Annotated in this window: 48 protein-coding genes (1 of these 48 only partly in view); 21 read left to right on the forward strand and 27 right to left on the reverse strand. The window is 70.5% G+C overall.

All coding sequences use genetic code 11. The annotated features are described in order from the left end of the window. On the forward strand, positions 1–352 hold a 352-nt coding region (locus tag QSK26_RS26175; protein WP_285777902.1), incomplete at its 5' end, for a hypothetical protein. Between the two features lie 52 nt (positions 353–404). Here QSK26_RS26175 and QSK26_RS26180 read toward each other — a convergent pair. The 3 genes from QSK26_RS26180 to QSK26_RS26190 all read right to left on the reverse strand — a co-directional run bounded on the left by QSK26_RS26180 (position 405) and on the right by QSK26_RS26190 (position 4,242). Next, positions 405–2,279 (reverse strand): ricin-type beta-trefoil lectin domain protein, encoded by a 1,875-nt coding sequence (locus QSK26_RS26180; RefSeq protein ID WP_285777903.1) that lies wholly within the window; start codon positions 2,277–2,279, stop codon positions 405–407. A gap of 228 nt (positions 2,280–2,507) precedes the next feature. Continuing rightward, positions 2,508–3,518, reverse strand: coding sequence for a LacI family DNA-binding transcriptional regulator (locus QSK26_RS26185; RefSeq protein ID WP_285777904.1), 1,011 nt, complete (start codon positions 3,516–3,518; stop codon positions 2,508–2,510). A gap of 184 nt (positions 3,519–3,702) precedes the next feature. Next, complete coding sequence (locus QSK26_RS26190; RefSeq protein ID WP_285777905.1) at positions 3,703–4,242, reverse strand: hypothetical protein; 540 nt, start codon at positions 4,240–4,242, stop codon at positions 3,703–3,705. A 606-nt stretch (positions 4,243–4,848) separates the two neighbouring features. Between QSK26_RS26190 and QSK26_RS26195 the strand changes: the two genes are divergently transcribed. Then, entirely contained in the window at positions 4,849–5,181 is a 333-nt protein-coding gene (locus tag QSK26_RS26195; protein WP_285777906.1) for a hypothetical protein, read from the forward strand. Next, the gene (locus QSK26_RS26200; RefSeq protein WP_285777907.1) at positions 5,121–5,579 is read left to right on the forward strand and encodes a hypothetical protein; all 459 of its coding nucleotides are present in this window, start codon (positions 5,121–5,123) and stop codon (positions 5,577–5,579) included. Before QSK26_RS26195 ends, QSK26_RS26200 begins: the two co-directional genes overlap by 61 nt. A gap of 95 nt (positions 5,580–5,674) precedes the next feature. On the opposite strand, the gene QSK26_RS26205 is transcribed toward QSK26_RS26200, so the two are convergent. Continuing rightward, entirely contained in the window at positions 5,675–6,250 is a 576-nt protein-coding gene (locus QSK26_RS26205; protein ID WP_285777908.1) for a TetR/AcrR family transcriptional regulator, read from the reverse strand. A gap of 698 nt (positions 6,251–6,948) precedes the next feature. Between QSK26_RS26205 and QSK26_RS26210 the strand changes: the two genes are divergently transcribed. Beyond that, on the forward strand, positions 6,949–7,248 hold the full coding sequence (locus QSK26_RS26210; RefSeq protein ID WP_285777909.1) for a hypothetical protein: 300 nt from the start codon (positions 6,949–6,951) through the stop codon (positions 7,246–7,248). On the opposite strand, the gene QSK26_RS26215 is transcribed toward QSK26_RS26210, so the two are convergent. Next, complete coding sequence (locus QSK26_RS26215; protein WP_285777910.1) at positions 7,245–7,952, reverse strand: SDR family oxidoreductase; 708 nt, start codon at positions 7,950–7,952, stop codon at positions 7,245–7,247. The genes QSK26_RS26210 and QSK26_RS26215 overlap by 4 nt on opposite strands. 114 nt (positions 7,953–8,066) lie before the next feature. Here QSK26_RS26215 and QSK26_RS26220 point away from each other — a divergent pair, with 114 nt between their 5' ends. From QSK26_RS26220 to QSK26_RS26230, 3 genes are all read left to right on the forward strand, one after another. After that, a complete protein-coding gene (locus QSK26_RS26220; protein ID WP_285777911.1) occupies positions 8,067–8,624 on the forward strand; it encodes a CGNR zinc finger domain-containing protein in 558 nt (185 codons plus the stop codon). A gap of 41 nt (positions 8,625–8,665) precedes the next feature. After that, the gene (locus tag QSK26_RS26225; RefSeq protein ID WP_285777912.1) at positions 8,666–9,703 is read left to right on the forward strand and encodes an ABC transporter substrate-binding protein; all 1,038 of its coding nucleotides are present in this window, start codon (positions 8,666–8,668) and stop codon (positions 9,701–9,703) included. A gap of 181 nt (positions 9,704–9,884) precedes the next feature. After that, positions 9,885–12,146, forward strand: a complete 2,262-nt coding sequence (locus tag QSK26_RS26230) for a molybdopterin-dependent oxidoreductase (RefSeq protein ID WP_285777913.1) — start codon at positions 9,885–9,887, stop codon at positions 12,144–12,146. Positions 12,147–12,188: 42 nt separating this feature from the next. On the opposite strand, the gene QSK26_RS26235 is transcribed toward QSK26_RS26230, so the two are convergent. Then, positions 12,189–12,932: a hypothetical protein gene (locus QSK26_RS26235; RefSeq protein ID WP_285777914.1), complete on the reverse strand. Its 744-nt coding sequence runs from the start codon at positions 12,930–12,932 to the stop codon at positions 12,189–12,191. A gap of 141 nt (positions 12,933–13,073) precedes the next feature. Between QSK26_RS26235 and QSK26_RS26240 the strand changes: the two genes are divergently transcribed. Further along, entirely contained in the window at positions 13,074–13,265 is a 192-nt protein-coding gene (locus tag QSK26_RS26240; protein ID WP_285777915.1) for a transposase, read from the forward strand. 7 nt (positions 13,266–13,272) lie between these two features. Here QSK26_RS26240 and QSK26_RS26245 read toward each other — a convergent pair whose 3' ends face one another. Together QSK26_RS26245 and QSK26_RS26250 are read right to left on the reverse strand one after the other, a co-directional pair. After that, positions 13,273–13,557 (reverse strand): DUF427 domain-containing protein, encoded by a 285-nt coding sequence (locus QSK26_RS26245; protein ID WP_285777916.1) that lies wholly within the window; start codon positions 13,555–13,557, stop codon positions 13,273–13,275. A 164-nt stretch (positions 13,558–13,721) separates the two neighbouring features. Next, positions 13,722–13,898 carry a hypothetical protein gene (locus QSK26_RS26250; protein WP_285777917.1) on the reverse strand — a complete coding sequence of 59 codons (177 nt, stop codon included), beginning with the start codon at positions 13,896–13,898 and terminating at the stop codon, positions 13,722–13,724. A gap of 175 nt (positions 13,899–14,073) precedes the next feature. Between QSK26_RS26250 and QSK26_RS26255 the strand changes: the two genes are divergently transcribed. Then, complete coding sequence (locus QSK26_RS26255) at positions 14,074–14,739, forward strand: ThuA domain-containing protein (protein ID WP_285777918.1); 666 nt, start codon at positions 14,074–14,076, stop codon at positions 14,737–14,739. Between the two features lie 65 nt (positions 14,740–14,804). Next, positions 14,805–15,863 (forward strand): DNA polymerase IV, encoded by a 1,059-nt coding sequence (locus tag QSK26_RS26260; RefSeq protein WP_285777919.1) that lies wholly within the window; start codon positions 14,805–14,807, stop codon positions 15,861–15,863. Between the two features lie 20 nt (positions 15,864–15,883). Here QSK26_RS26260 and QSK26_RS26265 read toward each other — a convergent pair whose 3' ends face one another. The 4 genes from QSK26_RS26265 to QSK26_RS26280 all read right to left on the reverse strand — a co-directional run bounded on the left by QSK26_RS26265 (position 15,884) and on the right by QSK26_RS26280 (position 23,224). Continuing rightward, positions 15,884–16,444 (reverse strand): phosphatase PAP2 family protein, encoded by a 561-nt coding sequence (locus tag QSK26_RS26265; RefSeq protein ID WP_285777991.1) that lies wholly within the window; start codon positions 16,442–16,444, stop codon positions 15,884–15,886. 189 nt (positions 16,445–16,633) lie between these two features. Beyond that, positions 16,634–20,158 carry an NIDO-like domain-containing protein gene (locus QSK26_RS26270; protein WP_285777920.1) on the reverse strand — a complete coding sequence of 1,175 codons (3,525 nt, stop codon included), beginning with the start codon at positions 20,156–20,158 and terminating at the stop codon, positions 16,634–16,636. A 261-nt stretch (positions 20,159–20,419) separates the two neighbouring features. After that, complete coding sequence (locus tag QSK26_RS26275) at positions 20,420–21,610, reverse strand: cytochrome P450 (RefSeq protein WP_285777921.1); 1,191 nt, start codon at positions 21,608–21,610, stop codon at positions 20,420–20,422. Positions 21,611–21,622: 12 nt separating this feature from the next. Further along, on the reverse strand, positions 21,623–23,224 hold the full coding sequence (locus QSK26_RS26280; protein ID WP_285777922.1) for an FAD-dependent oxidoreductase: 1,602 nt from the start codon (positions 23,222–23,224) through the stop codon (positions 21,623–21,625). Positions 23,225–23,867: 643 nt separating this feature from the next. Between QSK26_RS26280 and QSK26_RS26285 the strand changes: the two genes are divergently transcribed. The 4 genes from QSK26_RS26285 to QSK26_RS26300 are packed head-to-tail and all read left to right on the forward strand — an operon-like array spanning position 23,868 to position 28,670. Then, positions 23,868–24,533: a class I SAM-dependent methyltransferase gene (locus QSK26_RS26285; protein WP_285777923.1), complete on the forward strand. Its 666-nt coding sequence runs from the start codon at positions 23,868–23,870 to the stop codon at positions 24,531–24,533. Then, positions 24,530–27,172, forward strand: coding sequence for an SUMF1/EgtB/PvdO family nonheme iron enzyme (locus tag QSK26_RS26290; protein ID WP_285777924.1), 2,643 nt, complete (start codon positions 24,530–24,532; stop codon positions 27,170–27,172). The genes QSK26_RS26285 and QSK26_RS26290 overlap by 4 nt, the downstream gene beginning before the upstream one ends. Next, positions 27,172–27,456 (forward strand): hypothetical protein, encoded by a 285-nt coding sequence (locus QSK26_RS26295; protein ID WP_285777925.1) that lies wholly within the window; start codon positions 27,172–27,174, stop codon positions 27,454–27,456. Before QSK26_RS26290 ends, QSK26_RS26295 begins: the two co-directional genes overlap by 1 nt. Next, positions 27,453–28,670: a hypothetical protein gene (locus QSK26_RS26300; protein WP_285777926.1), complete on the forward strand. Its 1,218-nt coding sequence runs from the start codon at positions 27,453–27,455 to the stop codon at positions 28,668–28,670. Before QSK26_RS26295 ends, QSK26_RS26300 begins: the two co-directional genes overlap by 4 nt. Positions 28,671–28,712: 42 nt before the next feature. On the opposite strand, the gene QSK26_RS26305 is transcribed toward QSK26_RS26300, so the two are convergent. Continuing rightward, complete coding sequence (locus QSK26_RS26305) at positions 28,713–29,144, reverse strand: ATP-binding protein (protein ID WP_285777927.1); 432 nt, start codon at positions 29,142–29,144, stop codon at positions 28,713–28,715. 226 nt (positions 29,145–29,370) lie between these two features. On the opposite strand from QSK26_RS26305, the gene QSK26_RS26310 reads away from it, so the two are divergent. Then, entirely contained in the window at positions 29,371–30,177 is an 807-nt protein-coding gene (locus QSK26_RS26310; protein ID WP_285777928.1) for a helix-turn-helix domain-containing protein, read from the forward strand. After that, complete coding sequence (locus QSK26_RS26315; protein ID WP_285777929.1) at positions 30,165–30,374, forward strand: DUF397 domain-containing protein; 210 nt, start codon at positions 30,165–30,167, stop codon at positions 30,372–30,374. Before QSK26_RS26310 ends, QSK26_RS26315 begins: the two co-directional genes overlap by 13 nt. 129 nt (positions 30,375–30,503) lie before the next feature. Here QSK26_RS26315 and QSK26_RS26320 read toward each other — a convergent pair whose 3' ends face one another. From QSK26_RS26320 to QSK26_RS26340, 5 genes are all read right to left on the reverse strand, one after another. After that, positions 30,504–31,112, reverse strand: a complete 609-nt coding sequence (locus QSK26_RS26320) for an SUKH-4 family immunity protein (protein ID WP_285777930.1) — start codon at positions 31,110–31,112, stop codon at positions 30,504–30,506. A gap of 107 nt (positions 31,113–31,219) precedes the next feature. Next, positions 31,220–32,809 carry a flavin monoamine oxidase family protein gene (locus QSK26_RS26325; RefSeq protein ID WP_285777931.1) on the reverse strand — a complete coding sequence of 530 codons (1,590 nt, stop codon included), beginning with the start codon at positions 32,807–32,809 and terminating at the stop codon, positions 31,220–31,222. Positions 32,810–32,939: 130 nt separating this feature from the next. After that, positions 32,940–34,298: an ATP-grasp domain-containing protein gene (locus tag QSK26_RS26330; RefSeq protein WP_285777932.1), complete on the reverse strand. Its 1,359-nt coding sequence runs from the start codon at positions 34,296–34,298 to the stop codon at positions 32,940–32,942. Further along, entirely contained in the window at positions 34,216–35,430 is a 1,215-nt protein-coding gene (locus QSK26_RS26335; RefSeq protein ID WP_285777933.1) for an MFS transporter, read from the reverse strand. Before QSK26_RS26335 ends, QSK26_RS26330 begins: the two co-directional genes overlap by 83 nt. Positions 35,431–35,719: 289 nt before the next feature. Beyond that, positions 35,720–38,086: an alpha/beta hydrolase gene (locus QSK26_RS26340; RefSeq protein WP_285777934.1), complete on the reverse strand. Its 2,367-nt coding sequence runs from the start codon at positions 38,084–38,086 to the stop codon at positions 35,720–35,722. Between the two features lie 312 nt (positions 38,087–38,398). Between QSK26_RS26340 and QSK26_RS26345 the strand changes: the two genes are divergently transcribed. Together QSK26_RS26345 and fdhA are read left to right on the forward strand one after the other, a co-directional pair. Beyond that, on the forward strand, positions 38,399–39,262 hold the full coding sequence (locus QSK26_RS26345) for an MIP/aquaporin family protein (protein WP_285777935.1): 864 nt from the start codon (positions 38,399–38,401) through the stop codon (positions 39,260–39,262). Positions 39,263–39,322: 60 nt separating this feature from the next. Further along, positions 39,323–40,546 carry a formaldehyde dehydrogenase, glutathione-independent gene (gene fdhA / locus QSK26_RS26350; protein ID WP_285777936.1) on the forward strand — a complete coding sequence of 408 codons (1,224 nt, stop codon included), beginning with the start codon at positions 39,323–39,325 and terminating at the stop codon, positions 40,544–40,546. 242 nt (positions 40,547–40,788) lie between these two features. Here the strand turns inward: fdhA and QSK26_RS26355 are convergent, their stop codons facing one another. The 6 genes from QSK26_RS26355 to QSK26_RS26380 form a co-directional block, all read right to left on the reverse strand. Then, complete coding sequence (locus QSK26_RS26355) at positions 40,789–41,613, reverse strand: carbohydrate ABC transporter permease (RefSeq protein ID WP_285777937.1); 825 nt, start codon at positions 41,611–41,613, stop codon at positions 40,789–40,791. Then, positions 41,610–42,596 (reverse strand): carbohydrate ABC transporter permease, encoded by a 987-nt coding sequence (locus QSK26_RS26360; protein ID WP_285777938.1) that lies wholly within the window; start codon positions 42,594–42,596, stop codon positions 41,610–41,612. The genes QSK26_RS26355 and QSK26_RS26360 overlap by 4 nt, the downstream gene beginning before the upstream one ends. Continuing rightward, positions 42,578–43,978, reverse strand: a complete 1,401-nt coding sequence (locus tag QSK26_RS26365; protein WP_285777939.1) for an extracellular solute-binding protein — start codon at positions 43,976–43,978, stop codon at positions 42,578–42,580. Before QSK26_RS26365 ends, QSK26_RS26360 begins: the two co-directional genes overlap by 19 nt. 124 nt (positions 43,979–44,102) lie before the next feature. Further along, complete coding sequence (locus tag QSK26_RS26370) at positions 44,103–45,806, reverse strand: substrate-binding domain-containing protein (RefSeq protein WP_285777940.1); 1,704 nt, start codon at positions 45,804–45,806, stop codon at positions 44,103–44,105. A 42-nt stretch (positions 45,807–45,848) separates the two neighbouring features. Next, positions 45,849–47,114 carry an enolase C-terminal domain-like protein gene (locus QSK26_RS26375; protein WP_285777941.1) on the reverse strand — a complete coding sequence of 422 codons (1,266 nt, stop codon included), beginning with the start codon at positions 47,112–47,114 and terminating at the stop codon, positions 45,849–45,851. Continuing rightward, complete coding sequence (locus QSK26_RS26380; RefSeq protein ID WP_285777942.1) at positions 47,111–48,031, reverse strand: NAD-dependent epimerase/dehydratase family protein; 921 nt, start codon at positions 48,029–48,031, stop codon at positions 47,111–47,113. The genes QSK26_RS26375 and QSK26_RS26380 overlap by 4 nt, the downstream gene beginning before the upstream one ends. Before the next feature lie 335 nt (positions 48,032–48,366). Here QSK26_RS26380 and QSK26_RS26385 point away from each other — a divergent pair, with 335 nt between their 5' ends. Continuing rightward, the gene (locus tag QSK26_RS26385) at positions 48,367–51,177 is read left to right on the forward strand and encodes a carbohydrate-binding protein (RefSeq protein WP_285777943.1); all 2,811 of its coding nucleotides are present in this window, start codon (positions 48,367–48,369) and stop codon (positions 51,175–51,177) included. Positions 51,178–51,233: 56 nt separating this feature from the next. Further along, a complete protein-coding gene (locus QSK26_RS26390; RefSeq protein WP_285777944.1) occupies positions 51,234–53,945 on the forward strand; it encodes a ThuA domain-containing protein in 2,712 nt (903 codons plus the stop codon). Between the two features lie 106 nt (positions 53,946–54,051). Here the strand turns inward: QSK26_RS26390 and QSK26_RS26395 are convergent, their stop codons facing one another. The 3 genes from QSK26_RS26395 to QSK26_RS26405 all read right to left on the reverse strand — a co-directional run bounded on the left by QSK26_RS26395 (position 54,052) and on the right by QSK26_RS26405 (position 55,873). Continuing rightward, positions 54,052–54,204 carry a phosphotransferase-like protein gene (locus tag QSK26_RS26395; RefSeq protein ID WP_285777945.1) on the reverse strand — a complete coding sequence of 51 codons (153 nt, stop codon included), beginning with the start codon at positions 54,202–54,204 and terminating at the stop codon, positions 54,052–54,054. 1,012 nt (positions 54,205–55,216) lie between these two features. Continuing rightward, positions 55,217–55,525: a hypothetical protein gene (locus QSK26_RS26400; protein WP_285777946.1), complete on the reverse strand. Its 309-nt coding sequence runs from the start codon at positions 55,523–55,525 to the stop codon at positions 55,217–55,219. 183 nt (positions 55,526–55,708) lie between these two features. Beyond that, complete coding sequence (locus QSK26_RS26405; protein WP_285777947.1) at positions 55,709–55,873, reverse strand: hypothetical protein; 165 nt, start codon at positions 55,871–55,873, stop codon at positions 55,709–55,711. A gap of 348 nt (positions 55,874–56,221) precedes the next feature. Between QSK26_RS26405 and QSK26_RS26410 the strand changes: the two genes are divergently transcribed. Then, positions 56,222–57,671, forward strand: the 5' portion of a protein-coding gene (locus tag QSK26_RS26410) for a WD40 repeat domain-containing serine/threonine protein kinase (protein WP_285777948.1). The gene runs 479 nt beyond the window's last position; only the first 1,450 of its 1,929 coding nucleotides appear in the window; the start codon lies at positions 56,222–56,224; its stop codon lies beyond the right edge, outside the window.

Here is a 57,671-nt window from a genome sequence, read left to right on the forward strand (position 1 = left end):
GCCGGCGTTCATCGGCCGGTTGGGTGCCGATCCTGGTCCGGGGACGCTGTTGCGTGATCACGCGGATGGGTCGATCTTCGTGACGGTGGGTGGGGCGAAGTACGGTCTGACGCCGGCGGAGTATGAGGCGCTGGGGACTCCGGGGTTCGCGAATGTGCCGGTGGGGTGGATCAACGCGTTCGGTGCGGTGCCGCGTGATGGCAGTTATATGCGTGATGTGCGGGACGGCACGATCTACGTGGTGAATGCCGGTAAGAAGCGGGCGCTCGGTTACGACGAGTGGGTGGCTCTGGGCAAGCCCGCTTCCGGCAATGTGCCCGTCGGTTTCCTCAACCAGATCCCCAACGCCTGACCGGACTCGCCAGGAGTGCCCCGGACCGTGTGGTCCGGGGCTTTTCCGTGGGTCAGTTGACCGTCCACTTCTGGTTCCCGCCGCCCGTGCACTCCCACAACTGGAGCCGGGTGCCGTCGGCGCTGGTGTTGCCGGTGACGTCCACGCACTTGTTCGCGGCCGGGTTCACCAGGTCCCTGGTCGCCGCGTTGTACGTCCACTGCTGGTTGGGACCGCCGAAACAGGTCCACAACTGGAGCTGACTGCCGTTGGCGGTGCCGTTGCCGACGACGTCCAGGCACTTGCCGAGCGCCCGGAGCGTGCCGTCGCCGGGGCGGGTCCACTGCTGGGCGGCGCTGCCGTTACAGCTGTGGAGCTGGACGGGGGTGCCGTCCGCGCTGCTCGCCCCCGCGACGTCGACGCACTTGCCGGCCAGGCCGGTGATCGTGCCGCCCTGGTTGCCGCTCTGCGTGCCGCCCCAGGTGAACGTGGCCGTGGTGCGGGCGGGCAGGGAGTAGACGAAGGACTGGTTGCCCCAGTTGACCCGGACGGACTGCGCCGACGTGCCGCGGTTGTGCGCGATCAGGGCCTTGGAACCGTCGGGGTTGCGCCAGGCGACGTTCTGGATCGTGCCGTTCGCGGTGGAGTCGATCCGGTACGCCCCCGGCTTGACGAACTTCGTCAGATGGCCGGTCGTGTAGTACTCGATCGTGTAGTCGACCTGGCCGGCCCGGGAGCCGCCCTCCTGCACGGTGATCAGACCGGTGCAGGTGCCGCAGCCGCCGTTGTGCGGGCCCATGTGCTGGTTGAGCGCGAGGCTCCACTTGACCAGGCTGCCGCTCCAGTTGCGGGCGTAGTTGACGATGTCCGAGAGGTCCTCGTTGTGCTGGTTGCCGACCCACGTGCCGCCGGAGTGCTCGGTGCTGAACTGGCGCACGGCCGGGTACTGGTTGCGCACCTGCGTGCCCACCGCCGGGTCGCCGAAGTAGCCGTGCCAGGCGATGCCGCCGAACAGCGGGTCGTTGCGCACCCCGGCGTCGTTCAGCACGCCGGAGCCGAAGTTGGCGTAGTCGCCGTAGTTCCAGTCGTGCACGAGGACCTTGGTCGTGATGCCCGCCGCCCGGAACGCCGGATACACGTGGTTCTTGGTGAACTCGACCAGCCCGGAGGGGTTCCAGCTCATGCCCGGGTAGTTCATCGCGGTCGGGTTGCCCGCCTGGCAGCAGTTGGGCTCGTTCTGCACCGAGATGTAGTTCACCGGGATCCCGGCGGCCTGGTAACTCTGGACGTACTTCACCAGGTACTGGGCGTAGGTCGGGTAGTGCTCCCACTTCAGCCAGCCCATCTGGTCCATCCGGCCGTTGTCCTTCATCCAGCCGGGGGCGCTCCACGGCACGCCCTTGACCCGCAGCGCCGGGTTGAGCGACCTGGCCTGCTGGGTGAGCAGGCGCACGTTGGTGTCGTACCCGTTGGCGCCGAAGTCGTTGAGGTCGCAGCAGGTGTCGTCGAGGGAGACGTTGCCCGGCCGGGAGAGGTCGGAGGCGCCGATCGGGTTGCGCACGAACGACAGGCCGATGCCGTCGGTGGGGTGGAACAGCCTGCGCATCACGGTGTCCCGGGTGGCCGCGCTGACCGGGCCGCCGCGCAGCAGGTAGGCGGTGGTGTCGGTGATCGACGCGCCGCCGCCTTCGAACTGCTGGTAGGTGGTGCCCTCGTTGACGGTGATGGTGTGGTTCGCGCCGCCGCCGGCGGGGCCGAAGGCGATGGGGGTCTGCGGCTGGAGACCTCGGGTGACGGTCCGGCCGCCCGCGTCGGACGTGGTGGTGAGCCAGATGCTGACCGGCTCGTTGGCGGCGAGGGCGGGCGTGGCGGCGACCGGGCCCGCCACCCATAAGGCGGCGACGCAGGCGAGGGCGAGCGTGAGGGCCCTGCGCGGGGGTCGGAACACGGGGGGTCCTTTCGGGGGGTGTGGTCAGGCGCGCGCGACGTCCGGGCTCCTCGATCGCAGGTCACGCGAGTCACCGTGGAAAGTCGCCGTAACCTTTGAAACAACTATGAAACATGTTTACTGCGCAAAGGACAACATAAGTGGAATTGCCTGTCAAGGCCCATATTCATGCACGCCAGCGCCCGGCTCGGTCGCCTGGCGGGCTGTGTAACAAATGAAACAAACGGTCTAGAGCGGGACCGGGCCGGTGGAGTCGCGGACGATGAGCTGGGTCTCCAGGGAGACGTGCAGCGCCTCCAGGGTGTGCCGGCCGAGCAGCCGCATGAGCAGCGTCACCGCCATCCGGCCCATCTCCTGGAGGGGCTGGCGGACCGTGGTCAGCCTGGGCAGCGTCGCCTCGCTGAGGTCGATGTCGTCGAACCCGGCCACCGACAGGTCGCCGGGGACGCGCAGCCCGCGCTCGGCCGCCGCCCACAGCGCGCCGACCGCCATCTTGTCGTTGAACGCGACCAGCGCCGTCGGCCGCTCGGGCAGGTCGAGCAGCTCGCACGCGGCGCGGTAGCCGTTCTCGGTGTTGGGCTCCGGCACGTGCCGGAGCAGCTCGGCGGACGGCAGGACGCCGACGGCGGCCAGCGACGCGGTGTAGCCGGCCAGCCTGGCCTCGCTGGGCAGCCAGTGCACCGGGCCGCCGATGACGCCGACCCTGCGGTGGCCGAGCCCGGCCACGTGCGCCATCACCTTGCGCGCGCCCGCGAAGTGCGCGGCGGACACCGCCACGATGTCCCTGGGCGGCGGCGTCCGGGGATCGATCACCACGAAGGGGAACCGCCGGTCGCGCAGCCGTACCAGCTCGTCGCCCGGCTCCGGGGGCAGGACCAGGATCGCGCCCGCCACGTCGGAACGGCCGGGCAGGCCGGGGAGGGCGGGGGCGCGCTGGGCGGCCTCGCCGGTGCTCAGGATCATCTGGCGGCCGTGCAGCTCGATGGTCTCGCCGACCGAGGAGACGATGAGGCCGAAGTAGTCGGTCAGCAGGTAGGGGCAGCGCACGTAGATCGCGCCGGCGGTCACCGGCTCCGGGGCGGCGCGCGGGCGGGGCGCCTGGTCGCCCAGCCGGCCGACGGCCTGCAACACCAGCTCCCGGGTGTGCGGGGCGACGTTGGCCTGCCCGTTAAGGACCCGGGAGACGGTGGCGATCGACAGGCCCGTCTCCGCCGCGATGTCGCGCACGGTCGCGCGCATCCCGGGCCTAGCCAATTCCCGCCCCCTGGTAGCCGTGTCCGTGCCGTCAGCATAACCAGTCACGGCGAAAGCCGGTCGGCACGAGCCGACCGGCTTGTCCGGGCCGCGCCCATCCGGCGAATTCGCCGCGATGAACCACGCGGAGAGGGAATCGCGGTCCAGCGCTCCGGGGCGCGGTCAGTGCTTATCTGAAACCGTGGCCGTGGTGACCGTGGCGGCCGTGGTGGCCGCGCGGGTGATGGTGGTGATGGGGGCTGCGCTCCCAGCCGCCGAGAACGGAGGGGCGGCCGTGGCTCCAGGAACCGTGCCCGGGCCGTCCCTGCTGCCCGGCGCCGGGCCGTCCGTGCTGCCACGCGCCGGGCCGTCCCTGCTGCGAGGCGCCAGGGCGTCCGTGCTGCCACGCGCTGGGCTGTACCTGCTGCGACGTACCGGGCCGTCCCTGCTGCCACCCGCCGGGCTGTCCCTGCTGCCAGGCGCCGGGCAGTCCCTGTTGCCACGCGCTGGGCCGTTCCGGCTCCCATCCGCCGGGCCGGCTCTGCGGCCAGGCGCTGGGATGCTGCGGGCCGCGGTCGCACAGCGGGTTGAAGGGTCCGTTGGACGGGTGGCAGGGATGCGTTTCCGCGGCGGAGGCGATCTTCTGGTCGTCGGCGGCCTGGGCCGACGTCGCCATGGGCACGAGACCGAACGCCGCCAGCGAGGCGGCTACGAGAGCGCTTTTCAGCATGCGAGATCACTCCGTATCTGGGATTCCTGGACTTTACGGAGCGCCGAATCGGTTTCCCGGGAATATCTTGATTCGACGTCTACGCCCAGCGACGCTAGTCGAGATCAATCCGGGAGATCGCGCCCCCAAGGCCAAGCCCGGGTCCGGGATCGCCCAGCATTTACGCGACGGCCTCGTCCGACTTTCCGGCATATACGCGCCGGGAAAAGCCATTTCGAGTCCGAGTTCCGGCGAAGGATTTACCCGAATTCGAGAATGCGACGGCGTGTGAGAGGGGTCCGCTGACCCTTGCCTGGTGGTCCGCGCGCCCAGACGGCCGAGCAGGTGCGGCCTCTCGTGCGGCGCGAGCGTCCCCGGGCGAGCCCGTCGTCTCGCGCGTACGGGAGTCAGGACGGGCGGACATGCTGCCGGACGGCTGTACGTGATCGCCGCCGGCACGGGTGCGGTGAGACGGATTGGCTCGCTCTTCAACGCGTGGTTCCCCGGCATTGGTCGGACGGCAAGTCTCGATCACTAGACGTAGCGGGTGATCGGTTTGCCGGCAGGTGCGCGTTCCGTGGGCGTTCGTCCACCTGTGGCGCCGTCTCTGCAAGGGAAGGAACCTTAATGCGCATTGTCCGATTGCTGACCGTGCCGGTCGCGGTCGCCCTGGCCGTGGCCGGCCTGGCGGCGCCGGTCCTGGCACACACCAAGCCGGGCGACACCCTCGTCAAGCGGCAGATCGAGGTCCGGCGCCACCACCCGGACGTGCCGGTGCCGATCGTGGTGCGGAAGACCGGCGAGGCGGTCATCGACCTGACCGCGTCCGCCCCGGGCACGGACTGGGCGGTCGCGGGCGCCGAGTCGGCGGTCGTGTCCATCTCCGTCGACAACCGGAGATGCTCCGCGAGGGCAAGATCGAGGCCGCCTCGGACGGCACCCCGGCCACTCCCGAGGTGAGCGACCAGCGCAACTACCTCTACGCGGTCCTGGAGAAGACCACCCAGGCGCCGAACAGCGGCTCGTCCTGGGCCGGCGTCGCACTCGGCGTGCGGCTCGTGAACGGCGACACCGTCTATCTGTCCCACCACACCGACCCGACCTGGTCACTCCAGCGTGACGACCCCGCCGCCACCACGGTCGAGCTGCCGGCCGGCACCACGGCCGACGACATCGCCGAGGTGACCGCGCACCGGATCGTCGTCGGCACCGACACCGGCGCCGCCGTGCGCGTCACCGGCATCCAGCGCGCCTTCTTCCTCGGCCAGGACTACCTGCCCCAGGAGTCGTTCCTGAGCTGGAACGGCGACGTCGCCCTCGACGCCGCCACCCCCTCCGCCGTCCTCTGGCGCCGCTGACGCCTTCGCGTGGCCGGCACCCGCGTGCCGGCCACACCCGGCGGGGGTTCGATCCGCCGGCGAACCTATAACCGACCGTCCATTCCAGTAAGCGGTCAGCGGAGCAGGGTGAGGGCCTGGGCGGCGGCGTCGCGCAGCCGGCCGGGGGAGGGGTGGCCCTTGGCCATCAGCCGCAGCCCCTGGAGGAAGACGAGGGTGAAGCGGGCCAGCGCCCGGGGGTCGGACGTCTCGGCCAGCTCGCCCTGGGCCCGCGCCCTGATGAGCGCGGAGGCGAGCGCGGTCTCCAGCGACGCCCAGTTGGCGTCGATGAACCGGCCGACCTTCTCGTCCCCGGGCAGCAGCTCACCCGCCGCGTTGACGATCAGGCAGCCGCGCCGGTCGTGGATGGACTCCTCGGTGTAGAGCTCGACGAGGGCGCGTACGGCGGGCAGCGCGGGGCCGGGCTGGGACAGCATCTCGATCGGATCGGGGCTGCGCCGCCGGGTGTAGTGCTCCAGCGCCCGCATGTACAACTCGTGCTTGCCGCCGAAGGTCGCGTACAGGCTGGCCCTGCCGATGCCCAGGTGTGCCACGAGGTCGGCCATCGAGGTGGCCTCGTAACCGCGCTCCCAGAACAGGTCGAGCGCCCGCTGGAGGACGGCGTCGGGATCGAAGTCCTTGGTCCTGGCCACGGGGGATCACTCTAAAGATGTTGGAATGTTCGGTCAAGTAAGGGAACCGTAATCGCAGAGGGTCGGGGCGCAGGTCGCGGCGCAGGGCGGAGGGCAGGGCGGGGCGCAGGGCGGTGGACACGTTGGAAGGCAGGGCGGAAGGCGGGGCGGGAGGCGGGGCGGGAGGCGGGGCGGGAGGCGGGGCGGGAGGCGGGGGTGGCGGGTGCCGGTGGTGGCCGGGGTGGCCGGGGTGGTGATCGCGGTTGCTTCGGCGGGGGCGGTGTACGCGCTGGAGACCCGGTCGTTCGCCTCCGCGCCCGCGGCGGCGCGTTCCGTCACGACGCTGGCCGCGGCCCCCACGCCGTCCCCGCCGCCCCCGGCCCGCGGCGGATGTCCGGGCGCCCGGTGTCGGGATGACCCTCGGCGAGCATCCAGCCGACCCCACCAGGCTCGTCGCCTACCGTGGCGGCGACACCGTCTACCTGCGCACCCCCGGCCTACCTGCGCACCCCCGGCGGCGGAGGGTTCCGGCCGATCCCGGAGAAGGCCGAGGAACTGGCCGCGTCACCGGACGGCGCCTGGGTGGCCCTGCTCAACGCCGGGACGGTCACCTTCGTGGCCCGGGACGGCGGCGAGAGGTTCACCGTGGAGGTCGGTCCGGCGAGACCGGGATCCGCACGTACTCCCTGGGCGGCGCCGTCCTGCGCACCTACCCAGGCGTGCGCGCCGCGGACGGCGGCGGCCCGTGGTTCTCCCCGTCCGGGCGGTTGCTCGCCGCGCTCTGCGCGGACCCCCCGGCTGCCGCCTGCGTGCTGGACGCGGCCACCGGTGAGCACCGGGCGCGCGTCCCGCTGCCCGGAGGGGGCGTGTTGTGGGGCTGGTTCAACGAGGACCATCTCGTCGGCTTCCACGACGGCCAGGCGGACATCCTCGACCTGACCGGCAGGCGGGCACGGTTGCTCGCCGAGATCAGGGCGCCGGCTGACGACTGGCTCGTCCACTTCACCGGGACCGGCTAGTCCGAGGCGAGGGCCCAGGCCGGGGGGGTCACCGGGCCGGAGAGGCTCTGCTTGGCCTGGCGGCTGATCTCGTCGGCGATGATCTCGGGCTGACCGGCGGCGATGCCGTCCAGGGCGGCGGCGGCGACGATCCCCGGGTCCAGCTTCTCCTCGGCGGGGACGGAGGCCGCCATGTCGGTGTCCATGTAGCCGACGTGCAGGCTCGCGACCTCGATGCCCTTCGGCGCGAGCTCCTGGCGCAGGACGTTGGTCAACGCCCAGGAGGCGGCTTTCGCGGTGGAGTAGGCGCCGAACACCGGCGGGTGCCACCAGGAGAGCACGGACAGCACGTTGAGGATGGCGCCGCCGCCGTTGGCCGCGATGACCGGTGCGAAGGCGCGCGTGACGCCGAGGGTGCCGAAATAGTGGGTCTCCATCTCCAGCCGGATCTGATCGAGGTCGCCGTCGAGCAGGGACGTGTGGGTGGAGATGCCCGCGTTGTTGATCAGCAGGGTGGCGCCGGCCGCGATCCGGGCGGCCTCCGCGACCGTCTCGGGCCGGGTGACGTCCAGCCGCAGCGGTACGGCGCCGGGCACGTCGACCGTTTCGGGCCTGCGGGCGGCCGCGTACACCGTCGCGCCGCGCGCGATCAACTGGGTGACGAAGTGACGCCCCAGCCCGCGGTTGCCCCCGGTCACCACGGCCACAGAGTTCTCGATCTTCATGCTCGTTCCTCGCTGTAAGTGTCTAGCTTCGATTGCCTATTACACGACTACCATCGTCGTGCACCGGATGTAAAGGTCTTCACGGTATAGGCCATGTCACCTTAGAGTGGGGTGGTGAGCAGAGCGCCAGGTTCCCCGGAGAAGGCCGGTCGCGTCCCCGCAGCCGGGGAGGCCGTCGTCGAGCTCCTCAACACACGCCCGCACTTCCACTTCGGCGACCGCCTCGACGACCCCGGGCACGCGGTGCGCGTCGCGCGGTTCTTCGCGCCCGGCGTGACGGAGGTCCCCGCGGAGCTGCTGGAGGAGATCCGCGCCGTCCGCACCGACCTGGCCGCCGTCGTCACCGCGCCCGACTCCGCGCGGGCCGAGCGAGGCTGGCGCGACTTCACCGCGCGCACGTCGGACGTGCTGCTCCGGCGCGACTTCACCGACCCGGGCGAGGTACGGCTGCGCCAGGTCGCGGGCGACCCGGTCGTCGGCGGCATCGCGCTCGCCGTCGCCGAGCTGGTGACCTCCGGCGTCTGGCCGCGCGTCCGCGTCTGCGCCTTCGACCTCTGCTCGGGCGCCTTCTACGACACGACCCGGAGCCGCACCCAGCGCTGGCACTCCTACGAAGTGTGCGGCAACCGCAGCAACGTCGCGGCCTACCGCGCCCGCCGGGCCGCCAGGTGACCGGCCGGTCCAGCCCCACGGGGAAGGGCCGCGCCGACGAGATGACCACCCCACCCGGCGCCGCCCGGCTGCGCATCGGGGCCGGCCTGTCGTTGTCCGGCGAGCACGCGCGTTTCGGCACCCAGGCCCTGCGCGGTCTGGAGGTCTGGAAGTCGGGGGACGACGGGATCGAGCTGGTCGTCGAGGACGACCGAAGCGACCCGAGAACGCTGGAGGCGACCCTCCGGGCACTCGCGAAGCGGTGCGACGTGCTGCTCGGCCCCTACTCCACCCGGCTGGCACGCCATGCGGGGGACGTCGCCGCCGACCTCGACCTGCTGATCTGGAACCACGGCGGATCGGGTGACGACGTCGAGGCGGCACATCCCGGCCATGTCGTCTCGGTGCTCACACCGGCAGGCCGATACGCGGAGCCCTTCGTACGCCTGCTGGCCGGCGAGGGGACGCTACGCCATCTGTGCGTCGTGCACGGCAGGGGCGGCTTCGGCCGGCAGGTCGCGGCAGGCGCCGAGCTGACCGCCCACCGGCTCGGCCTCCATGTGGTCCGCCTCGGCCCAGGCGCCCCGCTGCCGGCCGAGGCGGGGTGGGCGCTCCTGTGCGCTGGCTCGTTCGAAGAAGACGTCGAGACGGTCAGGCGGGCCAGGGCCCTGCCGATGCCTCCGGGGGCGGTGTGCTCGGTGGCGGCGGGCGTGCGCGGGTTCGGCGAGGCGGTCGACGAGCCGCACGGCGTCTACGGCGTCGGACAGTGGTCCCCCGGCAGCGGGAGCGAGCCCGAGCTGGGCATCACCGAACCCGATTTCCTCGCCGGCTACCGGTCGCGCACCGGGACGCTTCCCGACTATCCGGCCGTCCAGGCGGCCGCGACGGCCGTCATCGCCACCCATTGCGTACGGCTGGCGGGCGCGGTGACGCGCGACGCCCTGTGGCAGGCGGCGGTGGAGCTGGAGACGACCACCCTGTTCGGCGCTTTCAAGATCGCCCCCGACACCGGGACGCAGCTCGGCCATCGGGCCGTGCTGGTCCGGTGGGGAGCGGACGGCCCGGTGGCCGTCCGGGGGCGTCGCCGTCCGGAGAGCTGAGGGCATGGCGCGCGACGAGGTGGAGATCGACGCCGGCGGGCGTTTCGGTGGAGGTCATGCCGGGAGAGGGTATTCCCGGTTCGCCACCCCTTGCCTATAGTTTCCCTAGTGAACTGACCTGCTCAGGGGGCTGATCGGCGTTCTGTGGCGGGTCCGTGGCCGGAGAGGGACGGAGATCCGGATGGAGCGGTCTGAGCGGCGGGCGGAAGAGTGGCGGGCGAGCGCCTGCATCCTGTGCGAGTGCAACTGCGGGGTGGAGATCCGGGTCAGCGGACGGACCTTCGACCGGGTGCGCGGTGACCGCCTGCACCCCTCGTCCCAGGGGTACACCTGCAACAAGGCCCTGCGGCTCGACCACTACCAGAACGGCAGGTCCGGCCGGATCACCCGCCCGCTGCGCCGCCGGCCCGACGGGACGTTCGAGGAGATCGACTGGGACACCGCGATCCGCGAGGTGGCCGACGGGCTGCGCCGGGTCGAGCGGGCCTACGGCGGCGAGACGATCTTCTACTACGGCGGCGGCGGCCAGGGCAACCACCTGGGCGGGGCCTACGCGCCCTCGACGCTCGCGGCCTTCGGGGCCCGCTACCGGTCCAGCGCGCTGGCCCAGGAGAAGACCGGCGAGTTCTGGGTGAACGCCCGCATGCTGGGCGCGTACAACCGTGCGGATGTCGAGCACTGCGAGGTCGCGGTGTTCGTCGGGAAGAATCCCTACCAGTCGCACGGTTTCCCGCGGGCGCGTTCGGTGCTGAAGGAGATCGGCAAGGACCCCGGCCGATCCATGATCGTGATCGATCCGGTCCGCACGGAGACCGCCGAGCTCGCCGACTTCCACCTCCAGGTGCGTCCCGGCACCGACATCTACCTGCTCTCCGCGCTGGCCGCCGTCCTCGTCCAGGAGGACCTGACCGACGCCGAATGGCTCGCCGAGCACGCCGACGGGGTGGACGCGGTGCGGAAGGTGCTCGGCGAGGTGCCGATCGGCCGCTACTGCGAGGTGTCCGGGGTGCCCGAGGAACAGGTCCGCGCCGCCGCGCGCAGGATCGCCGGGGCCGCCTCCGTCGCCGTCCTCGAAGACCTCGGCGTGCAGATGAACCGGGACTCGACGCTGGTCAGCTATGTCGAGAAGCTCGTCTGGCTGCTGACGGGGAACCTCGGCAGGCGTGGCGGGCAGTACGTCTTCTCCAGCCTGGCGCCCATCGGCAGGGACCGCGGGCACCCCGCGGGTGAGGGCCCGCGCAGCCCCGTGGCCGGAGCGCCGATCATCAGCGGCCTCGTGCCCAGCAACGTCATCGCGGAAGAGATCCTCACCGACCACCCCGCCCGCTACCGGGCGATGATCGTGGAAAGCGCGAACCCGGCGCACTCGCTGGCCGACTCCGCCCGGATGCGGGAGGCGCTGCGGGCGCTCGACCTGGTCGTGGTGATCGACGTGGCGATGACCGAGACCGCCCGGCTGGCCGACTACGTGCTCCCGGCGGCCACGCAGTTCGAGAAGTACGAGGCGACGTTCTTCAACTTCGAGTTCCCGCGCAACGTCTTCCACCTGCGCCACCCGGTACTCGAACCGCCCGACGGCGTGCTGCCCGAGCCGGAGATCCACGCCCGGCTGGTGGAGGCCGCCGGGGCGCTGGGCGAGGCCGACTACGCCCCGCTCAGGGAGGCCGCGGCGCGCGGCCGGGCCGCGTTCGCCGAGGCGTTCCTGAGCGCCGGCGCCGACCCCCGGCTCGCGCCCGTCCTGCTCTACCGCACCCTCGGCCCGACTCTCCCCGGCGGCGCAGCCGCCGCGGCCGTCCTGTGGGCCGCCGCCCACCAGTGCGCCCGCCTCAACCCCGAGGGCGTACGGCGGGCCGGTCACGGCGAAGGGCTCGAAGCGGGTGAACGACTCTTCGACGCGATCCTGTCCGGCCCGCACGGCGTGGTCATCACCGACGACGGCGAGGACGCGACCTGGGCCAGACTCAAGGGGCGCAGGGTCCAGCTCGACGTCCCCGAACTGCTCGCCGAGGTCGCCGCCGTCGCCGGCCGCCCGGTGCCCGGCCCGGACCCGGAGTGGCCCTACGTCCTGTCCGCCGGCGAGCGCCGCGCCTTCACCGCCAACACGATCATCCGCGATCCGGACTGGCGCCGCCGCGACCCCGGTGGCGCCCTCCGGATGAGCACGGCGGACGCCTCCCGGCTCGGCGTGCACGCCGGTGACGTCGTCCGGGTGACCACCCGCCGCGGCAGCGCCGAGGTCACCGTCGAACCCACCGACCGGATGCGCCCCGGCCACCTGGCCCTCCCGAACGGCCTCGGCCTCACCGTCCCCGGCCCCGACGGCACCCCGGCCGTCGTCGGCACGGCCCCCAACGAACTCACCTCCGACACCGACCGCGACGCCTGGGCGGGCACCCCCTGGCACAAGTACGTCCCGGCCCGCCTCGACCTCCTCCCCACCTGACCGGCCCCCCGCGGAGCCCGACGGCGGCCCCGAGCCCGTCCGTCAGTAGGGGAGGACCAGGCGGGGGACGGTGCCGACGATGGTGAGGTGGAGGGCGAGGATGGTGAGGTTGTAGGCGATGTGGACGGCGATGGCCAGGATCAGGCCGTGCTGGAACATGATGAGGAAGAGGAACATGCCGAAGTACCAGGACCAGATCCAGCCCGGTAGTCCCTGGTAGGCGTGGCCGTCGCGGAACTTGCCGTTGGTGGACAGCAGGGCGGCGGCGACCGTCCACGGGTGGTCGGTCAGGATGGCGTGCAGGTGGCCGGCGGTGGCGAAGTCGGCCACCGGGATCATGATCTCGGTGAAGAACCAGCGGACGGGGTGCAGGTCGGCGAAGCCGAGGAGGAGGAAGTCGAGTCCCAGCGCGCCGGCGATGCCCGCGTAGAAGAGCAGCCAGCGGAAGGTGATCTCCTCCAGCGCGCTCCTGATCACGGCGGTCATCGGGCCGAGCCTCACCACGCGTCCCTCGTCCGTGCCGTACCAGGCCAGCTGGCGCTGCACGGGGCGGATGCGCGGGAGGAAGATCAGCGTGAGCAGCACCCCGGCGGCCAGGACCGGCCAGGCGAGGAGCAGCGCGCCGGTGAAGGCGGCCCACAGGTCCGGCGGGACGACCCAGAACGTGGTGAGCTCGAAGGGGATGACGCCCGGCGCGAGCCATTCGAGCAGCACGATGAGCAGGACGGAGGCGCCGAATCCGAAGGGGACGAGTGAGCAGGACCAGGTGAAGCTCGTTCGATCCATGAAGGCGCTCCTGGGGGGTCGGCCTTCTCCCATCATGCATCGAAAGCGTTCTTCGTGACCTTCGCCGGATCCGCCGCCGGTCTACCAGTATTTCTGTGTGCCTTTGCGGTGCTTTGACCTGCGATTTCTTAGTCTGCCCAGATGGCAGTCTGGGCAGGGGCGAACGGGTACGAGGTCGAGATCGTCGTTCTCGACCGGCGGCGGGTGGCACGCGTCTCGCGACGGATCGGCACGCGCAAGGCGCTGGTCGGCTACTGCCGTACGGTGGCGGAGATCGCGGAGCTGGTCGACCTGGCGGACCTCGTCGAGGTGATCGAGCTCCCGGCGCGTTGAGCGGTCGTCACCCGGTGACGGTGACGCCCTTCCAGAACGCGATCCGGTCGGTGATCTCCTTGGCCGCGTCCTTCGGCTCGGGGTAGTACCAGGCGGCGTCCGGGTTGGTCAGGCCGTCCACCTCAAGGGTGTAGTAGGACGCCGTGCCCTTCCACGGGCACACGGTGTTGGTGCCGGAGTCGCGCAGCACGGACGCGTCCACCGACTCCTTCGGGAAGTAGTGGTTGCCCTCCACGACAACCGTGTCGTCGCTCTCGGCGATGACCTTGCCGTTCCACGTCGCCTTGGCCATGGCGGTGGTCCCTTCCGTCGTCGCTTCGATCCGCTTCGAGCTTAGCGCGGCCAGGCGATCCGGCGCCGGGAACGACGGCGCCGCCGACCCGTTCGCGGTGCTCGCCGGCCTTCAGGACGCCCTTCACCCGTACGGCGGGCCGCCTCGCCGTACGGATGGACACGTCACCGCGGAGCCGGCAGGTCCATCGACGAGAGCTTGGCCGGGTCGGTCTCGATCGTGATGGCGGCGATCCGGCCGCCGGCGACGGTGAACGCCATGAGCGAGAGCGGAGCGCCGTCCTCGCGCCAGGACACGATCCCGGGAAGGCCGTTGTGAAGGGGCAGGACCCATGGAAGCACGGGCCGTGTCTCCCCGCGACCGAAGGAGCCGGCAGGGCTCCGGGAAGCCTCGACCGATCTCTGCCGAGATTGCGTGCTCTGGCAGAATCCACAGTGTGAAACGTGCGGTGCGGCAGACGACACGCGACCTGCGTCGCCACGGCGCCGGAGTGGACGCGGGCCCGGCGGGCACTCGATGAGCGGCGCGGCGCGTCGGGCGCTCGTCGTCCGGGGTGGCTGGGAGGGGCACGTGCCGGTGCCGGCCACCGAGTTGTTCATTCCGCATCTCGTGGACTCCGGGTTCGACGTGACGGTCTCCGAGGATCTCGACGTCTACCGGGACCACGAGCTGCTCGCCGGCACCGACCTGATCGTGCAGTGCTGGTCGATGGGACGGCTCACCCCGGAGCAGAGCGCCGGCCTGGTGGCCGCGGTGCACGCCGGGACCGGCTTCGCCGGATGGCACGGCGGGATCGTGGGCACGTTCACCGACAGCAAGGACTATCTGCGCATGGTGGGCGGCCTGTTCCTGTTCCACCCGGACGAGTTCCTGGACTACCGGGTCACCGTCGAGCGCGAGCACGCCGATCACCCGATCATGGCGGGTATCGCGGACTTCGACGTGCACTCCGAGCAGTACTGGATGCTCACCGACGGGCTCAGCACGGTGCTGGCCAGCACGGTGATCTCGGACGAGACCGCCGGGCACGGCGGGGAACCGCTCGGCATGCCCGTGGTGTGGACCCGCCGGTGGGGCAGGGGGAAGCTGTTCTTCTCCGCGATCGGCCACCGGATGGCCGACCTGGAGGCTCCGGCGGTGCGCACCCTCACCGGGCGCGGCCTCGTCTGGGCCGCGAGGTGAGCGGCCCCGCTCCCCGGTGACGCCGCCGGGCCGCGACTCGTTCCGAGGCCGGGAGACAATGAGATGTGGGCTGGGTGCTGCACGTCGACCTGGACCAGTTCGTCGCGGCGGTCGAGCTGCTGCGCCGCCCCGAGCTGCGCGGCCGGCCGGTCGTCGTCGGCGGTGACGGCGACCCGGCCAAGCGCGGGGTGGTCAGCACCGCGTCCTACGAGGCCCGCGCGTACGGCGTGCACTCCGGGTTGCCGCTGCGCACGGCCGTCAGGCGATGCCCCGAGGCGGTGTTCCTGCCGGTGGACCGGGAGGCGTACGAGGCGGCCTCGCGGCGGGTGATGGCGGTGCTGAGCGAGTTCGACGCCGTGCTGGAGGTGCTCGGCTGGGACGAGGCGTTCCTCGCGGTCCGCACCGACGACCCGGAGGCGACGGCGGCGGAGATCCGGCGCCGGGTGCGCGAGGCGACGGACCTCGACTGCACGGTGGGCATCGGTGAGAACAAGCTCCAGGCCAAGCTGGCCACCGGCTTCGGCAAGCCCGCGGGCGTCTTCCGCCTGACCGCCGCCACCTGGTTCGACCTGCTCGGCGACCGGCCCACCGACGCGCTGTGGGGAATCGGGGCCAAGACCGCCAGACGGCTGAGCGGGCTGGGCATCGACACCGTCGCCCGGCTCGCCGCCGCCGACCCGGACGTCCTCGCCGCGCACTTCGGCCCGGCCACCGGCCCCTGGCTGGTCCGGCTGGCCGGTGGCCGGGACTCCTCGCCGGTGACCGGCACGCCGTACGTCGCCAGGTCCCGCAGCAGGGAGACCACCTTCCAGGCCGACCTGGCGGCCTGGGACGAGGTGCGGCGGGAGGTGGCGGAGCTGGCGCGGCGGGTCGCCGCGGACGCCGCCGCGGACGGCCGCCCGGTCGTCCGGGTGGTGGTGAAGGTGCGGTACGCGCCGTTCGTCACGCGGACCCACGGGCACACCCCGCCCGCGCCGGCCACGGAGGCGGCGGAGATCGAGCGGTCCGCCCTCGCCGCGCTGGACCGCTTCACCGAGCGCCGCCCGGTGCGGCTGCTGGGCGTCCGGGCCGAGTTCGCCGACCGGCCCGCGACGACGCGGCTCTTCGGCGCCCCGACGGGGTGAGGGTCACGAGGGCCAGAGGGTCACAGGGCCAGGGTGAGGGTGATCAGGGTGGTCGCGGTGCCCACGGCCGTACCGGCGAGGACCTGGGAGACGGTGTGGTCGCCGAGGCTGACCCTGGCCCAGCCGATCAGCGCCACCAGCAGCGCGCCGGCGGCCGTCACCGCGGCGGGCGGCAGCACGTGCGCGAGCACGACGACGCTTCCCGCGGAGACCGCCGCGTGGAAGGAGATCTTCCACTTCAGTGCCACCGTGATCGGCCCGATCACGGCCAGCGCGACCAGCATGGCGGCCACGGTGACCACGGCCAGCCGGGGGGCGCCGAGCACGGCGAGCAGGCAGAGGGCGAGCAGTACCAGGGGGATGGTGACCGCGATCAGCCGGGCCCGCTGCGCCCGGTCGGTGATGTGCCGGTCGCCGAACGTGCCGGACCGCACCCCCGCGATGATCACCAGCGCCGGCACCCCGCCGCACAGCGCCGCGGTGAGCAGCCCCCACGCCACCCCCGACCAGCCGGACGCCACCGCCCCCACGGTCGGCGGCAGCCCGATCACGAGATGCGCGGGCGCGAACACCTCCGTCATTATCCGGGCGAAACGGTTCTCGGCCCCGCCCGCGACCTCCGACGCCACCACGCCACCCGCCTCCCCGAACCGCAACTCGTCCCGATCCGCGCCGCCCGCGCGGCACGTCCCGGAGACGATCAGTGCCGCAGCAGGATAGCGGCCCGCCCCGCCGCGACGCGGCAGGGCGGGCCGTGGTGATCCGTGCCGTTACGAGGTGGCCTTGTCCGGGCGCTCGGTGACGCGGATCGTGTTGACGATGGTGTCGCCGTCACGTTCGACGAAGCGCACGTTGAGCTGGCCGTCGGTGACCTTCACCGTGTACTGCCGGTTGACGGCGGTGTAGGTGCCGGCCTCCAGGGCGAGGTCCAGCGCGGGGATCGCCAGCTCGCCCTCGACGATGACGTCGAAGACCCGGGCGCCCTCACGCATGTTGCGCAGCTCGGCGAAGCCCAGCTCGACCGTGTAGGTGCCGTTGGGCACCCGGTCGAAGCGGTACTCCAGCATCTTCTCCCGGGCGCGCTGGAACAGGTCCTGCTCCTCGGTGCCCTTGATCGTCCTGCTGGAGGTGACCGTCCTGGTGCTGTTGCCTACGTAGCCGTGGCCGCCGGTGGCGAACTTCCGGTCGGCGGTCCACCGGTCGCCGGCGTCGTCGGTGGTGTCCCTGGTGCCGCCCACCTCGACGGCGACCTGATGCTTGGGCACCACCACGGTCACGATGACCTCGATCTCCGGGTTGCGGCCGCTCGCCGAGCGGACCAGCAGCCTGCCGGTGCGCACGGTGCCCGCCTGGACGCCCGTGCTGGAGGCGCGGACCGCCACGGAGACCGTCTTGCCGGTGGCCAGCTCGCCGGTGGCGGGCGTCACGGTGAGCCAGTCCTGCGCCGGGTCGGACACCACGGTGTAGGAGGTGGGGCCGCCCAGGTTGGTCAGGTCGAAACCGCCGGTCCTGGTGGCGTCGGCCGGCATCACGAGCGTCACCTCGGCGACCGAGGAGGTCACCTGACCGGTGGCGAGCGCAGAGTCGGCCCGGGTGACGGCCCCCGCGGTGACGGTGATCGGGTGGACGAACGTCCCGTAGTTCGCCTTGGACACCTTGACCGCGTAGTCACCCACCGGAACCTGGCCGAAGAACCTGCCGTCCTCCCCGGTGGTGAAGTCGGCGACGTTCCCCACCTGCACCAGCGCGCCGGCCAGCGGGTCGCCGTCGTTGGCGTCGGTGATCACGCCGCTCACCAGCCCGTGCCGGCTCGCGAGGACGGCCAGGCTCTGGCCCTCGGTGAGGGAGGCGCTGTTGAAGGAGTACTGGAACGCGTCGGTGCCGGTCGCGTTCTCCACGCCCACTGTGGCGCTGTTGCCGGCGGCCCGCTCGTTGGTGATGCCGCGGTAGCGGAACCCGACCGAGCCGTCCTCGCCGAGCAGCGCGGAGAACGAGACGCGCTGGGAGGCGTCGGAGTAGAACCGCACGTTACGCCACTCGATCACGAACGTGCGCTCCGGCGCGGTGCCGGTCGTGGCCGTGTAGACGCCGGACTGGTCGTCGATCACCAGGTCGTCCCAGTAGGGGTAGATCCCGGCGTTCGGCGCCCCGGCCGAGGGCAGGGCCCCGTTGCTCGCCGTGGTGCTGGAGGCGGTGAAGCTCAGGAACCCGTTGCTGCTGACGAAGCCGCTGTTGTACCCGGTGCCGTAGAACGGGAAGGTGAACGGCAGCGTGATCGGCTGGGCCGCGTCGTCACCGGTAAGCGTCTGCTTGGCGGTGCCCGCGACGTACGCCTCGGCGCCGCTGGCGCAGGTGTAGCCGAAGGAGTCGGTGCGGCGCGGCAGCGCGATGTCCTTGGTGACGGCGCCGTTCACCGTGACCGGCTCGGTGACGGCGTCCGCGCAGCGGGACCGCGGGGTGACCGTCAGGTCGTAGTCGCCGTGCGGCAGGGTCAGGGTGTACTGCCCGGTGGCGTCGGTGACGGCGGTGGCCGGGGTGCCGGTCACGCTCACCGTGGCGTTCGCCTCGGCGATCTCGGACGCGGTGACCGTTCCGGTGACCGTGCCCGAGGGCAGGGCGGTCAGGGTCACGTCCTGGGTGGCGGTCTCGTCGGCGGCGACGGTGACGTCCGCGGTGGCGTCCTCGAAGCCGAACTTCGCGACGGTCAGCTCGTAGTCGCCGGCCAGCAGGCGGGGCAGCGTGTAGGCGCCGTCCTGCCCGGTGGTGACCGTACGGCTCAGCGGGCCCTCGACGGTGACGGTGGCGCCGGACACCGGCGAGCCGCCGGAGGTCACGGTGCCGGACAGGCCGCCCAGGTCACCGGACGGCGAGCTCTCGACGGCGGCGAACGCGTCGAGCCGGCCCTCGCCCCAGACGTTGTTGTCGTCGGCGGTGCCGCCGCAGGTGAGGTTGCTGACGTCGATCGCGGAGCCGTCGAGCAGCTCCGTCGTGGCGGTGATCGCGCCCTGGAGGGCGGGGGACGCCGACCACATCAGCGCCACGGTGGCCGCCACGTGCGGGGAGGCCATCGACGTGCCGGAGATGGAGCCGTAGCCGCCGCCGGCCACCGAGGAGCGCACGTTGACGCCGGGCGCCGCGATGTTGGGCTTGATCTCACCGTTCGGGCCGGGGCCGCGGGTGGAGAAGTTCGCGATCGCGTTGTTGATGTCGAACGCGCCGGCGCTGTAGCTGGCGACGTACTGACCGGGGGAGCCGCTGGAGCCGCAGCCCGCGTTGGTCAGGTTGCCGTTGGAGAACGCGGGGAAGATGCCCGCCGCGACCCAGGCGTTGACGATGTCCTCGTACCAGGGGTCGAAGCCGGCGCCGCCCCAGGAGTTGTTGACGATGTCCGGTGCCAGGTCGGGGCGCGGGTTGCCGCCCTGGAGGTCGGTGGGGGCGAGGATCCACTGCCCGGCGGCCAGCAGCGAGGCGTCGGAGCAGCTGTTCGACTCGCAGCCCTTGGCGGCGATCCAGGTGGCCCCGGGGGCGACGCCGATGATGTTGGCGCCCTCGCCGCCGGCCATGGTGCCCATGGTGTGCGTGCCGTGACCGTTGTTGTCACAGGGCGCGTCGGTCGGGCAGATGCCCGCCGGGTCGAACCAGTTGTAGTTGTGGTCCACGCCCTCCCCGGTCCTGCCGCGGTACTGCGCGGCCAGCGCCGGGTGGTCGAACTGCACGCCGGTGTCGATGTTGGCGACGACGATGCCCTCGCCGCGGGTGCCGAGTTCGTTCCACACCCGGGGGGCGTTGACCCGGTCGATGTTCCACTCGACCGCGTTCACCGACGCCTGGTCCTTGCCCGGCAGCGGCTCGGGCAGCTTGGTGACCCGGGTGGGCACGATCTGCTCGACCTCGGGCAGCTTCGCTATCTCGTTCGCGAGCTTGGCGCCGCCGGTCACCTGGACGGCGTTCGCGATCCAGAACGGGGTGTAGTCGGCCCGCTCGGCGGTGAGGAGTTTGCGTAGGTTCGCCTGCGATGACGTGGCGGTTTCCGTCTTGGCGCGGAAGACCTGCTCGGCCTTCTCGGCCTTGGTCTTCGCCCTGCTCGCCGAGCTGAGGTCGGCCCTGCTCTTGAGACGGACCCAGAAGGTGGCCTTGTCGTCGTCCGACAACTCCGCCAGCACGGTCTGGTGGATCTTGTCGGGTTCGGGGGCCGCCGTGGTGGTGGCCTGAGCGACGTTCTGAGGGAGCAGGAGTGCGAGGGCGGCGACAGTCCCTGTCAGGACCGCTCGCCACTGTCGGGAAGCGTGTAACACACGATCTCCTTTGCACCGGGCGGGGGGTTCCCGCCGGAGAAGACGTGGGCCGCGCGTTGATCTTTACAGCCCACGTGGAGAATCGTGAAGCGATCATGTCCACTTTTCAAGAAGTTTGACTGTCCGAAGTAGGAAATGTCGCTAGATTTAACATATTTCTGGCGACGTCGGATTGGCACGCTCCGTTAAAGCCGGGGGTCAGGGGCGGATGGGGCGGGGGCGAGCCCGTACCCGCGGCATGCCGCCGAAGATCACACGCCGTCAGGCGGGGACGATGTCGTCGAACTCGACCAGCAGATGGCGCGGGCCGCGCAGGAACGGGTGCGGGCGGTACGGCGGCGGGTCGGCGACCAGCCGCGGGCCGATGAAACGGCGGGCGAACTCGGCCAGCGCGAGCTGGGTCTCCAGCCGGGCGAGCGGAGCGCCGAAGCAGTGGTGGATCCCGCCGCCGAAGCCGAGATGCTGGTTGTCCACCCGGTCGGGGTCGAAGCGGTCCGGGTCGTGGAACCGGGCCGGGTCGCGGCTGCCCGCGGCGAGTGCGATCGTGATCACGGCGCCGCGCGGGATGGTGACGCCCGCGAGCTCGATGTCGGCCAGCGCGTGCCGCAGCGGGGCCAGGAACTGCACCGGCGGCTCGTAACGCAGCAGTTCCTCCACCACCGCGGGGGCCCACCCGGGTTCGCGGTGCAGCCGGCCCAGCGCGTGGGGATGGCGGAGCAGCGTGAGCACGCCGTTCGCGATGAGGTTGACCGTGGTCTCGTGCCCGGCGACGAGCAGCAGCGCGGAGGTGGCCAGCAGGTCGCCGCGCGGGAACTCCTGCTCGGAGACGAAACCGGAGAGCAGGTCGTCCGCCGGCCGCCGCAGCCGTTCGTCGGCCAGGCCGTCCAGGTAGTGGCCCAGCTCGGTGAGGGTGAGGGCGCGCCGCCTGGTCCGCTCGGCCATCGAGCCGGTGCCCGGGTCGATGGTGCTGATGATCGTCTGGGACCACTGGTGGAACAGCGGCTCGTCCTCCCGTGGCACGCCGAGCAGCTCGCAGATCACGGTCACCGGGAGCGGGTAGGCGAAGTCGTCCACGATGTCGACCTTGCCGCGTCCGGCCAGCCCGTCGATCAGCCCGGTGACGATGCCGGTCATCCGCGGGATCAGCGCGTCGATCCGGCCCGGCGACTCCGGCGGCCCGAAGTGCCGCATGGCGAGCCGCCTGAGCCGGTCGTGGTCGGGCGGGTCGAGCCGGATGAACGGCTGGGGCAGGTCCGAGAGCCGGGCGTCCTGGTCCTCGGCGACCGAGCTGACCCGCGGATCGTGCAGCAGCGAGACGATCTCCCGGTAGGTGCTGACCACGTAACTCCCGTCGGGCTGCCGGGCCACCGGCGTCTCGCGCAGCTCGGCGTAGAGCGGGTACGGGTCCGCGCGGCTGGCGTGGTCCAGGATCCTTTCGTACGTGGTGGTCATGCCCGCCTCCCGTCAGCTCCGCGGCCGGACCAGTACGGCCCGCCGCTCGTCAGGGTCGTGGCCGGTCACCACGACGGTGGCGCCCTGGGCCGGGGAGACCCGTTCGGGCATCTCCGCCGGCAGCACCTGGATCTCCGGGGGCCGGTCGACCATGGCGAAATCGGGCGGGAAGGGGGCCGCCCGTTCGATCAGCTCCTGGTAGAACTCCAGCCACATCGCCTGGCCGAAGGCGACCGCCGCCGTGATCCGCCCCCGGTACCCGTAGGCGGCGACGAACCGCCGGTCGGCCGCCGAGCCCTGGACGATCGCCACCTGGTCGGCGAAGGTGGGCACGCCGACGGACTTGATGTTGACGCCGAACTGCGCGGACCAGAAGACCGGCAGGGACAGGTGGGCCCAGCGGCCGGTCTGCGCGCTGATCATGTTGTGCGCGGCCACCTGGGCCTGGGCGACCGCGTTGCCCCAGTGCTCCAGCGCGAGGAACTGGTACTGGTAGAGCGGATGCGGGAAGCGGGCCACGTCCCCGGCGACGAAGATGTCGTCGGTGACCAGGCCGTTGACGTCGAAGGCCCGGCATCCCGCGTCGCAGCCCACCCCCCACACGCCGGCGGCGAGCCCGGAGCCCTCCAGCCACTCCACGTTGCGGGCCGCGCCGAGCGCCACGACCGCCACCCCGGCCTCGACGGTCTCCCCGTCGGACAGCCGGGCGCGGACCAGCCGCCCCCGGTCGTCGCCTTCCAGCGCGGTGACCGTGACGCCGCAGCGCAGGTCCACCCCGTGCTCGCGCTGCAACTCCGCCGCGACCGCCCCGATCACGCCGCCGAGCGAGCCCGCCAGCGGCGCATGGTCGCGTTCCACGACGGTGACCGGCAGCCCCAGCTCCCGGCACGCCGACGCGACCTCCGAGCCGGTGAACCCGGCGCCGATGACCAGCACCCGGCCGGGCCGGTCCGCCAGCCGCGCGCGCAGCCGGGCGGCGTCCTCCCGGGTGCGCAGCACGAACACCCCGTCCAGGGCCGCCTGCGCCGCGTCCGGCCACGGCCGGGCACGTGCCCCGGTGGCGATCAGCAGCCGGTCGAAGCCGACCTTGCGCCCGTCGTCGAGCAGCACCTCCCTGGCCGCCACGTCCAGGCCGGTCGCGCGCACCCCGCGGATCCAGTCGGCGTCGAGCGCGCGGCGCAGCGGCAGGGCGGTCTCCCCGGCGTCCGCGAGCCCGGTCAGCACCTGCTTGGACAGCGGCGGGCGGTCGTACGGGTCGCCAAGCTCGTCCCCGATCAGCGTCACCGACCCCTCGTAGCCCTCGCGGCGCAGCGTGGCGGCGGCGCGCAGCCCGGCCAGCGAGGCACCGACGATGACGACGTTCTCGACCAGCGGCGGTGTGCGCCCGTGCCCGTCGGCGGGCCGCCGGTGCCGCCCGAGGCCGTTCACCTCGTCGATCACCATGGCCTGGACCGGGCACGCGGCGGCGGCCCGGAGGACCCGTTCGCGCTGGGAGTCGTCGGGGTGCGGCTCGTACACGAGGGCCTCGTCGCCGCGCATCGTGAACACGTCAGGGGCGAGGAACGCGCACTGCCCGTAGCCCTGGCAGCGGGTGAGATCGACGACGACTCTCATCAGGCCGTCCCCCTCCGGTCGTGGGACCGGCCACGCGAACGCGCCGCCGGACCGTGAGCCGCGAAGCTGGGCGTCAGTCCTCCCAGGCTAACATTCCCGCAGCTCAAGGCCCTTTCGTGCCTCCGCGGTGGTACTCCGGCTCGAACCGCTCGCAAGGACCGCGTGGCGGTGAAGGATGTGGGGCTGCGAGGTCGGGATGGGCGTTGCAAGTGTCCCTTTCGGACTCGACGAACTGGCAGATCGGTCCAAGACGGTGCTCGCCGGGACAGCTGCGAGGCTGGTGGACTAACGTTCATCTGACGCTTCGAGAGTTTCCCGAGCCAGAGCATCAACGACGAGACGGGTGGACAGTAATCGCCCATACCGCTTCGGAAGCATGGTCGCGGTCAATGCCCAACAAGTCGCATTGCTGGGCTTGAAGCCGATTCATGGGGAAGAGCTCCGACATCGCTGTCCGAAACCCGCTTACTGACATGGATGTTCCTTGACTGACATTGCCGCAGCGTCGGATGCTGAGGCTTGCCCTGGTGCCTCGGCTGGGAGGGAACATCTCGTGCGGAGCGATGTCACGCGGGCTCACTACGACCGCCTGGCGGGCAGGTACGACGAGAACTGGGCCTACAGTCCAGAGTTCATCCGGTGGATGACCGGCGCTATCCTCGACCGGCTGGATCCCGGCCCGGAAGACGTGGTGATGGATCTCGGATGCGGGACCGGCCTCTACGCTCGCGGCCTGAGCGGGCGAGCGAGCGTGGTGGTCTGCGCCGACCCGTCCCCTGCGATGTTGGCCCAACTTCCCGCAGATGAGCGTCTGATTCCGCTGCACGCCGACGCAGAAGACCTCGCCGATGGCCGGATCACGTCACCGCACGCCGGTTATGACGCCATCCTCCTCAAGGAAGTGCTCCACCACGTCGCCGATCCGCCAGATGTCATCGCCGGCCTGGTGCGACTGCTGAGGCCGGGCGGGCGGATCCTCGTCGTCATGCTGCCCACGACCATCGACTACCCGCTGTTCGAAGCAGCACTGAGACTTTTCCGGGAACGGCAGCCCGATCCGGATGGCATCGCCGCCGCGATGGACCACAGCGGTCTGCGCACCGAGTTGACATACGAAGAATTCCCGCTCGCATTCACTGTCGAGCACTACTCGCGGATGGTCCGCGACCGGTACATGTCGCTGCTGTCCAGCTTCGACGACACAGAGATCGAGGCCGGGATCTCCGAGATCCGCCGCAACTATCCCGGCCCCGAACTCCGCTTCCCGGACCGGTTCGCCCTCGTACTCGGGACGAAGGAGACCGCGTGAGCATTGAGTTCGACAGTCGTCTGTTCCAGCTGAAAAACGAACTGGACGACCACTCTCGGGTCGCCCATCATCTCGGCCTGGACTTTGAGCGTCCGATCAAGTCGCTCGGCGACGGCTACCCCGAGAACGCGATCGCCCTGGTCGGGAAGATAACCGAGCGGATTCTCAAACAGCTCTGGCGGCATCACAATGTTCCCGGGGATCCAGGTGGAAAAGCGCTGAACGACCTGATCAAAGGTGCGCAGCCATACATCCGCAGCGGCAACGTCCTCGACTCGCTCCGCGACATCCAACGGTTGCGGAACAGGTCGACTCATGACGGATACGAGGTCGCCGAGGAGGACGGGCTAACTGCGGTTCGCCGATTGCTGGATGTGCTGGCGTGGTTCAGCAGCACCGGTAGCGGCATCCTGAGCGGGAACGTGCCCAAGCTGGCCCCCGAGGTGGCCGCCAAGGCGGAGTTCCTCGCAGGGTTGTACCTCACTCTCGGCTTCCAGCCGGTCAAGCGGTTCGAACTGTCCCGAAATACGGTCTACCAGTTGTTCTTCCGCGAGCGGGGCCTGCGCAACGAGTATGTCGAGCTGCTTCTGAGCAAGAACGTCGACGACGTGCTCCAGGTCCTTGAGGCCACCGACGGCGAGCTACTACAGACGCGGCTGCCGAAGCTCACCCGCTTCCTGATTCTGGAGGAGAGCGGCATCAGCCAGGTGCCGAGCCCGCTGGGCGGCCACTACAGGGTGCTCACCTATGACCGGTTCATGGACGCGTTCGTCGACCTGGACCGGCATCTGGCCGACATCGCCGATGCCTATCCGAAGTTGCTGGACTCGGGCAGGCTGACGGTCTCAGGTGATCTGCTCACTACCGACGAGCGTACGGGTGAGCAGCAGATCTCCCTGGTCGGCGCGGCAGACCAACTGTTGGACGAGGTGGCGGCTTCTGGCGGGAACCTGCTCATCGTCGGCCGATCAGGCAGCGGCAAGACGACGCTGCTCAAGCAGTTGGTCGCCCGCCCGGCGACGGCGAGCCAGCGGCGATATCGCTTCTACTTCGATATGAGCCTCAAACGGCCGGACGAGGAGTTTCGCGAGTTCGTCGCGCGCATCCTCACCCCGTACATGGCCGTGGAGAGTGCGTTCGTCTTCGAAGTGTTCCACTACTTCGCCCGTTCCGGTTCGGTGCTCTGTGCGTTGGACGGCATCGACGAGGCGGTGCCGTCAATGACCCAGGCCGGGTTCCTGGAGCTGTTCACCGAGATGGCACAGGTCCTCTCGGCGGAGTCGGCGGTCATCACCACGTCTCGGGTCTCCTTCCTGGAGGACTCGCCGCTGGTACGGCGGCTGCTGGACGGCACCGCTCTGATCTCGGAGAAGCTGGTCCAGCAGTTGCACGCTCAGGGGGTGAATCCCATGCTCGTGCCGCGTTTTTCCGCTCTGCGCCTGCATGACGTCACCGCCTCGGCCTCGCCGCTGGAGATCCGGTTGGCCAACGATCTCGATTTCGATCAAGACCGTGAGCTTCCTCACCTGGCCGATCTCATTCTGCGACATGTCGCCGAGGTCGCCCATACGGCAGGACTGACGTCCGCTCTCGCGTCGATCACGGGGTACTTCGGATCGGCGTTCCTGAGTGGTCGCACGGTCTTCACCTTTGTGGATCTTGTCAACTATCTGGGTATCGAACTGTTCGAGGGTGGGCAGCTCACCTATGAGGCGTTCCGGCTGCGGACTCTGTTCCGGCAAGCGGGTCCGTCCGCGATCGCTTTTCTCCACAGTGCTTACCAGGAGTTGCTGGCAGCAGAGTTCCTCCACGACCCGGTCAACCGGGTAGCGGCCCTCGAAACGAACCCACGTTTGACCGAGCAGGTCCGGGAGTTTCTGCACCGTAGGTTCCGTCAGGAGAACTCCACCGATGACTGTGTCCTGCCCGCCGGTGTCTACCTGGTAGGGCCGAGCCACCATCTGATGCTCCGGCGCGTGGAAAGGCCCGTTCGCTTCGATCGTTTTCCCGTCACGGTCGGCCGCTACAACCGGTTCCTGGAAGCGGTCCGTCGGTACGGAGCCCGGCAGTGGGACCACCCGGACAAGCCAGAAGAGTTCTCCCACGAGCCATGGCAGGAACGGCTCGCAGTTCGGGAATATTTTACTGATCCGGCGTACGAGAACCATCCGGCGGTTTGCGTCAACTACTGGAGCGCCTACGCCTTCGCCCGCTTCGAAGGTAAACGCCTACCCACCTCTCTGGAGTGGGAGGCCGCCGCCCGAGGGACCGACGGTCGGCTGTTTCCCTGGGGCGACGAGATTGATCTGGACCTCGTCAGCAGCGCCGACTCCTGGAGCGGCCGCGCATTGATCACCTACGAGGCATGGCGGAAGGAGTTCGACCAAGGCAGGCTGAGCCAGGCCATGCCCGGTCCGGTCGACGCGCATCCTGACAACCTCTCCCCTTTCGGTATCCGGGAGATGGCCGGAAACGTTTGGGAGATCACCGGCACAGTGCTGGACGACCTGAACGAGGTGGTCATCTGCGGTGGGTCGTATGACAATCCCTACCGGGCGCTGCAGACCTCGTCAAAGGGGCTGGCACGGAGGCGGGGATGCAGCAACGCGCTCGGTTTCCGATGCGTCGAGGAGCTGTGATGAGCAGCGGAGGGGCTTTCGAAACCGGTCGGCAGCGGTTCGGCTACATTGTCGACCGCATGCCGCACGGCAGCGGGCGGGGTGGGCGTCAGGGCACCTACGTCGTCCGTGACGCCGACACGGGCACACACCACTCCTTCATGTACGCCGACATCGTGACCGAGGGGTTCCGGACCATTCGGACCGGCGAACGGGTGCGCTTTCTGGTGGATCCAGAGGAGCCCGAACGTGCCTGCTATGTCATCCGCCTGGATCTTCCGAGCGTTGAGGATTATTACCGGTGACCCGGCTGGTACGACAGACGGTCATCGTCGTCTACGAGGCTCGCTTTCCAGCCGCGCCTGTGTGGGAACCGGGACCGCTGGTCCTTCAACACGGCCAGGTCCGCTCCACCGCCGAGGCCCGTAGCGAGTACTACAGCGCCAAGGCGGCCCGCATGTTGTACGGCGACTCGGCGCATCCAAGGCGCTGGCACGACGTCTCTCCCCGCGCCATTGGTGATGTCGAGGTCACCGGGGTTGAAGCGCTTCGCCTGACTGACGAACCGGACGCCTGCGGGCTGGTGGCGATCCATCTACGGCTCAGGCGGGGAAACCCTGTCGCGTTGCTGCGTGCGCTGGCCGGACGTAGAGGTACCCAGCCGGTTGATTTCGACCCTCAGGAACTCGTCGGCGGTCAAGCCAAGGTCGAGCCGGGGGGCCGGCCCTTCACCGTCTCCTTCGTCACCTCGGCAGGGCAGAACCTGCCACGCCTGTACCGGGAGCCCCGTTACTGGCGCTGGGCACCCGCCTACCAGTGGTTGTGGGCTCTCGCCTCCCGGACCAACCTGGCTGACTATCCCCCCGATCCGAAGAGTCTCGAACCCGCAGACAGTGAGATCATCCGTCTCTCCAGCGATTGGCACGCCGTCGTCCTGCGAGACGGGATGAGTGTCGTCGGCGTTCGGGCGGACCAAGGGCAGGATGACCCGTTCTTCGGCTACGCGGAGCTGTACCTGCGATCGATTTACCTGGACGCTGTCCTGCTTGGCATGCTCCAAAAGCAGGCGCTCACCTCTCTGGAAGAGCGCATGGCTTCCGAACTCGACTCTTCGCTGTCGGTGACGATGGCGGAGCTCGAACGGGAGGTCAGCGCTTTCCGGCACCGGCTGTGGGCCCAGCATCTGACCCCACACGGAACCCCGAACCGCTTGCTGACCGCCTACCAGCGCCAGCACGTACTCCGTGAGCGCTTCGAGCAGATCCTCACCGACATCAGCGACTTCAACCGGCTCACCCGCGACGACGAGAGCCGGCACGTCAACAGCGCCGTAGTCGTGTTCACCCTCGTCACTGTCCCCACCGGTATCGCTCTCGCGCTTCTGCAGGTCCTAGAGCCGAACGGGCCGTGGCTCTTCGCCATCGTGGGCGGAGTCTGCGCGGTGCTTGTCGCGCTTCTCCTTCGCACCCGTTCGGCCAAAGTGGCATTCAGAGCTCTGCGCCGCCGATTCACCCCCTGACATGGCGTATGAGTGATGCCGCTTGGCGGCTGGACTGCCCGTCTACGCCGACCTCGCGCCGAAGAGTGCAAGGGGGAGGTGGCGGTACTCCAGCTCGAACCACGTGACGGTGGCGCCGCCGTACGAGCCGGAGCCCCAGCGGGTGGCGTAGGCGTCCACGATGAAGAGTCCTCTGCCGCCCTCCTCGTCGTCCTCCGGGGCGCGGAGCTCCGGCAGCGTGGTCCCGCCGTCGTCGCGTACGGCGACGCGGAGTGTCGGCCCGTTACGGGCGAGCGGGTCAGACGGGCTGTCGATCATGGTGATCTGGACGAACCCACCCTCGCCCGATCTGCTGTGCCGGATCGAGTTGGTGACCAGTTCACTGGTGAGAAGAGCGGCTATCTCCGTCAGGGGGACCGAATGCCCCGCGCTCATCAGGTAGCCGGTGTGGTCGTCGCCCATCGCACGGGTCAGCCATGTGCGCGTTTCGGCCACAGATGGACCGACTGCTGCGATTTTGAGGATGTTCACGACTCTTGCCACGGGGACGCGTCTCCTGTCTTTGCCTATGTGGAGATTCCTAGCTTGCCCATGGCTGATTCGCTATAGCGTCAGCACCTGCGGAAACATCTAGCCAAATGCGGACTTGACAAATGTCTGGACTGTCTGTGTCCCGTCGTCGTATGGTTGCGGATATTCGCTGAGTGGATGGAGGCGACGTGTGACTGTCTCTGCGCGTGAACAATTCGCCCGTGATTTGATGAGATATCGGCGCGATTCTGGACTTTCGCAGGATGCTTTGGGGCAGCGTATGAAGTGTCACGCGACCCTGGTCGGCAAGGTCGAGAAGGGGAAGAGAACGCCTACGCCGGACTTCGCCATGGCGGCGGATGCCGCGTTCGAGCTCGATGGGCACTTCGTCGAGTTGGCCACTCGCGTCGCGCGGGAGGCGGCGGGGCCTCGATGGTGGTATCGATGGACCGATGAGGTGGAGCCGCAGGCGGTCATCCTGCAGTCCTGGGATCCGATGCTGGTCCCCGGCTTGCTGCAGACACCGGCATACGCCCGCGCGGTCCTTGGATCATCTCCCCTCATCGTTTCCGACCAACTCGAAGGGGCGGTCGCGGCCAGGACCGCCCGCCGAGCGATCCTGGACAGAACTCCGCCGCCCCGGGTGTGCGTACTGATGGACGAAGGAGTGCTGCATCGGCCTGTCGGAGGTCGCAACGTGCTCCTTGAGCAACTCCACTATCTGCTGGAGGCGGCCCGGTGTCCGTGTCTCACTGTCCAGGTGGTGCCTATCGCCGCCGCCTGCGCCGCCGGAATGATGGCGGCGTTCGCGCTGGCCCGGCTTCCGACGGGTGCCGAGGTCGCGACAGTGGACTCCCTCCGCGAGGGGCACACCACCGCCGACGTGGACGCGGTGGCGGAAATACGGCTGTGGTACGAGACCATCAGAGCGGATGCCTGTTCGCGGTTCGAGTCGTTACAGATCATCGAGAAAGCGGTGGCGCGATGGACAGGGTGAACCTCGATCTAGCCGTTTGGCGCAAGGCTTCCAGGAGTGGGGCCAACGGTGGGCAGTGTGTGGAGGTCGCGACGAATCTTCCCGGTGTGGTGGTGGTGCGGGACAGTAAGGATCCGGAGGGGCCGAAGCTCGTTTTCACGCCGGGCGAGTGGCGGGCGTTCCTGGACGGGGCGGGCAAAGGCGAGTTCGACCTCTAACCAGCCCAAGCCCCGGAACAAGATCCATTATCAGGGGGCCTCGCCTCGGCGCGCGGGAGAGACCGAGTCGAGCTTGGCTCGGTAGCCCGGCAAGTCCGGCCGTACTGGAGAGAAGGTTTCTGCACCCGCCTAACGGGACCCCGAGTGGGTGCAGGAGCACGGGTACGTCGGCTCGCTGTAGGCCCACTCCGCGGCGATCGAGCGCAGGCTGAACAGCAGCAGCAGCTGCCAGTACTGGACCGGGCTCTCGAACGACGGCGGGTCGATCGCGCTGACCTCGGGGATCAGCGCCCGCAGCAGCTCGCCGACCTCCGACTCGTCCTCGGGGCGCAGGTCGGCCAGGAGCAGCGAGACCCGGCACAGCGTCTCGACGAACTGCTCGAGCGTGCTGTTGATCAGACCGCCGTTGCGCTGCGCGTCGCCCGGCTTGCACCAATAGACGCGGCCGTCCTCACCCGACAGGCAGGTGAGGCCACCCATGCCGCTGGCGATCACCAGGTCGTCCCCGAAGTCCGCCCGGTCCTCGGCGGCACCCGAGAAGACCGAGGCCACCGTACGCGGCTCGTCGGTCGCGATGTCCCCGAAGACCAGCAGATCCGTGAACATCAAGGGCATGCCGACCTCGGTCAGGACGCGCCGGTCCGCCTCGCCGGAGACATGCCGCCCGGCCACCTCGGGCGGCATCCGGTTGACCCAGTCGTCGCCGAACGCCTCGACCATTTCCTCGTGCGAGACCATCGCGGGCTCCTCGGCCGGGTGTCGTCCGGCTTACCGTAGCAGGCCCCACCGACGACACCGGCCGGGTCCGGCGGCCCCGCACGAGGGTGGGGCTTCGTGGTGGTGGGTCAGGAGGAGAGGACTCGCTGGTGCAGGTCCGTGACGGTCTTGCGGGCGGACTCCAGGGCGCCCGACTGCCAGGCGATCATGTAGCTGAGCCAGTCGCCGGCGAAGTGGACGTGGCCGGCGGGGCGGTTGAGGAGTTGGTAGGCGCCGGTGCGGGACGGCCAGCCGACCCAGGCGCCCTCGATGTGCGGCTGGAGCTTCCACGCGATCGACACGGAGGCGGCCAGTTCGTCGCGGTACTTGGGGCCGTGGATCTTCATGCCCTGTTCGACCGCGCGCCGCTCCCGGTCCCGGTGGGACAGGGCGGCGTACGCGTCGGCCTGGGCGCCGAAGTTGTAGTAGCCGACGACGAGGCCGCGCCGCCCGCCGTACCCGTAGGACGGGTACCACATGCTGGCCAGGTCGAGGTCGGTGTTGGTGATGCCGCCGTAGATGTTCTCGTCGGTCTCCCACCAGCGGCGGCGGTACTCCAGGCCGATCTTGCCGGCCGAGTTGACGGTGGGAGTGGCGAGGGCGGCCTGCACGTCGGGGCCTAGGTTGTGCGGGGTCCTGGCGAGGATGTGCGGCGGCATCGTGGCGACGCAGAAGTCCGCCCTGATCCGCTGCCCCCTGCCGTTCTTGTCCTGGTACTCGACCTCCACGCCGTCGCGCAGGTCGGTGATCCTCGTGACCTTGGAGCGTAACCGGATCCGGTGCCCGCCGATAGCGTCGGCGAACGCCCTGGGGATCGCGTCCATGCCGCCCACCGGCTGGAACATCAGCATCGCCTGGTCGTAACCGAACTCGAAGGAGAACCGCTGTCCGACTCCGCTGGCGAACACCTCCGACAGCGTGGGCACGTCCTCCAGTTCGACACCCGGCTGCTCGCCCGCGCCGGGATCGACGTGGTAACCGCGCCGTTCGCCGCCGGTGTAGGCGAACCCCTGGGCCCTGTTCCCGATGGACCCGAAGCCGCGCAGGAAGGCGATCAGCCGTTCCTTGTCCTGGGCGGTGAGCCTGGCGTCGAGGGCGCCCGCGTCGGTGGCGGTGGACAGCAGTTCGGCCACGTAGCCGTAGACGTCGGCCTTGGCCGTGCGCCACCGGACGGGGGCGGTCATCCCGGCGGCCTCGTGGAAGATGTACGCCTGCGCGTTGGCGTTGGTGAAGACCTCCAGGGCGACGCCCAGTTCGCGGGCGTAGTCCATGGTGACCATCCACTGGGCGAGCCTGGCCGGTCCCGCGTTGAGGTAGACGCCGTCGGAGAAGCGGGCGACCTGTGTCGATCCGTCCAGCTCGGTGAGCCGGTCGCCGCCCCTGATGGTCCAGTTCCGGCCGCCGACCCGGTCCAGCGCCTCCAGCACGGTGCAGTCGTAGCCCGCCTTGCCGAGTTCGTAGGCGGTGGCCAGGCCCGCGACGCCCGCGCCGAGCACGACCACCTTCTTCGCGCCCCGGCCGGTGAGGGTGAAGTCGGAGGGCTGGGGCGGCACGAAGGCCGTACGGGCCGCCGCTTCGGCGGTGGGCGCGAGGCCGAGCGCGCCCATGGTCGCGAACAGCGCACCGGCGCCGCCCGTCGCTCCCACTGCTGTCAGGAAACCACGCCTGCTGTAGCTCATGGTGCCTCCAAGATCTCTGGAGGTGAGTGTGAGCGGGCCGTGTTGCGCCGGATCGATGCCTAAGTTCCGTCCATGTTTCACCCTTTGTCGTAACATGAGCGAAATTTCGTTAATGGGGGGTTTCTGGCTACTAGTGCGATGTGGTGGGTTCCACGACGACCTGCCAGCGTGCGGCAGCGGCGGCGGCGCGCTCGGACGCCTCGCCGGACGTGCGGCCTTCGCAGAACACGAAGCCGGCGAAGTTCGCCGTGCCGACGGATCCCAGAGAGGTGTCACCGGTCTTCAGGATCTGGACGACGTCCACGACTCCCGGCATGGATCGCACTTCCTCGACGCCGGTCACGTCGATCACGCGCCCCGCGTCCGCCGGGACACCTCGCAGAGCGACAACCGATCCCGAGCTCTTCCAGTCGATCCGCGGTTCCACACCACGGGCGAGACTCGCCTGGATGGCCGGCACGTCGACGCCGTGCTGGAGCTTCAGCATGTGCGGGATCATGGCTCCGCCCGGACGGCAGCCGAGCTCTCCGACCAGCAGACGGCCGCTCCGGTCCTCCAGGAGCTCGCAGTGCACGAACCCGGTCTCCAGGGCCAGCGCCGAGGCCGCCCGACCGGCGAGGGCGGCGATCGCGTCCCGCGTCCGGCCTTCTTCCAGGAGAGCCGACCCGTACGTGCCGCCGGCGCCCTTGAGCACCGGAACGGCGCACCGGCCCGGCAGCGCGTAGAGCACTTCCCCGTTGAAGACGAGCAGCTCGCAGTGGTACTCGTGGGCGACGTCGATGCCCTCCTCGACCATGAATCCGTATTCGTCCTCCAGCCCCACGGTGACTTTCGTCGACCGCACGGCTCCGGGCAGCCGGGTCTCGGGCTCGAAGGCGCCCGCCGCCAGGAGTTCGTCGAACTGCGCCTCGCCCTCGACGAAGTACGTGTTGAGCGCGCCGAACCCCATCCGGGGCTTTATCACGATGGGCCAGCCGACCTCGGCCGCGGCCTTCCGGACGTTGTCGATCCCATGCACGACCCGGTGGCCGGCCACCGGAATCCCGGCCTGCCGGAGCCGGTCCTTCATGATGGCCTTGTCGGTGAATGCGACCGCGTCGTGCAGGTTCTGACCGGGCACCCCCAGTTGACCCCGGAGAAACGCGGCCGCGCGCACCGCCGTCTCATCCATGGTGACGATGTTCGTGACGCCCATGGGTTCGAGCTGCGCGGCTGCCGACAGCAGGGCGTTGTAATCCTCCCAGTCGGCGACGACCTTTCGCGGAAACTCGTCACCGGCGGGCCGGTAGTCGGCCACGGCATTGGCGGGAATCAGCGTGATATGTGGCACCCGCTGCTCGGCGAGCACATCTTCGAGCATCGAGCGGAGTCCGGACAGGACGACGATCATTATAATTCCTTCGGTTTCAGGCCAGCTCGGCGTTTCGTTTCCGCAGTATCGGCGCCAGTTTGCCGAGGATCGCCGCCGCCGCGAGTCCGACCGCCGCACAGGATCCCCAGAGGCCGTACTTGCCGCCCAGGTCCAGAGCGAACGAGCCCATGATCGGCGCGAGCAGTCCGCCGCCGCTGAGCGTCAGTCCCCACACGCCGTAATAGCGACCGCGTGCGTACTCCGGGGCGATCCCCGCGATGATGGCACTCGCGCCCACCATGAACGCGATCTCCCCGGGAACCCATACGGCCGTGATGAACACATAGTCCATGGCGGAGCCCGCGAACGCGTTCAGGCCCATGCCGGCGCTCAGGACGACCACGCCGCAGACGCAGACCGTCAATGGCCGCCGCCGTTCCAGCCACTTCTGGGTGAGCGGTTGAATCGCGACCACGAGGAGTGCGTCCACGGCGCTCACCAGCCCGAACGCCGCCGGTCCGAGACCGTCCGCGTTCATGGCGACGGGCAGTGTGGACAGCGTCTGCATATAGAGGGTGAACACCAGGAGAGACGCGAAACTGAACCACATCAACGAGGGGTCCGTGAAAGCGACCCGATATCCTCGGGGCGCCTTGACGCTCTCTCCCGCACGCGCCGATTCGTCGCGCACGAACCACATCGTGATCGCGAGAACGGGGCACAACGCCGCGTTGACGAGGAAGAGAAGCGTGAAGTCGTGGGAGGCGAGGAGACCGCCCACCGTGCCGGCCACCGCCGCGGTGACGTTGACGACGAAGAAGTAGTACGACATGCCGCGCACGCGCAGTGCCGGCGGCGCCATATCGGTGATCAGAGCCGTGACCGCGGGTCGTGGCATGTCGAAAAGCACGCCGCTCAGAAGCGCGCACACGGCGATGATTTCGACTCGTGTGGAAAACCCGAGACCGATGTAAACCAGAGCGGTGCCGATGGACGACACTATGATGGTACGCCTGCGGCCCAGGCGGTCGGCCGACCAGCCGCCGACGAGTTGGCCGACGACCCAGCCCCCGCCGAAAAGCGCGGTCAGCACGCCTGCGACGGCCACCGAATATCGCAGTTCGTGCACCAGATAGTACGACAGGAACGGCACGACGAAGTTCCCCGTCTTGGATATCGTCGTACCGGCCATGAGCACCCAGAACTGCCAGGGAAATCCTTGGACCCGATGCCTGGCCAGGTAGGCCGTGTTGATAGTCAGAGTAGACAAGAAAATTCCAAAGGTGTATGTTCCGCACCCGTTGGCGCGCGCCGCCCGAGGCTTTATGAGCCCTGTTCCCACATGCGTCGCCCCTGTCCGGGGCAACGGGATCACTGTGGCAGGCCCGTCCTATGCGGGGACGGCGACGCGGTGAACGGTGACCCCGCACCCGCGTAACAATGATCGATCCCTCGCCCTGCCCGGCCGGCGCGCCGAAGGACGGGCCGGCGCGCCGAGGACCGGCCGGCGCGGCGAAGGACCGGCCGGCCCGCGAGGGACCGGCCGGCCGTACTCCGGGTCAGAGCGCGTCGTCGTCCTCGACCACGAGGCGGGTGAAGCCGCTCCCGATCACCGCGTTCGACGGCACCGACGCGACCACCTGGTAGGACTGCGCGGCGGCGGCCGGGGTGCTGTTACCGGTGACCGGTACCTCGAAGGTGGCAGAGGTCGCCCGCGCCGGGATCACGACCCGCTGGGCGAGCGCCGGGATCACCGGTGAGGCGCCGGAGGTGATCGACTGGACGTGCACCGTCACCGGCTTCTTCGCCCGCTCCGACAGCGTCAGCCGCATCGTCGCGGTGCCGGCGCCGTCGCCCTCGGGGACGGTGACCCCCTGGACGGAGACCTGCGGCAGCTCGTCCAGCTCCGTCCTGCCCACCTCGATCTCGGAGAACGCCAGGTCGCCCAGGTAGACGCCGCCGGTCGGGGTGGCGCCGGTGAGCCGGATCTCGCGCAGGTCGTCCACGTCGACCCGGCGCAGCGACGACAGCGGGATGCGCACCGTGCGCAGCCACGTCTTCGGCAGCGGCGAAGCCGTACCGGGGAACGGCGTGAGCGCGTCGCTCACCTCCGACACCCTGACCGTCTGCGACCTGCCGCGGTCGTCCACCACGGTGACCGCCAGGTCGGCCGGGCCGGTCGCGTTCTCGTCCGGCGCGGCGCGGAAGGTCAGCGCGTCGTAGTCGTCGAGGCCGCGCGCGTGCCTGGGCAGTGCGACGGTGACCCGCCCGGTGGTGTCGCTCCAGCCGAACCGCAGCACCGGCGTGGCCGTGACGTTCCCCGCGTACGTCGCGGGCGTCCAGGACGGCGCCTGGGAGGTGGTCAGCTTCGCCGCGCAGGCCGGCAGCCCGCTCTGCGGCGAGCGGTCCAGCATGCTCGCGCACACCGCGGCGGTCGCCGCCCCGGACACCCGTACGGCGGGCGAGGGCGCGGTGAAGGTGGCCACGTCGAGCCGGTCGTCCGCCGGCGCCTGCGCGACCGTGTGCACCACGGCGCGCCCGGCGGACGGCGCGGTGCCGCCGCTGCCGTCGAAGAGCGGCAGCAGCGCCTTCTCGCCGCCCTGGACGAGCCGGAAGAACCCGGCGATGTACGCCGTGCCGACCGCGTACTGCTCGGCCGGGGTCAGCCGGTCCGGCGCGGCGGCGCCGCACACCGGGTCGTTCCGGTTGCCCCAGTCGTCGGAGGCGGGCGCGACGGCCACGCCGGGGGTCCACTCGGTGTTGAAGAAGTTGTGGTTCGTCCCCATGACCATCAGCGAGGAGCGGAAGGCCGGGTCGTCCTCGACCGCGTAGAGGGAGTCGTCGTAGAAGTGCTGGCCCTGCTGGTTGGAGACGTCACCGTCGCAGTAGGGCAGCAGGACGGCCATCGGGACGCCGGGCAGGCTCGCCCGCGCGAAGTCGGTGGGCGCGAGCGGGAGGACCGCCCTGATGCCGTAGGGCCTGGGCCGCCCGGCGTTCATCAGGGCGGCCTTGACGACGCCCTCGCCGCCGCGCGAGTGGCCCATCAGCCCGACGTCGTCCAGGTCGATCCGGTTGCGGAAGAGCCTGACCAGCTTGGGGTCGCCGTGGCCCTGCTCGGCGGCGGCGAGCAGGTCGAGGTGCCGCATGACGACCTCGCCGCGGGCCAGCGCGCCCCGGTCCTCGCTGAACGGGTTGTCCGCCGCGTTCACGCCGTTGGCGCTGACCGACACGACGACGTAGCCGTTGCTCGCCAGCACGTCGGCCGGGCCGTCGTAGCCGGTGTGGCTGGCGATCGGCTGCTGCTCCGCAGGGCAGGGCCAGGTCGAGTTGGACGTCTGCCGGGTGACCGGGTTGTAGCAGGCGGAGTGCCGGCCGTGCAGGAAGACGACCAGCGGGCGCTCGCCCCTGGCCTCCCTGGGCAGGTAGACCTTGGCCCGGATCTCGGCGGGCCGCCCGCCCAGCCCTTCCAGCGTGATGGCGGTGTCGCCGAGGTCGTACTCGTCGTGCACCACCGTGTAGCGCCCCGGGGCGGCCGGGTCGGCGGGCAGGTCGTGGCCCGGCTTCTTCCTGGCCTGCGGGGGAGCGAGGCCCGGCGCGGCCCGCCCGGCGTCCGCGGACTCGGCGGGGACCTCGCCGTTCCAGGCGACGGCGACGGACGTGGGCGCCGCCGCGGCGGGGTCCGTCGTGGTGATCGTCAGGGTGGTGCCGTCCGCGGACTCCTCCGCCGGGCCGAGCGACCTGCCGTCCACGGCGATCTCGGGCACGGCGTCGCGGACCGGGAGCGGCTCGTCGAGGCGGAGGGTGACCCGGTGGCCGCCCTCCAGGCTCTCGACGGTCCAGGCGCCGTCCGCACCGGTCCCCGCGGGCGGCGGGTCGGCGTGGGCGGGGGCGGCGAGGAGCGTTGTGCAGAGTAATGCGGCCGTCACGATGCCGGTGAGCGTCCGCGTCCGACCCGGTGCGGGCAGGCGCATGTCGTTCCCTTCGAGCAATACCCCATGTGTCACGTTTCCGCTGAGTTACGTGGGGTTTGTGCGATTACGACGGGAATGAGATCGCGGTCGGACGCTCGTACGCGTTACGGACTCGTGGCGAGCAGGTAAATGACCAACAGCCACTCCACGGATGCGCTGCGTGATTTTGCTGGGGCGCAGGTTTCGGCGCGGTGGGGCGGGTAGGCGCCCGCTACGGGCGAAACCGGTAAAAACCGGGCTAATGCCATGGTCAGCGAAGGTGTAGCGATGGTGGGACGACTACCGCGGCGCCTGCTCGCCGAAGTGATCGGGACGGCGCTTCTCATCGTCTTCGGGGCGGGCTCGGTCGTGGCCGCCCTGGTGATGGGGAACGGCCGGCTGGACTACGCCGCGCTCGGCTTCATCTCACTCGCCTTCGGGCTGATTGTGACGCTCGTCGTCTACACGTTCGGCAACACCTCCGGCGCGCACATCAACCCCGCCGTCACCATCGCCCTCGCGGTGGGGCGGCGGTTCCCGTGGCGGGACGTGCCGGCCTACGTCGCCGCCCAGCTGTTCGGCTCGTTCGCCGGCGGGGTGCTCGTCGTCGCGATCTTCGGCCCGATGCGCGCGGTGGGCGTCGGCAAGGTCGGGCTCACGTCGCTCGGCCCCGGGATCGGCTACGGGCAGGGCATCCTCGCCGAGGCGCTGGCGACCTTCCTGCTGCTGCTCACGATCATGGCGCTGGCGGTGGACCGGCGGGCGCCGCCCGGATGGGCGGGATTCGTCATCGGCCTGGCGGTGGCCTGCGAGATCTTCGTACTCGGACCGCTCACTGGCGGCTCCGTCAACCCCGCCAGGACCTTCGGCCCGTACCTGACCACGAGCGTGTTCGGCGGCGACGCCCCCTGGTCGCTCTACGGCGTCTACGTCGCCGGGCCGGTCGCCGGCGCGGTCCTCGCCGTGCTCGTCTACGACCAGGTGGTACGGCCGGCCCGCGAGGGACCGGAGACCGCGCAGGGCACGGCCGGCGAGATCACCGGGACCGGCGAGCCGGGCGAACCCCGGGGCTCCGCCGAGGTCCCGGAAGCGCGCGAGGCGCCGGACCACGCGGAGCGGCGGCCCGGCAGGACGCGGGGGCGAGGGAGGTGATCACCGCCATCTCATCGCCGTGACAGCACATTTCCCACACCCCGACAGGAGGGGCAGCTCATGTCAGGCAACAAAGGCGTCGTCTACGAAGGCCCGAGCCGGGTCGATGTCGAGACCATCGAATACCCGGAGTACGAGCTCAGGGACGGCCCCGGGGTCAACCCCGCGAACGTGGGGCGCAAGCTCCCGCACGCGGCGATCCTGAAGGTCGTGGCGACCAACATCTGCGGCAGCGACCAGCACATGGTGCGCGGCCGTACGACCGCGCCGCCCGGTCTCGTCCTCGGGCACGAGATCACCGGCGAGGTGATCGACACCGGCCCCGACGTGGAGTTCGTCAAGCGGGGCGACCTCGTCTCGGTGCCGTTCAACATCGCCTGCGGCCGGTGCAGGAACTGCAAGGAGGGCAAGACCGGGATCTGTGAGCACGTCAACCCCGACCGTCCCGGCTCCGCGTACGGCTATGTGGACATGGGCGGCTGGGTGGGCGGCCAGGCGCAGTACGTGCTGACGCCCTACGCCGACTGGAACCTGCTGAGGTTCCCCGACAAGGAACAGGCGATGGAGAAGATCCTCGACCTGGCCATGCTGGCGGACATCTTCCCGACCGGCTACCACGGCTGCGTCAGCGCGGGCGTGGGACCGGGCTCGACCGTCTACATCGCGGGCGCCGGCCCGGTCGGGCTCGCCGCCGCCGCGTCGGCGCAGCTCCTGGGCGCCGCGGTGGTCATCGTCGGGGACCTGAACAAGGAACGGCTGGACCAGGCGCACAGCTTCGGCTGCGAGACCGTCAACGTGTCCCTCGGCGACCCGAAGGACCAGATCGAGCACATCCTCGGCACACCCGAGGTGGACTGCGGCGTGGACGCGGTCGGCTTCGAGGCGCGCGGCCACGGGCACGAGGCGGAGGTGGAGCGCCCGGCGACGGTGCTCAACTCGCTGATGGACCTCACCCGGGCGGGCGGCGCGCTGGGCATCCCCGGCCTGTACGTCACCGGTGACCCGGGAGCGCAGGAGGAGGCGGCCAAGCAGGGCTCGCTGTCCATCAGGTTCGGCCTCGGCTGGGCGAAGTCGCACGCGTTCTTCACCGGCCAGTGCCCGGTCATGCGGTACCACCGCAAGTTGATGGAGGCCATCCTGCGCGACAAGGTGCAGATCGCCAAGGCGGTCAACGCCACCCCGATCCCGCTGGAGCAGGCGCCGCAGGGCTACCACGAGTTCGACGAGGGAGCCGCGCGCAAGTACGTGCTCGACCCGCACGGCCTGCTCGGCAGCTCGAAGTAGCGGGGAGGCGCGCTGGGCCCACCGCGGTTCCGGCAGGTCGGCGACCGGTGTCGCGGTTGGCCCAGCGCTCCCTCGGGGCACCACAGACCGAGTCAGACGATCTTTCACGATCGGCTTCCGAGATCTGTTAGCCCGAAGTTAACATCGGATCTCTACTCACCGTCAAGGCCCAATTTCCACGATATATCAGTAAATTTCAGGGCATAGCTAGGAAGTTGCGTGATCTTAGAAGGATCTTCCGGTCAACCTTTGATCGCGCCGACCAGGCCGTTGACGAAGTATCGCTGAAGGAAGGCGAAGAGCGCGATGACCGGCAGCACGATGATCAGTGAGGCCGCCATCACCTCGTTGTACTGGGGGACCTCGCCGGAGATGAGCGACTCCAGGCCGAGTGGCAGCGTGTACAGCGACTCGTCGCTGATCGACACCCGGGTCAGCACGTACTCGTTCCACGTCGGCACCGCCGTGAGCACCGCGACGGTGATGTGCGCGGGCCTGGCCAGCGGCAGATAGACCGACCAGTAGACGCGCAGTTCGCTCGCCCCGTCCGAGCGCGCCGCCTCGCGCAACTCGCGCGGGATGGCCTGGTAGGCGTTGGTGAGCAGCAGCACGGTGAGCGGCGCGGTGCCGTTCACGAACGGCAGCACCAGACCCAGATGGGTGCCCAGGATGCCGAGTTCCTTCTCCAGCACCACCACCGGCAGCAGCACCGTGATCCCCGGCACGAACAGCAGCGAGACGAAGAACCAGAACAGCACGGTCCGCCCGGGGAACCTCAGCGTGGCGAAGGCGTAGGAGGCCAGGCTGTAGACGACCAGCACGCCGGCCACGGTCATGGCGGTGACCTGGAGGCTGTTCAGGAAGTAGTCGAAGAAGTTGAGCTGCCCCCAGGTGGTGACCAGGGTGTCCAGCGTCGGGTCGCGGGGGATGAGGGACCCGCCTTCGAGGATCTCGGCCCGGGTCTTGAACGCGCCGGACAGCATCCACAGGAAGGGATAGACGCTGATCAGCGCGTAGACGCCCAGCGCGACGTAGGCGAAGGTCCTGGCGGCACGGGACGCGGTCAACGGATCCTCCCGAGCAGGCGCACGTTCACCAGCGTGAGCAGGACCGCCCCGGCGAACAGCAGCCAGCCGAGCGCGCTGGCCGCGCCCAGCGTCTGGGCGAGCTGCTGCATGAACGACAGCCGGTAGGTCATCAGCCCGAGCACGTCCGTGTGCCCGCCGGGGCCGCCGTTCGTCATGATCAGGAAGATCTGGAAGCCGTGCAGCGAGTCCCGCACGCCCAGCAGCACGATCGCCGCCGTCATCGGCCGCAGCAGCGGCCAGGTGATCCGGCGCAGCACGTGGCGGGGCGCGGCGCCGTCGATCTGCGCGGCCTCGAACAGGTTCGGGTCGATGGCCTGCAGCCCGCTCAGGTAGAGCAGGGTGGCGACGGGCACGCTGGACCAGGTCAGGATCAGGATGAGGGTGGGCAGCGCGGTGTCCGGGTTGCCGAGGAACCCCTGCGGCTGGGACAGGCCGCCCAGGCCGACCGAGCGGAGCAGCAGGTTGACCGCGCCGTCCGGTTCGAGCACGTACCGCCAGGCGAAGTAGACCGCGATCCCGCTGGTGACATAGGGCAGGAAGTACACCGAGCGGAGCAGCGCGCGCAGCCTGGTGATGGAGTTGAGCAGCACCGCGAGCGGCAGCGAGATCGTCACGGTGAGCAGCGGGACCCAGACCATCACCAGCAGCGTGTTCCACCCCGCCCTGCGCATCTGCGACGCCAGCACCGGGTTGGCGTAGAGCAGGTCGAGGTAGTTCTGCACCCCGACCCAGATCCACGTCGGGGTGAAGCCGTTCCACTTGGCGAAGCTCAGCGCGAGGCCGGTGCCGAGCGTGTAGGCGCCCATCAGCGCGAAGAGCGCCACCGCCGGCAGCACGAACGCCCAGCCGACCAGCCATTCCGGCAGGCGGCGGCGCAGGGCGCGGTCGCCGCGCGGCGGCTCCGCCCGAAGCCGCCGCGCCGGTCCCTCCGTGGTCGCCGTGCTCACTGTGTGGACTTCCACATGGATGTCATGATCTTGTCCAGCTCCGTCCCGGCCTGCTGCGGGCTCACCTCCCCTAGAGGGGTGAGCCTGACCATGAGGTCGCCGGGCGGGATCTGGTCGTAGTCCGAGGGGAAGAAGGTGGTGTCACCGGCGTCGTACGCGCTCCCGGCCGGGCCGGTGAAGTACTTCTGCAGCGCGGCCAGGTCGGCGCCGAGCAGCGTCTCGGCCTGTGCGCCCAGGTCGGTCGCGGGCAGGTCGAGCGACTCCTTGGCGATGACGCCGGCGCCCTGCGGCGAGGTCACCCAGTCCAGCCATTTGACGGCGGCTTCCCGGTTCTTCGTGGTCGAGGTGATGCCGAGCGAGGTCAGGGCCAGCGGGGCCATCGAGATCTCGCTGTTCACGCCCTCCGCCGACGGCGGGATCGGGAAGGTGAGGACCTTGTCGGGGGTCATCCCGTTCTGCGCCAGGAAGGAGAGGGTGAAGGAGCCGCCCACGTTGTAGGCCGACTTGCCCTGCGCGAAGGCGACATCCGCCTCGTCGATGCCGAGGGTGGTCGTGCCGGGCATCCAGTACGGCGTCAGGCGGCTGTAGACATCCAAGGTCTTCACGCCGTCAGGGCTGGCGAAGCCCTGGGCCGCGCCCTTGGCGAAGAGCGCCTGGAACCGCTCCTTGCCGAGATACGAGTGTGCGAGCGGCTGGTAGATCCAGTTGTAGCCGGTCTGGCTGACCTTGAGTCCCAGCGACAGGCCGCCCTGCTTCGGGTCCTTGGCGGTGGTGGCCTTCAACGCCTCCAGGAATTCCTCCCATGTTTTGGGCGGCGTCTCCGGATCGAGGCCGGCGGCCTGAAGCTTCTCCTTGTTCGCGTAGACGATGCCGAACGCGCCCGCGGTGAACGGGACGCTGAACAGCGTGCCCGGCTTGACCTGCTTGTAGGGCGAGTCGCTCGCCGCCAGGTCGATCCGCTCCTGGCTCATCCGGCCGGCCTCGCGGGTGGTGGGCAGCAGCCGCTGCATCCACGCGGCGTCCACGTCGGCGGCCAGGTCCTGTAACAGGCCGGAGGCGCCCATCTCCAGGTCCTCGCCGCCGGCGTGCACCTCCAGCACGTCGGGCAGCCCGTTGGTCTGCGCGGCGCCCTGCACCTTGGTCACGAACACGTCGTCGGGGGTGATCGCCTCGACCTTGACGCTGATCCCGGTCTGGGCGGTGAACTGCGCCGACGCCTTGTTCAGCGCGTCCGCGTGGGTCTTCTTGAACGTCCACATCGTCAGTGCCTGAGCGCCGCCCGACTCCTGCGCCGCGCCGCCGCCGCCGCACGCCGCGACCGCGAGCCCCATGAGGAGGGCGGTGGCCACGCCGAGGGCGGCCCGTGCCCGATTTGGATGTGCTGCACCGATGGCCATCGGCGTCCTTTCGTCGGGGGGTCGTACGGAAGGGGCCTTGCCCAGGAAGCTATGCAAATCGTTAAGACTGATCCCGAAATCTACACGTAACGCGTCCGCTGTCAAGGGTGTCTGGTTTGCCGGGTCAGGCCGACGCCCGCCGTACCAGCCGGGACGGGATGATCTCCTCCCCGTACGGCTGCCGCGTCTCGCCCGCGAGCCTGGCCAGCAGCCGCCGGGCGCACGCCTGGCCGATCTCCCGCGCCGGGTTGGCCATCGTGGTGAGCCCCGGCGAGACGAGGCCGGCCGCCTCGATGTCGTCGAACCCCATGACCGCCAGGTCGTCGGGGACGCGCAGCCCGCGCCGGTCCGCGATGTCCAGCGCGCCGATGGCCATGATGTCGTTCGCGCACAGCACCGCCTCGGGCGGCTCGGCCAGGTCGAGCAGCGCCGCCGTGCCCCTGGCCCCGCCCGACCTGCTGAACTGCGTGTGCACCACGAGCGCCGGGTCGGCGGGCACGCCGGCGGCGGCGAGGGCCGTGCGGTAGCCCGCCACCCGCTCGGCCGGCGGGCCGTCGGCGAGCGGGCCGCACACGAAGCCGATCCGCCGGTAGCCGCGTTCCAGCAGGTAGCGGGTCGCCTCCGCGGCACCGCCCTCGTCGTCGCTGTGCACCACGTCCACCCCGGCCTGAGCCAGCCTGCCGCCCAGCCGGACCACCGGGATGCCGGCCTCGATCGCGGGCAGCAGATCCTCGGCGTGCGTGTGGAACACCGCGAAGGCCAGCCCGTCCACCTGCCGGGCGATCATCTGCTCGATGGCGGCCTGCTCCATCCGGCGCTCGCCGTCGGTGTTGCTGATGATCTCGTCGTAGCCCGCCGGGCCCAGCACGTCCTGGATGCCGCGGGCCAGGGCGGGGTAGAACGGGTTGGTGATGTCCGGAATGATCAGCCCGATCGTCTGGCTCCTGCTCGTGCGCAGGCCGCGGGCCAGCACGTTCGGCCGGTAGCCGAGCTGCTCGATGGCCGCCATCACCCGGCGGCGGGTCTCCCCGGCCACCGGCCGCCTGCCGTTCAGCGCGTGCGAGACGGTGGTGGCGCTCACCCCGGCGACCTGCGCCACCCGGGTGATGCTGGGCCGCTCACCGCGGGACCGGCCGCCCGCCGCCGAGGGCGGCGCGGCCAGGCCGGCCCTGATCGGGGCGGACGGCGACGCGGCCCGCGCCTCGCCGGACAGGCCGCGGGCGAGCAGCTCGAAGGCGTCGTCCAGCTCCCGTCTGCCCAGCTCCCCGGCCTGGGCCGGCGGCATGCCGTCGGCGATCCGCAGCAGGGTGGCCTCCCACGTCTCGCGCACCGGGGCGAGCAGGAAGGCCGCCATCACGCCGGGCGCCCGGCCGCCGGCCGCCTCCCCGTCCTCTTCCAGCACCCGGCGCAGGTCGCGCTCGTGCCCGGCGAACACCTCGCGGGCGTGGTGGCGCAGCGCGGGGCTGTCCCGGAACACCGTGGCGTAGGCGACGAGGCCGGCGCCGTCGTGGCCGGCCGCGTCGTCGCGCGCCGAGTGGAGCGTCCCGCGGGCGGCGTCCATGACCGAGGTGCCCGGCGGGCGGCCCCTGACCGCCTCCGCCGGGGCCTCCCGCAGGAAGGGCTCGTGCTCGAAGAACAGCTGTTCCTTGGCCGGGAAGTAGTTGAAGACGGTCTTGGCCGAGACGTCCGCCGCCTCCGCCACCTCGGTCACGGTCACCGACTCGAAGCCCCGCTCGGCGAACAGCCGTCGCGCGGCGCGGGCGATCGCGTGACGCGTCTCCGCCTTCTTGCGCTCGCGCCGCGAGAGCGGCCGTCCCGAGGGATGCATGCGTGGATCTTACATCCACACACACTTTTCCCCGGAGGAGGTTTACGGTGCCTCGATCCCTCCGTCGGGTCTGCGCACCCCGGCCGCCCACCGTTCGTGCAGGTGGGTGCGCGGCGGATACTTCGCCGCCAGGGTCTCGTCCAGGTCGATCCCCCAGCCGGGCGCCTGGTTCGGGTAGAGGTAGGCGTTCCGCGGGCTGATCGTGCCGGGGAAGACCTCGTGCACCGCGTCGCCGTACACGTGGCCCTCCTGGATCTGGAAGGCGGCACTGGTCACGTCGAGCGCCACGTTGGCCGCGGCGCCGATCGGCGAGACGTCGGCCGGGGCGTGCCACGCGGTGCCGACGCCCTGGAGCTCGCACAGCGCGACCAGCTTGCGCGCCGGGGTGAGCCCGCCCACCGCCGAGACGTGCAGCCGCAGCAGGTCGACGCCGCCGTCGCGGACCAGCCGGGCGGCGTCGGCGACCGAGCCGATCTGCTCCCCGGCCGCGATCGGCATCGGCGCGGCCGCGCACACCTCGGGCAGCCGGTCGTAGTGCTCGGGCGCGATCGGGTCCTCCAGGAAGAACAGCCGGTACGGCTCCAGCGCCCTGGCCAGGACGATCGCCTGCTTGGGGGTCAGCCGGGAGTGCACGTCGTGCATCAGGCCGGGCTCGGGGCCCAGCTCGCTCCTGGCCCGCTCGAACAGCGCCGGCACGTCCCGCAGGTAACGCTGCACGTCCCAGCCGTCCGGGTACGGCGAGCCGGGATAGCCGCCGCGCGAGCCCGGCGAGCCGTAGTGGCCGATGCCGGGCGCCCCCGACTGGAGCCGCACGTGCCGGTAGCCCGCCTCCAGCAGCGCCCGCGCGTGGTCGAGCGTCTCCTCCACGGTGGCGCCGCCCGCGTGCAGGTAGGTGTCGGCCGCGGCGCGCACCCGGCCGCCGAGCAGCTCGTAGACCGGCATGCCCGCCCGCTTGCCCGCGATGTCCCACAACGCCTGGTCCACCCCGGACAGCGCGCTGTTGAGCACCGGGCCGCCCCGCCAGTAGGAGGAGTAGTGCACCATCCGGGTGATGTCCTCGATGTCGGCCGGGTGCCGGCCGACCAGCATCGGGCCCACGTGCTGCTCCACGGCCGCGGCGACGGCGTGGAAGCGCTGGGTGAAGGTCGCGCAGCCCAGGCCGTACAGGCCGGGGTCGCTGGTGTCGACCCGGACCACGACGAGCGGCACGCCCTCCGGCGCGGTGACGATCGGCCGCACCCCGGTGATGCGCAGCGCGTCCCTGGCCGGCCAGGGGGCCTGGGTCTCCGGCATGGGCAGGGCGGTCATGAGGACTCCTCCACGGCGTGGTCGCGGGTGTAGGGATGGCCGGCGGTGAAGCCGAGCAGCCGTTCGGCGCGTCCCAGGTCGATCGGGACGGCCCGGCCGGGCAGCGGGGCGCGCCGCTCGACCTCCGGGTGGAACCGGTCGAGCAGTTCCTCGGTGGGCTGCGGGGCCAGGATGTCCGGGGCCGTCACGAAGACCGCGTGGTAGCCCGACACCGGGCGGGTGACCGCGAGGAAGGCGGCGTGCGCGGCGTCGCGCAGGTCGAGGTAGGTCCACAGCTCCTTGACGCCGGACCCGGGGTCGTCCGCGTACCGGGCGGCGGTCTTGCCGAGTTTGTCGCCCGGACCGCCGAGCAGCGGGAAGCGCAGCGCCACCACGGACATGCCGTGCCGCCTGGCCATCATCGACGAGGTGGCCTCGTCGGCCTGCTTCGACAGCCCGTAGGGGTCCTCCACCTGGAGCGGGAGCGCCTCGTCCACCGGCACGTAGGCCGGCCTGAGCACCCGCGGGGACCACGGCAGGCCGAGGACGGAGAAGCTGCTCGCCACGGCCGCGCGGCGCACGCCGGCCCGCCCGGCCTCTTCGAGCACGACGAACGTCGCGCGGGTGTTGCCGCAGAACACCTCTTCGGGGGTGCCGAGGGTGGGCGCGGGGATGGCGGCGAGGTGGATCACCGCGTCCACCCCGTCGAGCGCGTCGCGCACCGCGGCGGCGTCTCCGGCGTCGCCGGTCACGACGCGGTCGGCGGGCAGCCCGCCGGGGTCGTAGAGGTCGAGCCCGGTCGCGGGCACGCCGAGCCGGGCCAGCAGGGTGAGGGTGGCGCGGCCGAGGGCTCCCGCGGCTCCGGTCACCAGCACCCGGCGAGGTGCGTCCGGCCCGGCTCCATCGGTGCTCACGGCGTCCGCAAAACGTTTTGTCACCTGCGAAGGTTGCCCAGCCGTACGAGGCTTGTCAAGAGGCGCGCCGCTTCACCCGGTGTAAGAAGCCGTCGGGCAAGCCAAACGTAACCCTGTCGATTTGTTGCGCTCCGAGGTGGGGAAATCTCTAACTTATGCAAATCGTTACCAGGCCCAGGGGTGCGACCTTCGACACCTATATGTTACAAACCCGGTAATCGTCTTGTAAGGAGCGATACCGAAATCACAGGTCTGGAGACGGCACCCTCCACGCCCTGGCCCCTCACCCGCACCACAGCACGGCATCAGCGCGGCGGCGCGCGCCTGCCTGACGTCCCCCCGGTCAGGAAGGAAGCTCCATGTCACCACGCCTACGACCATGGGTCCGGTTACTCAGTGCGACTCTGCTGGCACTGGCCGGCACGGTCGTGTTGAGCGCGCCGGCCCAGGCGGACATCCCCGCGTCCGACTATCAGCAGGTCCAGCTCGCCGTCGGCCCCAGCGAACTGGGCGAGGCGATGTCCCTGGCGGTCCTGCCGGACCGGTCCGTCCTGCACACCGCCCGTGACGGCACGGTCCGGTTCACCGACGCGCAGGGGAACACCAAGGTCGCGATCAAGCTCTCGGTCTACACGCACGACGAGGAGGGCCTCCAGGGCGTCGCGGTGGACCCCGGTTTCGCCACCAACCGGTACATCTGGCTCTACTACTCCCCGGCGCTGAACACCCCGGCCGGCGACGCCCCGACCACCGGCACCCAGACCGACTGGGACCGCTGGAAGGGCGAGCTCTACCTGTCCAGGTTCACCCTGCGCGCCGACAACACCCTCGACCCCGCCAGCGAGAAGATCGTGATGCGGGTGCCCAACGACCGTGGCCAGTGCTGCCACGTCGGCGGTGACATCGACTTCGACGCGGCCGGCAACCTGTACCTCACCACCGGTGACGACACCAACCCGTTCGAGTCGAACTCCTACACCCCGATCGACGAGCGGACCACCCGCAACCCGCAGTTCGACGCCCAGCGCACCTCGGGCAACACCAACGACCTGCGCGGCAAGGTGCTGAGGATCAAGCCCCAGCCCGACGGCACGTACACCATCCCCGCGGGCAACCTCTTCGCGCCCGGCACCGCGCGCACCCGTCCCGAGATCTACGCGATGGGCCTGCGCAACCCGTTCCGCATGTCCGTGGACAAGGCCACCGGCATCGTCTACCTGGGCGACTACGGTCCGGACGCGGGCGGCGCCGACGCCAACCGGGGACCCGGCGGCCAGGTCGAGTTCAACCGGATCACCTCGGCGGGCAACTACGGCTGGCCGTACTGCACCGGCACCAACACGACCGCCGAGACCTACGTCGAGTACACCTTCCCGAGCGGCCCGGCCGGTGCCAGGTACAACTGCGCCGCCCCGGCGAACAACTCCTTCCGCAACACCGGCCTGGCCACCCTGCCCGCCGCCAGGGCGAGCTGGATCAAGTACGGCGACGCCGGATCCCCGCCCGAGTTCGGCGGCGGCTCGGAGTCCCCGATGGGCGGCCCCGTCTACCGCTACGACGCCGCGCTCAACTCCAACGTGAAGTTCCCCGCCTCGCTCAACGGCAGGTTCTTCGCCGGCGAGTACGGCCGGCGGTGGATCAAGGCGATCGAGGTCAAGGCGGACGGCGCCCCCGGCGTGATCGAAGCCTTCCCGTGGACCGGCACCCAGGTCATGGACATGGCCTTCGGCCCGGACGGCGCGCTCTACGTGCTCGACTACGGCACCGGCGGCGGCAACCAGGCGCTCTACCGGGTCGAGTACATCGGCGGCAGCAACCGCAACCCGATCGCCAAGGCGGCGGCGAACCCGACGTCCGGCGGTCAGCCGCTGACCGTGCAGTTCTCCTCGGCCGGCAGCTCCGACCCCGAGGGCGGCGCGCTGACCTACTCCTGGAACTTCGGCGACGGCGCCACGTCCACCGCGGCCAACCCGAGCCACACCTACACCAGGACGGGCACCTTCACCCCGACCCTCACCGTCCGCGACCCGCAGGGCCTGACCGGCACCGCCAGCCTGGTGGTGACCGTCGGCAACACCGCGCCCACGGTGTCGTTCGTCCAGCCGGCCAGCGGGCAGCTCTTCTCCTTCGGCGACGCGGTGCCGTTCCAGCTCAACGTCACCGACCCCGAGGACGGCACGATCGACTGCACCAAGGTCAAGCTCACCTACCTGCTCGGGCACGACAGCCACAGCCACTCGATCACCTCGACGAACGGCTGCTCGGGCACCATCACCGTGCCGGTCGACGGTGAGCACGACAGCGCCGCGAACATCTACGGCGTCTTCGACGCGGAGTACACCGACAAGAACGGCCTGACCACGCACACCATCCGCACCCTCCAGCCCAGGCACCGGCAGGCCGAGCACTTCGGCGCCATGTCCGGCATCCAGATCGCCCAGCACGGCGCGGCCGAGGGCGCGGCCACGGTCGGGTTCACCGACAACAACGACTGGATCTCGTTCACGCCCTACGCGCTGGGCAACGCGAACCGGATCACCGCGCGGGTCTCCTCCGGCGGCGCCGGCGGCACCATCGAGGTGCGGTCCGGCTCGGCCACCGGGGCCCTGCACGGCACGGTCACCGTCCCGGTCACCGGCGGGTGGGACACCTTCGTGGACGTCTCCGCGGCGCTGACCAACCTGCCCACCGCCCCGACGACGCTGTTCCTCGTCTTCAAGGGCCCGACGGGCCAGGGCAACCTGTTCGACCTCGACGCCTTCACCTTCTCCACCGGGTCCGCCCCGGCCGGCGCGGTCGAGGCGGAGTCCTACACCTCCCAGTCCGGCGTCCAGCAGGCCAACCACACCACCGCCAGCGGCGGGAAGACGGTCGGCTACATCGACAACGGCGACTGGGTGGGCTACTCGTCGGTGAACACCTCCGGGGCGAAGTCGTTCTCGGCCCGGGTGTCCTCCGGCGGCGCGGGCGGCACCCTCCAGGTGCGGTCCGGCTCGGCCACCGGCACGGTGCTCGGCTCGGTCGCGATCGCGAACACCGGCAGCTTCGACACGTTCGCCAACGTGTCCACACCGCTCACCGGCAACGTCTCGGGCCCGCTGTTCCTGACCTTCACCGGTACGGGCACCGGCGGGCTCTTCGACGTCGACACCTTCACCCTGATCAAGTGACGCCGGTCGCCGGTACGGCGGAGCCGTACCGGCGACCCACCCGCGAAAGGGACAGCATGCGAACACCCCCCACCGCGAAGAGGCGTCGTCTCGGCCGCCTCTCCGCAGCCTTGGCCCTCGCCGCGGCGCTCTTCGCCCCGGCCACGTCCGCCGCCGCCACCGCCGTCGCCGCCGACCCGGCGTACGAGGTGCTGGTCTTCTCCAAGACGGCGGGCTTCCGGCACGACTCCATCCCGGCGGGCATCGACGCCATCCGCGCGCTCGGCTCGCAGAACAACTTCACCGTCACCGCCACCGAGGACGCCGCCGCGTTCACCACGTCCAACCTGGCGAGGTTCCGGACCGTGGTGTTCCTCAGCACCACCGGCGACGTGCTCAACGCCACCCAGCAGTCCGCGCTGGAGTCGTACGTGAACGGCGGCGGCGGTTACGTCGGCGTGCACGCGGCGGCGGACACCGAGTACGACTGGCCGTACTACGGCAGGCTGGTCGGAGCGTGGTTCCGCAGCCATCCGGCGATCCAGCAGGCCACGATCAGGAACGAGGACCGGGCGCACCCGGCGACCGCGCACCTCGCCCCCACCTGGTCCAGGACCGACGAGTGGTACAACTACCGGGCCAACCCGCGGGCCACCTCGCACGTGCTGCAGAACCTCGACGAGGGCAGCTACAGCGGGGCCGACATGGGCGACCACCCGATCACCTGGTGCCACCAGATGTCCGCGGGCCGGTCGTTCTACACCGGGCTCGGCCACACCGCGAGCTCCTACACCGAGCCGGCGTTCCGCTCGCTGCTGCTCGGCGGCATCCGGTACGCGGCGGGCGTCGCGCCGGCCGACTGCCGGCCGGAGACCGGCTACACCGCGCTGTACAACGGCTCGACCACCGGCTGGCAGCAGGCGGGGCCCGGCGGCTTCAGCAACAGCGCCGCGACCCTCACCTCCTTCGGCGGCATGGGCCTGTACTGGTACAACGCCGAGGAGTTCACCAACTACTCGCTCAAGCTGGACTGGCGGGCCGCCGGTGACGACAACTCCGGCGTCTTCATCGGGTTCCCCGCCTCCTCCGACCCGAACTCGGCGGTGAACAACGGCTACGAGGTGCAGATCGACGCGACCGACTCACCCGACCGGACCACCGGCTCGGTCTACGGCGTCAAGTCCGCCGACATCGCGGCCCGCGACCGCGCGCTCAACCCGCCCGGCCAGTGGAACACCTACGAACTGCTGGTCGAAGGGGAACGCCTCCAGGTCTTCCTGAACGGCGTCAAGATCAACGACTTCACCAACACCAACCCCGTCAGGTCGCTCAAGGGCTACATCGGCCTGCAGAACCACGGCGACGGCGACGACGTGGCGTTCCGGAACGTCCGGATCAAGAAGCTCGGCGGCGGCCCCGGCCCGCAGCCCGGCACCCCGGTCGAGGCGGAGTCCTACACCTCCCAGTCCGGCGTGCAGCCGGCCAGCCACGCCGCGGCCAGCGGCGGGCGGACCGTCGGCTACATCGACAACAACGACTGGGTCGGCTACTCGTCGGTGAACACCGCGGGCGCCACGGCGTTCGCCGCGCGGGTGTCCTCCGGCGGCGCCGGCGGCACGATCCAGGTGCGGTCCGGCTCGGCCACCGGCACCGTGCTCGGCTCCGTGCAGGTGCGCAACACCGGCAGCTTCGACACGTTCGCCAACGTGTCCACCACGCTCAGCGGGAACGTCTCCGGCCCGCTGTTCCTGACCTTCACCGGCACCGGCAGCGGTGGCCTCTTCGACGTCGACACCTTCACCCTCACCTCGACGCCGACCGCCGCCGCGCCGTCCACCAACGTGCACGCCTTCTACTACCCGTGGTACGGCAGCCCGGCGCGGAACGGCACCTGGCGGCACTGGCAGCAGGGCGGCCAGAACCCGCCGGAGGACGTCGGCGCCGACCTCTACCCGACGCTGGGCGCGTACGACTCCGGTGACACCGCCGTGCTCGCCCAGCACATGAAGTGGCTCAAGCAGGCGGGCGCCGGCGTCCTCGTGTACAGCTGGTGGGGCCGCGGCAGCTACGAGGACAACCTCACCCGCGGCGTGATGGACGCCGCCGCCGCCGAGGGCATCAAGGTCGCCTGGCACATCGAGCCGTACACGGGCCGCACCGGCGCGTCGGTGGTCGCCGACATCAACTACATCAACCAGACGTACGGCGGGCACCCCGCGTTCTACCGCGCGGCCGACCGGGGCAACCGCCCGGCGTACTACGTCTTCGAGAGCCTGCGCATCACCGACTGGTCCGCGCTGAGCCAGGTCAACCAGAACAACATCATCCTGGCCCAGACCACCGACACGTCGAAGATCGCCGGCTTCTCCGGCATGTACACCTACGACGGCATCGCGGGCGCGACCGCCCCCGGCTGGAAGAACGCGGGCGACTACGCCAAGGCCAACAACCTGGTCTGGTCCCCGTCGGTCGCCCCCGGTTACATCGACGACCGCGCCGTCCCCGGCAACACCACGCCCACCCTGGGCAGGGACAACGGCGCCGCCTACGACCGCCAGTGGAACAACGCCCTCAACCCGGCCACCGGCGGCCTGCCCACCTGGGTCTCCATCACCTCGTTCAACGAGTGGCACGAGGGCAGCCCCATCGAACCGGTCGACTCCACCCCGCCCGCCGGCCACGGGTACCAGACCTACAACGGCGCCTACGGCAAGACCGGCACCGCCGGCGAAACCGCCTACCTCGACCGCACCCGCTACTGGGCCACCGAGTTCGAGAACCGCCGCTGACCCACCCCCGGCGAGGGGGCGGCACACCACGTGCCGCCCCCTCCCACGACGGGAGGTACGACATGTGCCGCCCACCTGCGACGGGCGGCACACCATGTGCCGTCCGTCATCTCACGTGGGCGGCGATGACGCGGGCGCAGTCCAGGGACTCGGTGCGGGTCGTGTCCACCTCCAGGTCGTAGTGCACGCCGTGGTGGACGATCTCCGCCTGTGACGCGACCATGCCGGTGACCAGGTCGTGCAGAATGACGCCGCGCAATCTTCTGCTCTGGTGGTAGGTCGAGCGGGGCTTCAACGCATGGCGGTCCGGGAGGCGTCCTCGGACGGCTGCCCTGGTGGCTTCTGTCTCACGAGGCTGGTCAGCGGCACATCCGGGACCAGGTCGATCCCGAGCAACCGGTCGGCCCTCTGATGAGGAAAGCCTTCTATGGCACGACCCGGTTCAATGACTTCGCGGTCCGGGTGGGGTGAAACGTCATGACATTTGCTCAGCTCGGCTTGGCCCGCGACGGCAGCCTTACGCTGCCCTGGGGGCCGGAGAGTGCGTCAATGCGGTGTGGCCACCCCTGAGAAGGGTGGGACCGATCCCGGGCCAGGGGGTCGTGAGAAAGAAATGGTAAACCGGTAGGGATGTGCTGGCCTTCGTAAATGCCGACAGTATTGTGGTAGGAGATCGGCTGAGGTTCTTTTTTCGCCTCACTGCCTTGACCGGCGCACCACGAGTTGCGCCGGTTCAGGGAGGGAGGTGGCCACATGAGCCATAGGAGAAGCAGAAAGGCCGATCAGCGGGTCCCTTCTGGGCGATGGGAGGTGGTGACTCTTCTCATCGGAGCGCAGGTGGCTCTGATAGAACTGCTCGCCGCGGTGCTGGGTGCCGTTCGTTTCTGCGGCTAGGCGCTTTTCCGTGGCACGGGGGCCGATGAGAGCCCTCCCGGGAAAACATGTGCACAAAATGCGATAAATCCCAGCGAGTCTCATATATCGGTCACATGGCCTCAATCCTCATGGCAACCGAGCATATAAGGGCACGATATCGATCGCCGATCGTTCCGGAAATCGGCCGATGCTTCCGCCCTGACCATTGCGCGCCTGTCGGCATCCTCACCAGGTGCGCTCATCTCCGACTCCACGGCCGCGGTCGTTCGCGGTGGCCCGTGGCCGCCCCCATGGCGGGCGGCCCGGTGCCGGTGGTGGCGGGAGGGGACCGCCGCGAGGCCGGAGAGGCGTGCCCGCGGCTTGGTCGCCACCACCTGTCTGGAGGGGCGCCCGGATCAGGACTGGGTGATCTCCGCGGCGGGCTTGCCCTTGCCCTTGGGCACCTTGATGGTCTTGCCGGGGGCGGCGCCCTCGGCGTGCGCGGCCCTGGTCGGATAACAGTCGTAGTAGCAGTAGTGCGCGTCGCAGTAGCGCAGGAAGCAGATCCAGCCGGCCTTCGCGTCGGCCGAGCAGACCGCGGCCTGCGAGGCATGCGCGGCGGTGGTGGCGTGTGCGGCGGTGGCGGGCACCGCGACCAGCATGGCGGCGCCGGTCAGCAGACCGCCGGCCAGCGTGATGGCGACGCGGCGAACGTACAGTTTCATCGGATGCTCTCCTTCGACTTCGGAGCGTGAGCGAATGACTACATTGTGCGATCGAAGTCGCGCGCCCGGTATCCGGGAAACCTCGTACCCGCGGCTCACCGACCGGCAGGAAAAAGCCGGACCCCGGTGTGCGGGGTCCGGCCGTATCGGAGGTCACCGGCTCGGGGAGCCGGTCCGTCGTGCTCAGTCGTCGTCGTTGTCGTCCCCGGGGGCGTTCGTGTTGACCACGTCGGGACGGTCGTCGCCGTCGTCGTCATCCCCGCCGCCGCCGCAGCCCGCGACCAGGCCGACAAGGGTGGCCACTGTCGCGGCCGTCAGGGCCGCCTTCCGTGTGGTCTTTCCGAGCATGCGTGATCTCCAGTCGTCTCCGGCCGGGCATCGCCCGCTTCGTCATCTTTCCTGTCCCGTACGGAGCGGGTTTAACGTCGCGCCCGCGCGATCCGGCGGCGGGCCGGCCATACGGCCGGCCACCTTTGCCAACGTTCCGGGTGGCGATTCCCTATATTTCCCGATAAATCCAGGCGAACGGTATATAGCGCTGATCAGGGAAAACGTGCAAAGTGATCATTCGCGTTGCCGGATAATCAGGCTGACATGCCGTTCTCGAACCAGCCGCTGTGTTCCGGAAGACGGTTGCCCGCCGTCCACTCCGAGTCGGGGAACGGGCCGGGTGCGGGGCGTGGGAAGAGGTGTGCGGTGCCGGGTCCTGGCCCGCTGGCCGAGGGTGATCCGCGGGAGATCGACGACTACCGGCTGATCGGTGTGCTGGGCGAGGGCGGCCAGGGAGTGGTCTACCTCGGCAGGGCGCCCTCGGGCCGGCAGGTGGCGGTCAAGGTGCTGCACGGCCGGATGGCGGCCGACCCCAAGGTGCGGGAGCGGTTCCTGCGCGAGGCCGAGGTGATCCGCCGGGTCGCCGCGTTCTGCACGGCCAAGGTGCTGGACACCGGGATCGTCGGCGACCGGCCGTACATGGTGAGCGAGTACATCCAGGGGCCCTCGCTCCAGGACCTCGTCGCCGCCGAGGGGCCGCGGGCCGGCGGCGCGCTGGACCGGATCGCGGTGACCACGCTGACCGCGCTGGCCGCGATCCACCGGGCCGGCATCATCCACCGGGACTTCAAGCCGCGCAACGTGATCATGGGCCCCGAGGGTCCGGTGGTCATCGACTTCGGCATCGCCAGCGTCCCGGACCACACCGCCACGCACTCCTCGGTGATGGGCACCCCCGCCTACCTCGCGCCCGAGCAGCTCAACGGGGAGGAGGCCGGCCCGGCGTCCGACGTGTTCGGCTGGGCCGCCACGATGGTCTACGCGGCCACCGGCCACCCGGCCTTCCCCGGCGACGTCTCGGCCGTGGTGATGAACGCGGTGCTCAACCGCAAGCCCGACCTGGCCGGCGTGCCCGACCGGCTGCGCCCGCTGCTGGCCGCCGCCCTGGTCAAGCGGCCCGAGGACCGGCCCGCCGTCACCGACCTGCTCGACGCCCTCACCCGCGACGAGGTCTCGCGCGCCCCGGGCACGCCTCGCGGCCGGGGCGTGCGCCCCCGGGTGCGCAAGGCGGTCGTCGCGGTCGCCGTGGCCGCCGGACTGGTCCTCGGCGCCGTCTGGCTCCAGGAGCCCTCACCCGCCGGTCCCGGCCCGGCCGCGGGCGGGACCGGCGGGCCGGCCTCCTTCGGCATGCCGGTCGGCCGGCCGTTCACCGGCACCGCCGACGTCCTGACCGTGGCCGCGGCCGAGCTGGCCGGGCGTCCCGTGGTGCTCTCCGGCGGCAAGGACAGGATGGTCCGGGTGTGGGACCTGGCGACCGGCCGGGCGGTCGGCCGGCCGCTCGCGGGCCACACCGACTGGGTGTGGTCGGTGGCGGCGGCCGAGCTGGACGGCCGCCCGGTGGCGGTCTCCGGCGGCAGGGACGGCACGGTGCGGGTGTGGGACCTCGCCACCGGGCGGCCCGTCGGCCGGCCGTTCACCTCGGGGGCCGCGGTCCTCACGGTGGCGGCGGCGGAGCTGGACGGCCGCCCGGTCGTGCTGTCCGGCGGCGACGACGAGACCGTCCGGGTGTGGGACCTCGCCACGGGGAGGCCGGTCGGCGAGCCGTTCACCGGGCACGGCGAGCCGGTCTTCTCCGTGGTGGCGGCGGAGCTGGCCG

The sequence above is a fragment of the Microtetraspora sp. NBRC 13810 genome (genome assembly GCF_030268685.1).
Taxonomy (GTDB): domain Bacteria; phylum Actinomycetota; class Actinomycetes; order Streptosporangiales; family Streptosporangiaceae; genus BSRQ01.

Coding starts and splice junctions, on each gene's coding strand:
- QSK26_RS26185 (WP_285777904.1), bottom strand. CDS start 3,518: ATGCGCGCGACCGTGCGCGACATCGCGGCGGAGACGGGCCTGTCGATC.
- QSK26_RS26190 (WP_285777905.1), bottom strand. CDS start 4,242: ATGCTGAAAAGCGCTCTCGTAGCCGCCTCGCTGGCGGCGTTCGGTCTC.
- QSK26_RS26195 (WP_285777906.1), top strand. CDS start 4,849: ATGCGCATTGTCCGATTGCTGACCGTGCCGGTCGCGGTCGCCCTGGCC.
- QSK26_RS26200 (WP_285777907.1), top strand. CDS start 5,121: ATGCTCCGCGAGGGCAAGATCGAGGCCGCCTCGGACGGCACCCCGGCC.
- QSK26_RS26215 (WP_285777910.1), bottom strand. CDS start 7,952: ATGAAGATCGAGAACTCTGTGGCCGTGGTGACCGGGGGCAACCGCGGG.
- QSK26_RS26225 (WP_285777912.1), top strand. CDS start 8,666: ATGACCACCCCACCCGGCGCCGCCCGGCTGCGCATCGGGGCCGGCCTG.
- QSK26_RS26230 (WP_285777913.1), top strand. CDS start 9,885: ATGGAGCGGTCTGAGCGGCGGGCGGAAGAGTGGCGGGCGAGCGCCTGC.
- QSK26_RS26235 (WP_285777914.1), bottom strand. CDS start 12,932: ATGGATCGAACGAGCTTCACCTGGTCCTGCTCACTCGTCCCCTTCGGA.
- QSK26_RS26240 (WP_285777915.1), top strand. CDS start 13,074: ATGGCAGTCTGGGCAGGGGCGAACGGGTACGAGGTCGAGATCGTCGTT.
- QSK26_RS26245 (WP_285777916.1), bottom strand. CDS start 13,557: ATGGCCAAGGCGACGTGGAACGGCAAGGTCATCGCCGAGAGCGACGAC.
- QSK26_RS26255 (WP_285777918.1), top strand. CDS start 14,074: ATGAGCGGCGCGGCGCGTCGGGCGCTCGTCGTCCGGGGTGGCTGGGAG.
- QSK26_RS26265 (WP_285777991.1), bottom strand. CDS start 16,444: ATGACGGAGGTGTTCGCGCCCGCGCATCTCGTGATCGGGCTGCCGCCG.
- QSK26_RS26275 (WP_285777921.1), bottom strand. CDS start 21,610: ATGACCACCACGTACGAAAGGATCCTGGACCACGCCAGCCGCGCGGAC.
- QSK26_RS26280 (WP_285777922.1), bottom strand. CDS start 23,224: ATGAGAGTCGTCGTCGATCTCACCCGCTGCCAGGGCTACGGGCAGTGC.
- QSK26_RS26285 (WP_285777923.1), top strand. CDS start 23,868: ATGACCGGCGCTATCCTCGACCGGCTGGATCCCGGCCCGGAAGACGTG.
- QSK26_RS26295 (WP_285777925.1), top strand. CDS start 27,172: ATGAGCAGCGGAGGGGCTTTCGAAACCGGTCGGCAGCGGTTCGGCTAC.
- QSK26_RS26315 (WP_285777929.1), top strand. CDS start 30,165: ATGGACAGGGTGAACCTCGATCTAGCCGTTTGGCGCAAGGCTTCCAGG.
- QSK26_RS26320 (WP_285777930.1), bottom strand. CDS start 31,112: ATGGTCTCGCACGAGGAAATGGTCGAGGCGTTCGGCGACGACTGGGTC.
- QSK26_RS26325 (WP_285777931.1), bottom strand. CDS start 32,809: ATGAGCTACAGCAGGCGTGGTTTCCTGACAGCAGTGGGAGCGACGGGC.
- QSK26_RS26345 (WP_285777935.1), top strand. CDS start 38,399: ATGGTGGGACGACTACCGCGGCGCCTGCTCGCCGAAGTGATCGGGACG.
- fdhA (WP_285777936.1), top strand. CDS start 39,323: ATGTCAGGCAACAAAGGCGTCGTCTACGAAGGCCCGAGCCGGGTCGAT.
- QSK26_RS26365 (WP_285777939.1), bottom strand. CDS start 43,978: ATGGCCATCGGTGCAGCACATCCAAATCGGGCACGGGCCGCCCTCGGC.
- QSK26_RS26370 (WP_285777940.1), bottom strand. CDS start 45,806: ATGCATCCCTCGGGACGGCCGCTCTCGCGGCGCGAGCGCAAGAAGGCG.
- QSK26_RS26375 (WP_285777941.1), bottom strand. CDS start 47,114: ATGACCGCCCTGCCCATGCCGGAGACCCAGGCCCCCTGGCCGGCCAGG.
- QSK26_RS26385 (WP_285777943.1), top strand. CDS start 48,367: ATGTCACCACGCCTACGACCATGGGTCCGGTTACTCAGTGCGACTCTG.
- QSK26_RS26390 (WP_285777944.1), top strand. CDS start 51,234: ATGCGAACACCCCCCACCGCGAAGAGGCGTCGTCTCGGCCGCCTCTCC.
- QSK26_RS26400 (WP_285777946.1), bottom strand. CDS start 55,525: ATGAAACTGTACGTTCGCCGCGTCGCCATCACGCTGGCCGGCGGTCTG.
- QSK26_RS26405 (WP_285777947.1), bottom strand. CDS start 55,873: ATGCTCGGAAAGACCACACGGAAGGCGGCCCTGACGGCCGCGACAGTG.